Origin of the sequence: Pyramidobacter porci (assembly GCF_009695745.1) — a bacterium.
In the GTDB taxonomy this organism is placed as follows: domain Bacteria; phylum Synergistota; class Synergistia; order Synergistales; family Dethiosulfovibrionaceae; genus Pyramidobacter; species Pyramidobacter porci.
This window is the reverse complement of the sequence record NZ_VUNH01000008.1, coordinates 57,672-114,590: the sequence shown is the minus strand read 5'-3', so window position 1 is coordinate 114,590 and position 56,919 is coordinate 57,672. Positions and strand designations below refer to the sequence as shown.

At 61.0% G+C, this 56,919-nt stretch carries 51 protein-coding genes and 1 riboswitch (2 of these 52 running past the window's edge); of the genes, 30 read left to right on the top strand and 21 right to left on the bottom strand.

Features of this window, described 5'->3' with window-relative positions:
- From FYJ74_RS08285 to FYJ74_RS08265, 5 genes are all read left to right on the top strand, one after another.
- A protein-coding gene (locus FYJ74_RS08285) for a sensor histidine kinase (protein ID WP_407692119.1) crosses the window boundary here: on the top strand, nt 1–1,148 show its 3' portion. 325 nt of this gene lie to the left of the window's left edge; 1,148 of the gene's 1,473 nt are visible here — the last part of the coding sequence; the start codon falls outside the window, past its left edge; its stop codon occupies nt 1,146–1,148.
- A 1-nt stretch (nt 1,149) separates the two neighbouring features.
- Entirely contained in the window at nt 1,150–1,845 is a 696-nt protein-coding gene (locus tag FYJ74_RS08280) for a response regulator transcription factor (RefSeq protein WP_154529108.1), read from the top strand.
- Between the two features lie 418 nt (nt 1,846–2,263).
- Nucleotides 2,264–2,869, top strand: coding sequence for a methyltransferase family protein (locus tag FYJ74_RS08275; protein WP_326830913.1), 606 nt, complete (start codon nt 2,264–2,266; stop codon nt 2,867–2,869).
- A gap of 51 nt (nt 2,870–2,920) precedes the next feature.
- Entirely contained in the window at nt 2,921–4,159 is a 1,239-nt protein-coding gene (locus FYJ74_RS08270) for an MFS transporter (protein ID WP_326830912.1), read from the top strand.
- A 120-nt stretch (nt 4,160–4,279) separates the two neighbouring features.
- Nucleotides 4,280–4,792, top strand: a complete 513-nt coding sequence (locus FYJ74_RS08265; RefSeq protein ID WP_154529107.1) for a hypothetical protein — start codon at nt 4,280–4,282, stop codon at nt 4,790–4,792.
- Nucleotides 4,793–5,126: 334 nt separating this feature from the next.
- Here FYJ74_RS08265 and FYJ74_RS08260 read toward each other — a convergent pair whose 3' ends face one another.
- From FYJ74_RS08260 to FYJ74_RS08235, 6 genes are all read right to left on the bottom strand, one after another.
- Nucleotides 5,127–6,218 carry a glycerol dehydrogenase gene (locus FYJ74_RS08260; protein ID WP_154529106.1) on the bottom strand — a complete coding sequence of 364 codons (1,092 nt, stop codon included), beginning with the start codon at nt 6,216–6,218 and terminating at the stop codon, nt 5,127–5,129.
- A gap of 143 nt (nt 6,219–6,361) precedes the next feature.
- Complete coding sequence (locus FYJ74_RS08255; RefSeq protein WP_154529105.1) at nt 6,362–7,558, bottom strand: dihydrolipoamide acetyltransferase family protein; 1,197 nt, start codon at nt 7,556–7,558, stop codon at nt 6,362–6,364.
- 19 nt (nt 7,559–7,577) lie between these two features.
- Nucleotides 7,578–8,603 (bottom strand): NAD(+)/NADH kinase, encoded by a 1,026-nt coding sequence (locus FYJ74_RS08250; RefSeq protein ID WP_229769424.1) that lies wholly within the window; start codon nt 8,601–8,603, stop codon nt 7,578–7,580.
- Nucleotides 8,604–8,628: 25 nt separating this feature from the next.
- Entirely contained in the window at nt 8,629–9,606 is a 978-nt protein-coding gene (locus FYJ74_RS08245; protein ID WP_154529103.1) for an alpha-ketoacid dehydrogenase subunit beta, read from the bottom strand.
- Between the two features lie 33 nt (nt 9,607–9,639).
- Nucleotides 9,640–10,599: a thiamine pyrophosphate-dependent dehydrogenase E1 component subunit alpha gene (locus FYJ74_RS08240; protein ID WP_154529102.1), complete on the bottom strand. Its 960-nt coding sequence runs from the start codon at nt 10,597–10,599 to the stop codon at nt 9,640–9,642.
- 50 nt (nt 10,600–10,649) lie between these two features.
- Entirely contained in the window at nt 10,650–11,000 is a 351-nt protein-coding gene (locus FYJ74_RS08235) for a Lin0512 family protein (RefSeq protein WP_154529101.1), read from the bottom strand.
- A 229-nt stretch (nt 11,001–11,229) separates the two neighbouring features.
- Here FYJ74_RS08235 and FYJ74_RS08230 point away from each other — a divergent pair, with 229 nt between their 5' ends.
- The 14 genes from FYJ74_RS08230 (at nt 11,230) to FYJ74_RS08165 (ending at nt 26,105) form a co-directional block, all read left to right on the top strand.
- Nucleotides 11,230–12,465 (top strand): sensor histidine kinase, encoded by a 1,236-nt coding sequence (locus FYJ74_RS08230; protein ID WP_195838863.1) that lies wholly within the window; start codon nt 11,230–11,232, stop codon nt 12,463–12,465.
- The gene (locus FYJ74_RS08225; protein WP_154529099.1) at nt 12,462–13,358 is read left to right on the top strand and encodes a helix-turn-helix domain-containing protein; all 897 of its coding nucleotides are present in this window, start codon (nt 12,462–12,464) and stop codon (nt 13,356–13,358) included. The genes FYJ74_RS08230 and FYJ74_RS08225 overlap by 4 nt, the downstream gene beginning before the upstream one ends.
- Nucleotides 13,359–13,373: 15 nt before the next feature.
- On the top strand, nt 13,374–14,777 hold the full coding sequence (gene lpdA, locus FYJ74_RS08220; protein ID WP_154529098.1) for a dihydrolipoyl dehydrogenase: 1,404 nt from the start codon (nt 13,374–13,376) through the stop codon (nt 14,775–14,777).
- Nucleotides 14,778–14,870: 93 nt separating this feature from the next.
- A complete protein-coding gene (locus tag FYJ74_RS08215) occupies nt 14,871–15,668 on the top strand; it encodes an SDR family NAD(P)-dependent oxidoreductase (RefSeq protein ID WP_154529097.1) in 798 nt (265 codons plus the stop codon).
- A gap of 101 nt (nt 15,669–15,769) precedes the next feature.
- Nucleotides 15,770–16,873 carry a glycerol dehydrogenase gene (locus tag FYJ74_RS08210; RefSeq protein WP_154529096.1) on the top strand — a complete coding sequence of 368 codons (1,104 nt, stop codon included), beginning with the start codon at nt 15,770–15,772 and terminating at the stop codon, nt 16,871–16,873.
- 134 nt (nt 16,874–17,007) lie between these two features.
- A complete protein-coding gene (locus FYJ74_RS08205) occupies nt 17,008–18,006 on the top strand; it encodes a lipoate--protein ligase (protein ID WP_154529095.1) in 999 nt (332 codons plus the stop codon).
- 283 nt (nt 18,007–18,289) lie between these two features.
- Nucleotides 18,290–19,015, top strand: coding sequence for a creatininase family protein (locus FYJ74_RS08200; protein ID WP_195838862.1), 726 nt, complete (start codon nt 18,290–18,292; stop codon nt 19,013–19,015).
- A gap of 26 nt (nt 19,016–19,041) precedes the next feature.
- Nucleotides 19,042–19,866: a carbon-nitrogen hydrolase family protein gene (locus FYJ74_RS08195; protein ID WP_154529093.1), complete on the top strand. Its 825-nt coding sequence runs from the start codon at nt 19,042–19,044 to the stop codon at nt 19,864–19,866.
- A 9-nt stretch (nt 19,867–19,875) separates the two neighbouring features.
- Nucleotides 19,876–20,547: an RraA family protein gene (locus FYJ74_RS08190; protein ID WP_154529092.1), complete on the top strand. Its 672-nt coding sequence runs from the start codon at nt 19,876–19,878 to the stop codon at nt 20,545–20,547.
- A gap of 62 nt (nt 20,548–20,609) precedes the next feature.
- Entirely contained in the window at nt 20,610–22,097 is a 1,488-nt protein-coding gene (locus tag FYJ74_RS08185; protein WP_154529091.1) for an ABC transporter substrate-binding protein, read from the top strand.
- A gap of 106 nt (nt 22,098–22,203) precedes the next feature.
- On the top strand, nt 22,204–23,178 hold the full coding sequence (locus FYJ74_RS08180; protein WP_154529090.1) for an ABC transporter permease: 975 nt from the start codon (nt 22,204–22,206) through the stop codon (nt 23,176–23,178).
- Nucleotides 23,179–24,090: an ABC transporter permease gene (locus FYJ74_RS08175; protein ID WP_320634703.1), complete on the top strand. Its 912-nt coding sequence runs from the start codon at nt 23,179–23,181 to the stop codon at nt 24,088–24,090.
- An 18-nt stretch (nt 24,091–24,108) separates the two neighbouring features.
- The gene (locus FYJ74_RS08170) at nt 24,109–25,092 is read left to right on the top strand and encodes an ABC transporter ATP-binding protein (protein WP_154529089.1); all 984 of its coding nucleotides are present in this window, start codon (nt 24,109–24,111) and stop codon (nt 25,090–25,092) included.
- Between the two features lie 2 nt (nt 25,093–25,094).
- Entirely contained in the window at nt 25,095–26,105 is a 1,011-nt protein-coding gene (locus tag FYJ74_RS08165) for an ABC transporter ATP-binding protein (protein ID WP_154529088.1), read from the top strand.
- A gap of 109 nt (nt 26,106–26,214) precedes the next feature.
- Here FYJ74_RS08165 and FYJ74_RS08160 read toward each other — a convergent pair whose 3' ends face one another.
- From FYJ74_RS08160 to FYJ74_RS08145, 4 genes are all read right to left on the bottom strand, one after another.
- Nucleotides 26,215–26,934, bottom strand: coding sequence for a GntR family transcriptional regulator (locus tag FYJ74_RS08160; protein WP_154529087.1), 720 nt, complete (start codon nt 26,932–26,934; stop codon nt 26,215–26,217).
- A 223-nt stretch (nt 26,935–27,157) separates the two neighbouring features.
- On the bottom strand, nt 27,158–27,526 hold the full coding sequence (locus FYJ74_RS08155; protein ID WP_154529086.1) for a hypothetical protein: 369 nt from the start codon (nt 27,524–27,526) through the stop codon (nt 27,158–27,160).
- Nucleotides 27,527–28,600: a 23S rRNA (adenine(2503)-C(2))-methyltransferase RlmN gene (rlmN, locus tag FYJ74_RS08150; RefSeq protein WP_229769423.1), complete on the bottom strand. Its 1,074-nt coding sequence runs from the start codon at nt 28,598–28,600 to the stop codon at nt 27,527–27,529.
- Nucleotides 28,601–28,760: 160 nt separating this feature from the next.
- Nucleotides 28,761–29,852, bottom strand: a complete 1,092-nt coding sequence (locus FYJ74_RS08145) for an aminotransferase class I/II-fold pyridoxal phosphate-dependent enzyme (RefSeq protein WP_154529084.1) — start codon at nt 29,850–29,852, stop codon at nt 28,761–28,763.
- A gap of 190 nt (nt 29,853–30,042) precedes the next feature.
- Here FYJ74_RS08145 and FYJ74_RS08140 point away from each other — a divergent pair, with 190 nt between their 5' ends.
- Nucleotides 30,043–31,305 carry a lactate racemase domain-containing protein gene (locus FYJ74_RS08140; RefSeq protein ID WP_195838861.1) on the top strand — a complete coding sequence of 421 codons (1,263 nt, stop codon included), beginning with the start codon at nt 30,043–30,045 and terminating at the stop codon, nt 31,303–31,305.
- 167 nt (nt 31,306–31,472) lie between these two features.
- On the opposite strand, the gene FYJ74_RS08135 is transcribed toward FYJ74_RS08140, so the two are convergent.
- The gene (locus tag FYJ74_RS08135) at nt 31,473–32,072 is read right to left on the bottom strand and encodes a hypothetical protein (protein WP_154529082.1); all 600 of its coding nucleotides are present in this window, start codon (nt 32,070–32,072) and stop codon (nt 31,473–31,475) included.
- A gap of 517 nt (nt 32,073–32,589) precedes the next feature.
- Here FYJ74_RS08135 and FYJ74_RS08130 point away from each other — a divergent pair.
- The 5 genes from FYJ74_RS08130 (at nt 32,590) to FYJ74_RS08110 (ending at nt 38,304) form a co-directional block, all read left to right on the top strand.
- Nucleotides 32,590–34,212 (top strand): PucR family transcriptional regulator, encoded by a 1,623-nt coding sequence (locus FYJ74_RS08130; protein ID WP_195838860.1) that lies wholly within the window; start codon nt 32,590–32,592, stop codon nt 34,210–34,212.
- A gap of 185 nt (nt 34,213–34,397) precedes the next feature.
- Entirely contained in the window at nt 34,398–35,144 is a 747-nt protein-coding gene (locus FYJ74_RS08125) for a DUF5058 family protein (RefSeq protein ID WP_154529080.1), read from the top strand.
- Nucleotides 35,145–35,168: 24 nt separating this feature from the next.
- Entirely contained in the window at nt 35,169–35,852 is a 684-nt protein-coding gene (locus FYJ74_RS08120) for a hypothetical protein (protein ID WP_154529079.1), read from the top strand.
- A gap of 66 nt (nt 35,853–35,918) precedes the next feature.
- Nucleotides 35,919–37,112: a M20 metallopeptidase family protein gene (locus FYJ74_RS08115; RefSeq protein WP_154529078.1), complete on the top strand. Its 1,194-nt coding sequence runs from the start codon at nt 35,919–35,921 to the stop codon at nt 37,110–37,112.
- A 1-nt stretch (nt 37,113) separates the two neighbouring features.
- Entirely contained in the window at nt 37,114–38,304 is a 1,191-nt protein-coding gene (locus FYJ74_RS08110) for a M20 metallopeptidase family protein (RefSeq protein WP_154529077.1), read from the top strand.
- Between the two features lie 168 nt (nt 38,305–38,472).
- Here the strand turns inward: FYJ74_RS08110 and FYJ74_RS08105 are convergent, their stop codons facing one another.
- From FYJ74_RS08105 to FYJ74_RS08065, 9 genes are all read right to left on the bottom strand, one after another.
- The gene (locus FYJ74_RS08105) at nt 38,473–39,198 is read right to left on the bottom strand and encodes a sulfite exporter TauE/SafE family protein (protein ID WP_154529076.1); all 726 of its coding nucleotides are present in this window, start codon (nt 39,196–39,198) and stop codon (nt 38,473–38,475) included.
- A 116-nt stretch (nt 39,199–39,314) separates the two neighbouring features.
- Nucleotides 39,315–40,040, bottom strand: coding sequence for a sulfite exporter TauE/SafE family protein (locus FYJ74_RS08100; protein WP_154529075.1), 726 nt, complete (start codon nt 40,038–40,040; stop codon nt 39,315–39,317).
- A 221-nt stretch (nt 40,041–40,261) separates the two neighbouring features.
- A complete protein-coding gene (locus tag FYJ74_RS08095; RefSeq protein WP_154529074.1) occupies nt 40,262–41,887 on the bottom strand; it encodes an amidohydrolase in 1,626 nt (541 codons plus the stop codon).
- A gap of 87 nt (nt 41,888–41,974) precedes the next feature.
- On the bottom strand, nt 41,975–43,351 hold the full coding sequence (locus FYJ74_RS08090; protein ID WP_154529073.1) for an APC family permease: 1,377 nt from the start codon (nt 43,349–43,351) through the stop codon (nt 41,975–41,977).
- Nucleotides 43,352–43,400: 49 nt separating this feature from the next.
- Nucleotides 43,401–45,032: an amidohydrolase gene (locus FYJ74_RS08085; RefSeq protein ID WP_154529072.1), complete on the bottom strand. Its 1,632-nt coding sequence runs from the start codon at nt 45,030–45,032 to the stop codon at nt 43,401–43,403.
- A gap of 123 nt (nt 45,033–45,155) precedes the next feature.
- Nucleotides 45,156–45,950 (bottom strand): bifunctional hydroxymethylpyrimidine kinase/phosphomethylpyrimidine kinase, encoded by a 795-nt coding sequence (gene thiD, locus FYJ74_RS08080; RefSeq protein ID WP_154529071.1) that lies wholly within the window; start codon nt 45,948–45,950, stop codon nt 45,156–45,158.
- A 26-nt stretch (nt 45,951–45,976) separates the two neighbouring features.
- Complete coding sequence (gene thiE, locus FYJ74_RS08075) at nt 45,977–46,618, bottom strand: thiamine phosphate synthase (protein ID WP_154529070.1); 642 nt, start codon at nt 46,616–46,618, stop codon at nt 45,977–45,979.
- A 107-nt stretch (nt 46,619–46,725) separates the two neighbouring features.
- Nucleotides 46,726–46,836: riboswitch (TPP riboswitch) on the bottom strand.
- Between the two features lie 37 nt (nt 46,837–46,873).
- Nucleotides 46,874–47,518, bottom strand: coding sequence for a thiamine diphosphokinase (locus FYJ74_RS08070; protein ID WP_154529069.1), 645 nt, complete (start codon nt 47,516–47,518; stop codon nt 46,874–46,876).
- Entirely contained in the window at nt 47,511–49,559 is a 2,049-nt protein-coding gene (locus FYJ74_RS08065) for a lytic transglycosylase domain-containing protein (RefSeq protein WP_154529068.1), read from the bottom strand. Before FYJ74_RS08065 ends, FYJ74_RS08070 begins: the two co-directional genes overlap by 8 nt.
- A 147-nt stretch (nt 49,560–49,706) precedes the next feature.
- On the opposite strand from FYJ74_RS08065, the gene FYJ74_RS08060 reads away from it, so the two are divergent.
- The 5 genes from FYJ74_RS08060 (at nt 49,707) to FYJ74_RS08040 (ending at nt 54,829) form a co-directional block, all read left to right on the top strand.
- Nucleotides 49,707–50,900, top strand: coding sequence for an HD domain-containing protein (locus FYJ74_RS08060; protein ID WP_154529067.1), 1,194 nt, complete (start codon nt 49,707–49,709; stop codon nt 50,898–50,900).
- Nucleotides 50,901–50,932: 32 nt separating this feature from the next.
- Nucleotides 50,933–51,409: a YhcH/YjgK/YiaL family protein gene (locus FYJ74_RS08055; protein WP_154529066.1), complete on the top strand. Its 477-nt coding sequence runs from the start codon at nt 50,933–50,935 to the stop codon at nt 51,407–51,409.
- Between the two features lie 473 nt (nt 51,410–51,882).
- Nucleotides 51,883–52,254 (top strand): helix-turn-helix domain-containing protein, encoded by a 372-nt coding sequence (locus FYJ74_RS08050; protein ID WP_154529065.1) that lies wholly within the window; start codon nt 51,883–51,885, stop codon nt 52,252–52,254.
- Nucleotides 52,255–52,469: 215 nt separating this feature from the next.
- The gene (locus tag FYJ74_RS08045; RefSeq protein WP_154529064.1) at nt 52,470–53,906 is read left to right on the top strand and encodes a porin; all 1,437 of its coding nucleotides are present in this window, start codon (nt 52,470–52,472) and stop codon (nt 53,904–53,906) included.
- A gap of 341 nt (nt 53,907–54,247) precedes the next feature.
- The gene (locus FYJ74_RS08040) at nt 54,248–54,829 is read left to right on the top strand and encodes a TetR/AcrR family transcriptional regulator (protein WP_154529063.1); all 582 of its coding nucleotides are present in this window, start codon (nt 54,248–54,250) and stop codon (nt 54,827–54,829) included.
- Between the two features lie 101 nt (nt 54,830–54,930).
- On the opposite strand, the gene FYJ74_RS08035 is transcribed toward FYJ74_RS08040, so the two are convergent.
- A protein-coding gene (locus tag FYJ74_RS08035; RefSeq protein ID WP_195838859.1) for a mechanosensitive ion channel domain-containing protein crosses the window boundary here: on the bottom strand, nt 54,931–56,919 show its 3' portion. Its footprint extends 324 nt past the window's final position; the window shows 1,989 of its 2,313 coding nt (coding positions 325–2,313); its start codon lies beyond the right edge, outside the window — the gene reads right to left on this strand; the stop codon is at nt 54,931–54,933.

Sequence of the window (56,919 nt, the reverse complement as noted above, 5' to 3'; positions counted from 1 at the left end):
AAGACCGGGCGTATATCGACAGGAATTTCGGCTCGTCGTTGGACAGCGTCGAAAGTCTGACCATGACCGACGCCGGCGGTTCCATCGTCAAAAACGGCTTCGGACCGGAGCGCGAACGCGGCAGCATCACTGCCGTGTTTCTGACGAAGCGGCGCGGCGGCGTTCGCGGCGATTCCTATGTGCAGAAATACGTGGTTGCTTTTCTGGCTGCCTTTTTGATTTTCATTCTACTGACGGTGGCGCTCACCAATTATCTTCTCAGCGGAGCCATCAGCCGCACGATCCTCAAGCCGCTGCGCATCCTCAAACTCGGCGCGCGCGAAATCGCCGGCGGAAACCTTGACTTCAGGCCGGATTATGCGAAAGACGACGAGTTCGGCGACGTCTGCCGCGAATTCGACCGGATGCGCGACCGCCTCAAAGAGTCCGTGGCGGAAAAACTGCGGTACGAGAACTACCGCCGCGAACTGCTTTCGGGCATTTCCCACGACCTGCGCACGCCGCTGACGGCGATTCGCGGTTACGCCGAGGGACTGACGGACGGCGTCGCCGACACGCCCGAAAAACAAAGAAAATACTGCCAGGCCATCTGCAGCGGCACCATGGAAGTGGAGGCGCTGGCGGATTCGCTCCTGCTCTTTTCGCGGCTGGAAAACAAACGCTACCGCTACCGCCGCGAGCGCGTCCGCCTCGACGGCTGGCTCGACGAACTGATCCGTCACTGCCGCGCCGCGTCCGGCGGCCGGCTGCGGCTGAACTACGAGAACCGCGCTCCGTCCCTTGAGGTGGAACTCGACGCTCAGGAGATGCGCCGCGTGTTCGCCAACCTGTTCGACAACAGCGTCAAGCACGCCGGAAAAGACGGCGTTTCGGTCTCGGTGCGCGTCGAAGCGGAAGCCGGCTGGGCGAAGATTTCCGTGGCCGACGACGGTCCCGGCGTCGCCGCGGACGATCTGCCGCACATTTTCGAGAGTTTTTACTGCGGCGACAAGTCGCGCGCCCATCCCGAAAGCGGCAGCGGCTTGGGGTTGGCGATTGCCCGGCAAGTCGTGGAAGGGCACGGGGGAACGATCACGGCGCGCAACGACGGCGGACTGACCGTCGAGATCAGAATTCCCGAAGCCGCGCCGGCGAAAGGAGCGGGATAGCATGCGGAAAATCCTGATTGTGGAGGACGATCGCCTGATCGCGGAACTGGAGCGCGACTATCTGGAAGCCAACGGCTTCGCGGTGGAGATCGCTTTCGACGGCCGCGAGGGGCTGCGTCTGGCGCGGACGGAGGAATACGCGCTGCTGCTGCTCGACGTGATGCTGCCGGGAATTGGCGGCTTCGAAATCTGCCGCGAGGTGCGGCGGAGCAAAAACGTGCCCGTCGTCATGGTCACCGCCCGCAAGGACGACGTGGACAAGATCCGCGGGCTCGGACTCGGCGCCGACGATTACGTGGTCAAGCCCTTCAGCCCGTCGGAACTGGTGGCGCGCTGCCGGGCCCATATCCAAATCCACGAACGGCTTTCAAACGGAGCCTCGGCCGGCGCGGAACGCCCCATAGAGCTGAAAGAGTTGAAAATTCTGCCCTTGTCCCGCCGCGTGTTCGTCGGCGGGCGCGAAGTGGCGCTGGCGCGGCGGGAATACGAACTGCTTCTGTTCCTCGCCTCCAACCCCGATATCGTCTTTTCCCGCGAGACGCTGTTCGAGCGCGTTTGGGGCGAAGATCCCCTTGGCGACGCGGCCACCGTCACCGTGCACGTCAACCGCATTCGCGACAAGATCGAAAAGGATCCTTCCCGTCCCGAATATATCGAAACGGTCTGGGGCGCCGGCTATCGCTTTACGGCCGGCTAGGCTGAAGCTCCGAAAAAAATCCCTTCTGTTTGCCTCCGGCGCGCGCCGAAGAAAACGGAAGGGATCTTTTTACGCGGCTGCGCGAGACAGAGTTTAGGAATTGTTTAGAATTCGCTAAGAGAAGCGTTAGGTCTCGGGCGTACAATCTCTGCCTGAAAGGAAGGCCGGGGGCTTTCCCGAAAAATCATGACGGTGTCGCTTCGGAAGAGAGAAACGTGACGTACAAAAGACTTCGCTGCCTTCGTTTTCGGTTCTTTGTTTACGCGGCGCTCCGTCTCCGCCGCGCCGCTTGATCTGGCGCAGGTGACGTGGTATCAGGGCGCGAGCTGTTTGTACCGTTTCGGTCTGTTGAAAAGGGCCGCGGCACAGCGCGCCGTCAGGTGGACGGCGAACTGAATGGGACAAAGGGGTGGCGTTCGTGGAATTCTTCGTTCGTTATCGGACCAGGCTGTCGCAGCTGGCCGGCGTTTTTTTCGCGGGACTGTGCGCCTTTTCGGGGAAAAAACTGGAACTTTCGTTTCCGGCGGCGGCCGAGGCGATGTTCGCCGCGGGCTGTCTTTTGGCCGGGCTTGGGGCGGTGGGACGGATCTGGTGCGCGCAGTATATCGCCGGTTACAAGGCGGACCGCTTGATCGACAAAGGGCCTTATTCGCTCTGCCGCAATCCGCTGTACTTTTTCAGCTTTCTCGGCGCCGTCGGCGTGGGCTGCTGCACTGAATCGGCGACGCTGGCGCTGGGCGTTGCCGCGGCCTTCGCGCTGACGTATCCGGGCGTGATCCTGTCCGAAGAAAGGGACTTGCTGGAGCGCTTCGGCGACGATTACCGGCGCTACATGGCGGCCGTGCCGCGCTTTATCCCCCGTCTTTCGCTCTTTGCAGAGCCGCGGGAATATGTCGTGACGCCGCGCGTGTTCCGGCGCGAAGTCTTCGACGCGGTGTGGTTCGTCTGGCTCGCCGGGCTGCTGGAGCTGCTTGAGGTGCTGGGCGAGGCGGGGGCTCTCCCCAAACTGTTCTGGATCTATTAAAATACGGGCGTGAGCGCTTAAAAAAAATTTTCTCGAAAGCCGTGAGTCTTCGTGAATGAACGAGTCAATGAAAACAAGGATCTGAAGCGCGCCGCGCTGTCGTTCATCGTGCTGATGGGCGTCGTCAGCCTCTTTTCGGACATGACGCACGAGGGCGGCAAGAGCATTCTCGGCGCTTATCTGAGCTTGACGGGAGCGTCGGCGGCGGCCGTGGGGTTCGTTTCCGGTTTCGGCGAGCTGATCGGCTATTCGCTGCGCTGCGCGACGGGGCGTCTGGCCGACCGCACGAAGAGGTATTGGCTGCTGACGATCGTCGGCTACGCCGTGGACCTTCTCGCCGTTCCGGCGCTGGCGCTGGTTCCCGAAAACGGCTGGCTCTGGGCGGCGGCGCTGATCGTCGCGGAACGCGCCGGCAAAGCCGTCAAAAAGCCCGCCAAGGACACGCTGCTGTCCTTTGCCGCCGCGCAGAACGGCGTGGGGAGGAGCTTCGCGCTGCAGGAATTTCTCGACCAGCTGGGGGCGTTTTTGGGGCCCGCGGCGCTGTTTGCCGTGATGTACTTCAAAGGTTCCGGCGACAGCTTGGCTGATTACCGCCGCTGTTTCGCGCTGCTGGCCGCGCCGGCCTTGGTCACGCTGGGGCTGCTGCTGGCGGCGCGCCGGCTCTTTCCGCGGCCGGAGAATTTCGAGCCGGATACGAAGAGGGGCGCGGCCGGACGTTTCGCCCCCGGAAAAAAATTCACGATCTATATCTCCGGGATCAGCCTGTTCGCGCTGGGCTTCATGGATTTTGCGATGATTTCCATGCACGTCTCGCGGCGCGGCTTGATGCCGCCGGGCGCTCTGCCGCTGCTTTACGCCGCGGCGATGGGCGTCGACGCGGCGGCGGCGCTCGCTTTCGGCTGGCTTTACGATCGCTGGGGCATGAAGGCGCTGGCGCTGTCGGCGTTGCTGACGGCGCCTTTCAGCGCGCTGATCTTCCTGCTGCCGGGCGGCGGGGCGCTGTACGCCGGCGCGGCGCTGTGGGGCGCCGGCATGGGGGCGCAGGAATCGATCCTCAAGGCGGCGGTGGCGACGCTGGTTCCCAAGGAGTGCCGCAGCTCGGGCTACGGTTCGTTCCAGGCGGCGTTCGGTGTCTGCCTGTTCGCGGGCGGCTGGCTGATGGGCTGTCTGTACGACCGTTCCCCGGCGGGGATGGCGATCTTCTCCATGTCGGCCGAACTGGGCGCGGCCGCGCTTTTTTGGCGTACGGCGCGGCCGGAGCGGGGCGGCGAAGGAAAAGCCGCCGCGTAAACGCGTCGGAACCGGCCGGCAATCCCCGGAGAACGCGGACGCCGTGCTATAATGTGCTTGAACTCAGCCGGCGGAATTTTGCGGCGAGAAAGACATTCGAGAAAGGCAGAGGGGAAAAACATGAAGCGCACGTTGTTATCGTTTTTGGGAGTGTCGGCGCTCTGCGCTATGCTGGCCGCGACGGCAAACGCAGCTTCACGGGAGCTGACCCCGTTTTCAGGGTACAAGCCGGCGAAAGAAAACGCACCGGCCGCGAACCGCGTCGAATCGCGCGTGCGCGCGCAGTGGGCGAAAGACGCCCCGGCCGGAATCCCCGTCTGCGGCGAGTTCGTCGCCAGCAGTTCGGAACCGCAGGCAAAAATCCTCTTTTCGACCGATCGCGCCGTAAAAGACTTCAAGGTGCTGGCGTTGGCGTTTGAAAGCGTGGACGAAAACGGAAAAGTCTCGTTCGCGGTCAAGGAATTGTATCGGCTCGACCAGCTCACGCCGGAACATCCTCTGGCGGTCGTGACAACGTTTTTCGGCGACCTGCCCAACAACGGCGTCTCTTACGTCGGCGAAGACGGCGCGACGCGGAACTTCGCCGTCAACGTGAGCGGCGAGGACGGTTCGCTGATGCTGACGGAGTTCTGATACTATTTCTCAATCAAAATACCGAACACAGAGGCGCTGCGGGGGAGATTCACGAAGCGAGTTGCGCAGACCGCGCAGCGGTCGGGGTAGTCTTGAGCGACTGAACTCCTCCGCAGCGCCCTGCAAACTATATGAGTGCTTTCTATTGAGAAATAGTATGATATTCTCGGGAGCCGCAGCGAGAGAGACGTGCCGACCGCGATGTTCCACGTGGAACACTGCCTATGAAAAATCCCTGACGTTTCAGTAACCGTCAGGGATTTCTTTGCATTATTCGCCTGTTTCCTTGCGCGCTGAAACGACGAGATGAGCCCCTTTTGGCAGCGGAGCGGCTCTATTTTTTGCCGGCGAATTCGCTGCCGAGTTTGTCGGCGGCGAGAATGGCGTCGAACAGCTGTGCCGGGGTGACGTCGCCGATCATGTTGTGGATGGATTCGCCGGCAATGCAGGCTTTTTCGGCGGCGAGCATGACCCGCTCGGGATCGGCGACGCCCATTTCCGCCAGCGTGATGGGCAGGCCGACTTTTTGGCAGAAATCCATGACGGTGAGAAACTCGTCGCGTCCCGCGCCTTCGAGGATCAGCTGCACGAGCGTGCCGAAGGCGACGGCTTCGCCGTGCATGGCCGTCAGCTCCTTGAGGGCGGTGAATCCGTTGTAAACGGAGTGGGCTGTGGCCAGACCGCCGTTGTCGGCGCCGACGCCGGAGAGGTAGGTGTTGGCCTCGATGATGGCCTCGACGTCGGGGGTGAGGAGTTTCAGCTCGACGGCGGCTTTGGCGCGTTCGCCGTGAGCGAGCAGCGTCTCGTAGCAGAGCCGGCACAGGGCCATGGCCGAACGGGTGATGCCGCCGTTTTCCAGCGAGGGGGCCTTGGCCTTCTCGCACATGCGGGCCTCGAAGTAGGTTCCCAGCGCGTCGCCCATGCCGGAGACGAGGAAGCGCACGGGAGCTTGGCAGATGATCGAGGAATCGACGATGACGGCGTCGGGATTGTTGGGGTAGAAGATGTATTCCTTGAACGTGTGGTCGTTTTCGTACAGCACGGACAGCCCGGTGCAGGGAGCGTCGGTCGCGCAGACGGTGGGGATGGAGATGACTTTGCGCCCCTCGTAATAAGCTGCCGGCTTGGCCGTGTCGATGGCGCTGCCGCCGCCTATGCCGGCGACCACGTCGATGTTCTCGTCGCGGATGATCTTGCGCATCTTCTCGATCTCGCCCACGGAGCTGACGCCGCCGAACACTTCGAAACGCAGCGTCACGTCCTTGCCGGCGCAGCTCTTCTCGATCTTGGGGCGGCACGCCTTTTCGCCGCTTTTCGAGCAGATGAACAGGAACGACGTGCCCATGTCCTTGACGATGTCGTAGAATTCGTTCAGCGCGTTTTCTCCCTGAACGTATTTGTGCGGGGCTCTCATCAGTTTCAGCATTGTTCGTTTCCTCCTGTTTTCGGGGATTGAGGGTGCGGCAGCAACGTCGCGTTCCGTTATGAGGTGTTTCGATTGAGACTCGCTATCGGTCTTGCGCTGGTGGGAGCGCGCCCGCGTCACTCTCGAAGCGGCGGAAACGCGCTCTAATACAGCGCTCTGGAGGGCATTTCGATCATCCGCATCAGGATGCCCAGAAACTCGGCTGCCGGAGCGCCGTCCACGATCCTGTGGTCGTGAGACAGCGACAGCGCCATCATCGGACGGATGCGAACCTCTCCGTCCACCGCGACCGGCACGTCTTTGGTGCGGCCGACGCCGAGAATGGCCGCCTGAGGCGGGTTGATGATCGGGGTGAAGTGCTCCGTCGAGCGGTAGCCGCCCAGATTCGTCAGGGTAAAGGTTGCGCCGGTAAAATCTGTCTCCGTCAGGCGATTTTCCCGTGCGCGCGCCGCCAGGTCCTTGATCTCCGCGCTGATCTCGCGGAGCCGTTTTTTGTTGGCGTCGCGCACGACGGGTACCACGAGGCCGTTTTCCAGCGCGATGGCGATTCCCATGTGGACGTTGCGATAGATTTTGATCCCGTCCGGCTCCATGAGGGCGTTGAAAATTCGCTTCGTCTCCAGAGCACGGGCGGTGAGCATGACGAGAAGATCCGTCACGGTGACTTTTTCGCTCTCCGGCAGGTTTTCGTTGATAGCCCGCCGTGCGGCCAGCAGTTCCGTCATGTTGACGCTGGCATGATGGTCGACCTTCGGGATCTCCAGCCAGCTCCTCAGCATGTTCTCCCCGATGACCTGGCGTATTCCGGCATAGGGCATGATCTCGAAGGCGTCAGGCTCGCCTGGCGCCGGCGAAGTTTCCTGGGGAAGCCCCTGCGCCAGGGCCCTTTCCACGTCCTCGCGCACGATACTGCCGTTCGGCCCCGTCCCTGCGAGGCGCGACAGATCGAGGCCGTGCTGTTCGGCCAGCTTGCGAGCCACGGGAGTCGCTCTCGGCTTTTTTCCGCCGGCGCCGGGCGCCGATTTCGATACGGCCGCAGCCGCGGCTGGCTGTGCCGCCTCAAGGGCCGGCGCTGCGCCTGCCGCGTCGGGAACGCTCTCGCCGGCCGCTCCGATGTAGCCCATCAGTCCCCCCACGGGAAGTTGCGTTCCGACAGGGGCCGTTATCCTCAGAAGCACCCCTTCCGCCGTGGCCTCGAGCACGTTCGCGATCTTGTCCGTCAACACTTCCGCGATCGCCTCCCCCTTCCTGACGGGATCGCCTTCTTTTTTGAGCCATTTGCCTATCCTGCCGACTTTCATGGTGAGCCCTAATTTGGGCATTGTGATCTCGGTTGCCATAGATGACCTCCAGCAATTGTCATTGCAGATGAATCCCCAGCACCTCCGGCCGACTGAAGAAGCCGTCGGCAACAGCATTCCTGAGAGCCCGATCCGGGGCCACCACGTTCGGACCATCCCGATCCAAGCGGATCTTCCCGCGATCTCCCTCTTGGAACTCTACCTCCCGTTCGCCGTCCAAGGCGACGATACAGGGAATAGGTGCGATCTCCACGCTTTCCCCAAGTTCCATGCGGCATGGGGCGGATGTCCCGACCGGAAGCAGCAATCCCGGAGCGATGGCGGCGACGCGGTCCCGCCTCGAGGGATCCAAGGCGATGAAGGCACCCCACGGATCGTGGACGGTCACGGGAGCCAACGTCCCCAGCAGAGAGGCGATACCGATGTTATGGGCCTCGCCGCGCGTAAAAACCGCCATCCGCATGTCCTCCACATCCCACATGGCGCGGGAAGCGACAAACGGGTTGTCCAAAACCACCGCGTCGATCAGGGCGATGTCCGCGAGGACGCCGTTCCGAAACACGGTGAGGCGTTTTGAACGGTGCACGGCGTCGGCGCCGGCGTATCCTTGGGCAACGGCTCCGGCGGCAAGCCCCGCGATCGTCCCCTCCAAGAAAAAGGGAAAGACGTTGTTCGTGCCCGTAGAGATGGGGAGCAGGGGGACATCCCCACAGCTTTTGGCGACCATGCGGTTCGTCCCGTCGCCCCCCAGTGTCACGATGCACCCCGCCCCCGCCTCGGCAAGGGCGGCGGCTGCGTTGCTGGAGTCGAGCTGCGTCGCTGTCAGCTCCATTTCCAGCGGCGCGATTTCCAGATTCAGGGAGTCACTGCGGCGCATGCCCGCAACCGCTTTGGCGACAATGCCGTAGTAGTCGGGCATGTAGAGCACGCGCTCGACCCCTGTACCCGAGAGGGCGAGCAGAACCCTGCGGACGATGTTTACCTTCTCCTGATTGTCGAAGACCGTGCCATAGGCGACCAAACGGCGAATGTCCTTGCCGGACGCCGGATTGGCGATGATTCCCACCGTCGCGGGAGCTGCCATCCTCATATCCCCTTTCGGTCCGAGCTTAACCCCGGACAAGTTCCTTTGCCGCCGCGACGATTCGCGTCTCGTCGGGAATCCAGAGCTTCTCCAGAGCGGGGCTGAAGGGAATGGGGGTGTCGGGGGCGGTGACGCGCTTGACGGGAGCGTCCAGGTAACCGAATCCTTCGTCGGCGATGACGGCGGCGACTTCTCCGCCGAATCCGCCGGTCTTGACGGCCTCGTGCACGATCACCGCGCGTCCGGTCTTCTCCACAGAGCTCAGCAGGGTCTCTTTGTCCAGAGGCGTAAGAGTCCGCAGGTCTACGACCTCTGCGTTGATGCCCTCCGCCGCCAGCATCTCGGCCGCGGCAAGGGTCTTCGGCACCATGCCGGACCATGTGATGAGGCTGACGTCCGTGCCGGAGCGCTTGATGTCCGCCTTGCCGATCGGGACGACATACTCTCCTTCCGGGACGTCCCCTTGCATCCCCAGCATCAGCTTGTGCTCCAAGAACACAACGGGGTTGTCGTCGCGGACGGCAGCCTCCAAGAGCCCTTTGGCGTCCGCCGGCGACCCCGGCATGACCACCTTGATGCCCGGAATATGAGCAAACCACGCTTCATTGGACTGTGAATGCTGGGCGGCAGCCGAAACTCCGGCGCCGACGGGCGCGCGAATCACCATCGGGATTTTTGTCTTGCCGCCGAACATGTAGCGCATCTTGGCCGCCTGATTGTAGAGCTCGTCCAAGCAGACGCCCATGAAGTCGGCGAACATGATTTCCACGATCGGACGCAGTCCCGTAGCGGCCGAGCCCACTCCGAGCCCCATGATCGCCGTCTCGGTAACTGGCGTGTCCACGACGCGTTCCTTGCCGAACTCCTCCTGCAGGCCCGCCGTTACGCCGAAGCAGCCGCCGAAAATTCCCACGTCTTCCCCGGCCAAAAACACGCCGGAGTCCCTGCGCATCTCCATGCGGATGCCGTCCCTGATCGCTTCACTGTAACTCATCTGAGTCATCGTTTTCACCTCTTCTTGTCCGGATGGAATCACTCAGGCCAGTACGTCGGTGAGCAGCTCGCTTGGCGACGGATCGGGGCCGCTCTCCGCAAACTGAACCGCGGCTTCGATCTTCTGAAGGATTTCCTTCTGCATGGCCGCGAGCTCGTCCTTGGAGGCGTATCCCAGTTCCTCCAAACGCTTTTCAAGACGTGGCAGCGGATCCTTGGCAACCCAGTTCTTCTGCTCTTCGGGATCCTTGTATTTTCCCGGATCGCCCTCGAAGTGACCGCGCTGGCGCCAGGTTTTGCATTCGATCAGGCTGGGCCCGTCGCCCTTGCGGGCGTTTTCGATGGCCGCGCTGGCTGCCTCGTAGACCGCCATGACGTCGTTGCCGTCCACGCTCGCGCCCGGTATGCCGTATCCTTCGCTGCGGTCGGCGATGTCGTTGATGTTCATGCCCGCTTTCTGGTAGTTGGAAATGCCGTACATGTTGTTCTCGCAGACGAAGACGACCGGCAGTTTGTGGATCGAGGCGAAGTTGATTCCTTCATGGAACGTGCCCCGATTCGAGGCAGCGTCTCCGAAGAAACAGACTGTCACATCGCCTGTCTTGCGGTATTTGCAGGAAAACGCCGCGCCTACGGCGATCGGGAATCCCGCTCCGACGATCCCGTTGGCCCCGAGGATGCCCAGGTCCACGTCAGCGATATGCATGGATCCTCCCTTGCCCTTGCAATACCCTGAGGCCTTTCCAAAGAGCTCGGCCATCATCAGGTTGACGTCGCCCCCCTTGGCCAGAAGATGTCCGTGCCCACGATGGGTGCTTGTGATGTAGTCGCCTTTCTTCAGATTGGCACATACTCCCGTGGCGACGGCCTCTTCTCCCACATAAAGGTGAACGAAGCCGGGGATCCTTCCGGCCGCGAAGAGCTCGGCCGCCTTCAGTTCGAAGGAGCGAATCATGAACATCGTCCTGTACATGTCCAGAAGTTTCTCTTTCGTGACCTTCATGCCTTTACCTCCTTAAGAATTTCTCATTCACACGAATCCCTGCCGGCCGTTCATTCCACGTAGACGGTCAGGGACGCCAGTGCCACGACGATGGAGCTGCCTTTTCCCAACTGAGGAAGATGAAGCCCTTCGGTAAGCATTCCCCCTTCCTGAACTGTGAGCTCCACTGTGCCAAAGGGAACCGACTTGATCACTTGTTCTTTGTCCAGCAGTTCCGGCGTGGGGCAGCATATCTTCAGGCGAATGGACATGTCGTCCGGTTTCTCCAGCTTGGCTACCTCGAAGATCCCGCAGAGGCAGCTTTTAGAAACGGCGTCGCGTACCGCTCGCTTCGCCGCCTTCGTGACGTCCCCGCCGTGAAGATCTGCCCCCATGCCCAGCTCCACAATGAAACGCTTCATAGATGCAAACCCCCTTTCATTTCTTGATGTTAAGCCTGTTCCGAGTGGCAAAATCCGCTTCACCGCATCGGAATAAAATATTTACAAGAAGAAGTAGCATATTTTTTATCTTTATGTTATATTTTACACCAAGGGAGTTGTTAGATCAATGGGGTTGAAAAATATTGTCATAAAAGACGACATGCCAGCAGAAAAAATGTCGTCAAGACAAGACGGACAAGGCGAAGAGATGGCATTGCCCCACGGGGAGTTCGAATACGGTTCCTTCGAATGGTGGCAGGAGACGGTAGACGTCGTGAAACTGGAAGATCTTTTCCGGAGTTTCGCTCGTCTCTTCCAGGTGGGAGTTTGCTTGATGACTCCGAAGGGGCAGAAGGTGATCTTGGTCAATGCCTCGGAATTCTGCGATCACGTGCACTCGATACGCAAGGGCAAGGCCACTTGCGATGCGTGCGATAAAAGGGCCACACGAACCTCGCTGAAACAGGGGGACATTCACATTTATACCTGCGCGAACGGTCTGACCGATCTGTGCGCTCCGCTTTATATCAACGGACGCCTGGCGGGATTTCTGGCCTCGGGGCAGGTCCAGTCCAAGACCGTTGACGGCGCGGGACTTGAGGCCGTTTCAAAACGCTGGACCTTTGTGAGAAATGACGAGGAGCGCGCGTTTTTGATCGAAAAGTACCGGCAGCTTCCTATCCTGGATGAGACCGAACTGAAACGGGCGCTCGAGATCATGCGCCTTCTTTCCACGCAGATCGTCGAATTATGCGAGATCAATCTGGCTCGGCAGAAGATTCTCGAGCAGAGCCTTTTGTTGTCCCAGCAGAGGCAAAGAGGTGCGGATATGGAACACGCGCTCCATCGTGCCCAGCTGAAAGCTCTGAGGAACCAGATCAATCCGCACTTCCTCTTCAACAGTCTGAACTGTATCGCGCGCTTGGCTCTTTTCGAGACCGCCAAGAAAACGATGGAGATGACCGAGCAGCTTGCGGACTATCTGCGCTATACCCTGCAGGAGCAGAGTGAACATGGATTGGTCTGCTTCGGCGAAGAACTCCAGTGCGTGCGCAGCTACCTTGCGATCTACCGGGTTCGCTTCGGAGACCGCCTCTCTTTTTCCGTCGAGGAGGACCCGGAGGTGCGCGAGTGTCTGATCCCTTTCATGCTGCTTCAGCCTTTGGTGGAGAACGCCCTGATCCATGGGCTCGAACCCTCGCTTCGGAAGGGGAAACTCCTCTTGGCGGCGAAAAAAGAAAAGGACTCCATCCATATCGTTCTGAAGGACAACGGAGTGGGGTTCGAGATGAACCGTTTTCGGGAAGGGATGGGACTGGCGAACGTTCGGAAACGTTTGCACCTCTACTACGAGAAGTCTGCTTCCATAGAAGTCAGGAGTATCCCCCGCGGAGGAACCCGCATCGAACTGCGGCTTCCGGAAAGGCCGGTGAACCTTCCATGAACTTGGAGTCCGCTGTGTCTGCGCTTGAACTTCCATCGATTCCGCCGTTGAGAGCGCTCGTCGTTGAAGATGAGAAGCTGGAGCGCGACGCGTTGGTCTTGCTGCTCCGCGGTTTTTTCCCGTCGCTCGAGATCGACGAGGCCGGAAACGTTCCTGAGTTCGAGCGCTTTGCCCGGGAACGCCCTCCGGACATTGTGCTGCTGGACATCAGTCTTCCCGGCGGAAACGGGATGCTGAGCCTGGAGCGGTTGCGCCGCGAAGGTTTGGGCGCTCAAGTCGTGGTCGTCACGGCCTACAATACCCTCGCGAACCTGGCCCGCGCTTTGGAGGACGAGGTCGCCTCTTTCCTCTGGAAGCCGGTCCGGGCAGAGGCTCTGCGGGAGGCAGTGGAAAAGTGCGTCCATCGCCGGGAGACGGAGATCCGCCAGGCCATGCGCATCAAAGCGCTGGAACAAAGGTTCAAGGAGGCGCTCAAAGAGTTAGCGGAGCACGGAGAACTTCTCTCCGCCTCTGTGGAAGGGGTGGACGATACGGAGTGCTCGCCTGTCCGCAGAGCCGTGGCTTTCATCCGGGAGGAACCTGGCAAGGCGTCCCTGGAAGAAGCCGCGAGGCACGTCGGCGTCAGCCCCGGGCATCTCAGCCGCCTGTTCCGGGAGGAGGGCGTCCGTTTCATGGATGTATTGAAGGACGCCAGGATGCAGCGGGCGCGTACTCTCCTTCTCTCGGGGGCTTCCGTGCGGCAAGCTGCCCGGGAATCGGGATACGGCAATGCTGCCTACTTTGGGCTCGCCTTCAAGAAAATATTTGGAATCGCTCCGAGCACATTGCGGAGAAGGCCAGTGCTGTCCAAGGAAAATCCCGGCTCTTCGGCAGAGCGATCCCAATTTGTGTGACAAGGAGGGAAAATTATGGCGGAAGGATCAAAGAAGGTCGTGGTCATCGGCGGAGGAACCGGAGGATACGTTGCCGCGCTGCGCGCCGCGCAGCTGGGAGCCTCCGTCGTCCTTGTGGAGAAGAATGCGCTGGGAGGAACCTGTCTCAACAGAGGCTGCATTCCGACCAAAGTGCTGCTGCACACGGCGGAGCTGGCCTCGGCCGTCAGGGAGGGGGAGTCCGTCGGGCTTTTCGTAAAAGGGGCCCGCGTCGACTGGAAGGTCCTGATGCAGCACAAGGCGGAGATCGTCGCGCGCCTTGTCGAGGGAGTCGGTTTCCTGCTGGGGGCCAATAGCGTGGAAGTTGTGCGGGGAAACGCGGTCTTTCGTTCTCCGGGAGAGATCGTCGTCGCGCAGGAGGACGGCGCGGTGCGATCCCTGTCAGCCGATGCCTTCATTGTCGCCACGGGATCCGTTCCGGCGCTGCCGCCTGTGCCCGGGTTCGACCTCCCCGGGATCCTCACGAGCGACGGAGCTTTGGAGCTGGATGCTTTGCCGAAATCCATCCTTCTTGTCGGCGGCGGCGTCATTGGCGTTGAATTCGCTTCCGTCTTCTCTGCTTTGGGCGTCAAGGTCACCGTCGTCGAAATGCTGCCGGAGATCCTGCCGAATATGGATGCCGAACTTGTCGGGTACCTCAGGCAGATCCTGGAGGCCAGGGGCATTCGAATCCTGACCTCGGCCACGGTCAAGGCGGTTCGCCTCACGGAAGACGGATACGCGACAGTCGTCGCGACGGACGCGGAGGAAGAGATCGCCACGGAAAAGGTTTTCGTCTGTACGGGGCGCCGTCCTTTCACGCAGGGACTCGGACTCGAGGAGATCGGGGTCCGCACCGAGCGGGGGCGCGTCGCGGTCGATGGACAGATGAGGACCAGCGTCCCCGGCATCTACGCCGTCGGCGACTGTGCCTCGCCCATCATGCTGGCGCACGTCGCCTCGGCCGAGGGAGAGGTCGCGGCGGAGGTTATCATGGGACGCAAAGCGGCCATGGATTACCGGTGCGTCCCGAGCGGCGTCTACACCGCTCCCGAGCTCGCGGGAGTGGGATCGACGGAGGCGGAGTTGGCCAAGTCGGGACGCCCCTTCATCGTAGGGCGTTTCCCGATGAACTCCAACGCCAAGGCGCTGATCGCGGGGATGCCCGACGGGATGGTCAAGGTCCTTGCGGACAAAGAGACTGGCGAGATCCTGGGCATGCACGTTTTGGGCCCCAGGGCCACGGATCTGATCGTGGAAGGGACGCTTGCCATGAAATCCGAGCTGACGGTCGACGAGATCGTCGCCACGATCCACGCGCATCCTACCCTCGGCGAGACGGTCAAGGAGGCGTCGCTGGACGTTCTGAGCAGGGCTTTGCACCTGCCGCCAAAGGAATGAGGCGGAGTACGGAAAGAAAATCTATGTCAATGTCTAGGTGTCGAAAGGTAAAATCGGAAAATTAGCATAACGTGAAAAGAGGAGGGAGTTCTCGTGAGCATTCAGATTGATTTGAAAGGAAAAACCGCGCTGCTCACCGGAGGCGGACGCGGCTTGGGCAAAACGGTCGCGGAAGTGCTGGCACAAGCGGGCGCCAACGTCTTCATCGGCAACCGGAAAGAAGCCGAAGGCACCAGCGTCGTCGAGGAACTCCGCAAACTGGGAGTCAAGGCCGATTTCAAAAAGGTGGACGTCTCCGTCGATGCCGAGGTAGAGGAATTCTTTAAGGCCGGCGAGGCATTTGCCGGCGGCAAAATCGATTTTGTCGTCAACAACGCCGGGGTCATCGAGACGGTTCCTTTTCTGGAGCTGAGCGGGGAACGCGCCAAAAGGGTCTACGACATCAACGTCATTGGGCTCTCCAACGTGGTGCGCTGCGCTCTGAAGAAAATGATCGCCCAGAAGGAGGGACGGATCGTGACGACTTCCTCCATCGCCGGGGTCGCCCAGCTCGGGATGCTGGAGCATTACAGCGCTACGAAGACGGCTGTCGTTTCCCTGACGAAGAACCTCGCCAAAGTGGCAGCACCCTACCACATCAACGTCAACAGCGTTGCCCCGGGGATCATCCGCACGAACATGTGGGAGGAGATCCTGGACTCCATGACGGGCGGTTCCGACAATGTCGACCGCCGCAACAGCACTTTCGACGACAGCGTCAAGAAGCTGATTCCCTTCGGCGTTCCCCAGGTGGAGGAGGATATCGCCAACGCAGTTCTCTTCCTGTGCAGCCATCTCTCCAAGGAAATTACGGGGCAGGTGATTGTCGTAGACGGCGGCACGACGGCCTAGGCCGGCTCCGTCTGAGATTGCCCCGGAGAGAATGCGGTTTCCTTGTGGGGATACGCACGATGATTTACGGATGACAGCAAGAATGAAAAGGAGGTTTCAGCATGGCAGTCACGGTTATTTCACCGTCGCGTTATGTTCAGGGGCGCGGAGCGATGAACGACCTCGGCATGTATGCGGCCAAACTCGGAAGCAAAGCGCTCTGTTTGATTTCTGCCGGCGGCATCGACCGCGTCGGCGAGCGGATCGAAAAGAGCTTTGCCCAAAGCGAAGCTCCCGTCGTCTTTGAGAAATTCAATGGCGAATGCTCGCGGACGGAAATCGACCGCCTTGTAAAGCTCGTGAAGGAACAGGGTTTTGACGTGATGATCGGCGTCGGCGGCGGCAAGATTTTCGACACGGCCAAGGCCGCGGCGTACTACGCCGGGATCCCTGTCGCCATTTGCCCCACGGTCGCTTCCACCGACGCGCCCTGCTCCGCCCTTTCGGTCATTTATACCGACGAGGGCGCTTTTGCAGAGTATCTGTTCCTGCCGGCCAACCCCAATCTTGTGCTGATGGACACTGAAGTCATTGCCCAAAGCCCGCTGCGCCTCACCGTCTCCGGCATGGGGGATGCCATGGCCACGTACTTCGAAGCGCGCGCCTGCGTGAACTCCGGCGCCGGCAATTTTGCCGGCGGCACCGTTGGCGTCACGTCGTTCGGCATCGCCAAACTGTGCTACGACACGCTCGTCAGCGACGGCTTGAAAGCGAAAATCGCTCTTGAATCACAGGCGCTGACCCCCGCCGTCGAACGCATCATCGAAGCGAACACCTTGCTTTCGGGGCTTGGCTTCGAATCCTGCGGCATCGCCGCCGCGCACGCGATTCACAATGGGCTGACTCAGCTTCCGGAATGCCATCACATGCAGCACGGCGAAAAAGTGAACTTCGGCACGCTGACCCAGCTGGTGATGGAAAACGTTCCCGAGGAGGAACTGACCGAGATGCTCGATTGGATGATCGCCGTCGGGTTGCCGGTCACCTTCGCGGAACTCGGCGTCACCGACACCAGCCGCGAACATCTGATGCCGGTGGCGGACGCCGCATGCGCGCCGACGGACACGCTGCATAACATGCCCTTCGAGGTCGACGCGGAAATGGTCTACAACGCCATGATCGCCGCCGACACATACGGGCGCAGGGCGTTAAGCGCCAAACGTTAAACCGCGCGGCGCGCTTTCCGGCGCTGTTAAAGAGGGCTTAAAAACAGTCTGTCCGCAAAAAAGTCCCCGTGCAGTGCGGCCGCACGGGGACTTTTCAAGGGAGAAGATTTTACGGAAACGATGGGATGGATCAAATGAATTTCAATTATATTTTGAACGACGCGCACGATCCGCGCTACAACCTTGCCCTTGAGGAAGTCCTTTGTGAAGAAGCCGCGAAAAGGCGGGAAGGATTCCTCATGCTGTGGAGCAACGACCCCACCGTCGTCGTGGGACGGTTTCAGAACACCGCTCAGGAAGTGATGCGCGAGTTCATCGCGCCGCGCGGAATTCACGTCGTGCGGCGCATAACAGGCGGCGGCGCCGTGTATCATGACCGCGGCAACCTCAATTACTCCGTGATCCTGCCGTCTCAGGATGAATCACGTTTGGATATCCAAGCGTTCAGCGTCCCGCTTTTGCAATATCTCCGGTCTTTGGGAGTCGCGGCGGAACACACGGGACGCAACGACGTGACGGTGAAAGGCTGCAAGATCTCCGGCGTGGCGCAGTACGCAGCGGCCGGAATGGTGCTTCACCATGGCACGATCCTCTTCGATTCCCGCCTTGAAGACGTGGAACGCGCCCTGCGGGTCAAACCGGAGAAATATCAGTCAAAAGGCTTTCGATCCGTCCGCAGCCGCGTTACCAACCTTCTGCCGCACCTCCCGCAGAAAATGACGCTCGAACGCTTTCAGGCCGGATTCGCGGCGGCGTTGATCCGTTTTTACCACGCAGAGACCGTGCGGCCGCCTGCGGCAGCCGAGGCGCTCAATGCGCAGGAGCTGGCCGTAAGCAAATACGCCTCGTGGAACTGGACGTGGGGCAATTCACCCGATTTCACCGTGAACAACGAACGCCGTTTTTCCGGCGGCACCGTGCAGATAGGCCTTGTCGTCAAGGAAGGGCGCGTGGAAGACTGCCGCATTTACGGCGATTTTTTCAGCTTGGGAACTCCCGGAGAAGTCGAAGCGCGCATCCGCGGCCAACGTTATCCTTTTGTGGGATTGGAAGCGCTGCTTCCCGACGAACTGCTCGAGAGGAGTTTTCTCTCCGTTTCGCCAGGGGAATTCCGTGCCTTCCTTGCCGAGTAGAACTGTATGAGTGCAAAAGAGTCTGTCTCTATTTCCCTGGAAACGGGAATTGAGAGACAGACTCTTTTTCATGAGGAATGTTCCACGTGGAACATTTTGCACGGAAGATTGTTGTCTGCTGCGCTTTTGTGCCTGTTGTGCTGCGCCAAAAAGAGCGTTTCACGATTCAGGAGAGCTGACGGAAAACTTGCGGTCAAATAATTATGATGTTATAATCACATGCAATTCACAGGGTTCCATGATTAAATTTAAGGTTTTTGTGGTGCGATATGGAGGCTGTCCGATGCTGTTGATGAAAGAGATGAACTTTGTTGATTACCGTGCCGAGGTTGCCAAAACTCGCGCGATAATTCTTCCGGTTGGCGCATTCGAGGTCTGGGGGCCGCATCTTCCTGTCGGCGCCGATACGCTGGTGGCCGAAGAAATCGCCAATCGTATTTCCGAAAAGATTGGCTGGGTCGTTGGCCCTTCGGTTCCCGTTGGCTATTCGGAGAGTCTTTTTGCGCCTGAAGGCGGTACGATTACGGTTCGCCCCGAATCGCTGCGCAATTATCTTTATGACATTGTCGAGAGCCTTGCGGAAACGGGAGTGAAGCGTTTCTGTTTTGTTGGGCCGCATCTGGGCAACGTGCCCATCATTACCGAGATCGCCACGCATCTGCGCCGTACCAGGAACGTGAAGTGCTGTCTGATCGACTGGTGGCGGATCATTCAGCCCATTTGCAAGGGCATTCTCAAGTATGACGGCCGGCCTGCCCACGCTCATGCCGCTGAGGCCGGCACCTCCACGTTTATGTATCTGCGTCCCGACCTGGTCAAGGCCGAGCGTCTGAAGGACGTGGGGCTTGCCGCCAACGAATATCCCGATATTCCTCAGTTCGCTCCCTTTGTGGAAACGTATCCCGAGGCCCACGTAGGGGATCCCACGCCGGCCAGCGCGGAAAAAGGCGAACAGATCGTCGGCAAAACAGTGGAGCGTGTGGTCGAGTTCCTCAAGCAATGGCATTAAAGCAGCCAAAGGAGATTGCGAAACAGATGAGAAAATACCTGATGGCCGTGATTCAAATGGATACGCGCGGCAATAAAGACGCCAATCTGAAGGCCGCCTGTGATTTTATCGACGAGGCGGCGTCCAAAGGCGCGAAGTTCGTCTCTTTCCCGGAAGTTTTCAATGTGATCGACGAGGGGCAGGAAGCGCCTGAACTTGTTCCCGAAGGACGAACGATTTCCCTGATGGCCGAAAAAGCCCGCCGGCATCACCTCTGGATCCATTGCGGCAGCATTGCCGAAGTGAACCCCGAGGGCGACCGCAAGTTCAACACGACCGCGGTGTTGAATCCCCAAGGCGAAATGGTTGCCAAATACCGCAAGCTTCACACGTTCGACATCACGCTCCCCGATGGCAGCGTGGCTGAGGAATCGGCCCGCATCAAGCCCGGCCGGGAGATGGTGACGGTGGGCACGGAAATGGGCTGTCTCGGGCTGTCGATCTGCTACGATATCCGTTTTCCCGAGCTGTACCGCTATCTGGCCCTGCACGGCGCTCAGATCCTGTTCGCGCCGGCCAACTTCCGCATGGCGACGGGAAAGGATCACTGGGAAGCGCTCCTGCGCGCCCGCGCTATCGAGAACACCTGTTACGTGGCGGCGGCCGGGCAGTACGGCAAAAAACACGGAACGTCCGATTCCTTCGGCAACAGCATGATCGTCGACCCGTGGGGAACGGTTGTCGCCCGCGCCTCCGAAGGCGCCGGAATCGCCGTCGGCGAGATCGACCTCGAGTATCTCGACAAGGTACGCGCTCATCTGCCGTCGTTGAAAAACCGCCGCGCCGACGTGTACGACACGGTCAGGAAGTAGGCGCCTGTCATGGAATGGACGCCTGAACTGACAAAGCGGTTTATGAGCACCGATCCGGCGACTTATGGACATTTTCCCGGCGTCAGCTTCATGATGCCGCGCATCAAACCGATCAGCCGTTCGATGAAAATGGTCGGCCCCGCTTACACGGCGCGCATCCTCGGTAAGGATTCCTGCGCCATGTATAAGGCTATTCAGGAAGCTCCCGGAGGTTCTGTGCTGGTGGTCGATCGCGCTGGCGACGAGGTCTTTGCCTGTGTCGGGGAAATGGTGGCGCGCAACGCCCAGGCTCTCGGTCTGGCAGGGATCGTCATCGACGGTCCGGCGACCGATTCGGTCTGGCTCGACCGTATGGGGTTCCCCGTGTTCTGCGCCGGCATCTCGGCAGCGACGACCAACGTCTGGGGGCTCTCGGGGCAGTACGACATTCCCGTCAACTGCGGCGGCGCCGTCGTGCATCCCGGCGATATCGTTTTTGGCGACGCCGACGGCGTGATCGTGATGCCGCCCGATAACTGCGAAGCGTACTTGGCCAAAGCCGAAGCGGCGGCGATACGAGAAGCGAAGATGCGCGAGGACTTTGCCGAGGGAAAATTTTCGCTGCGCAGCGTCGATCCTCTTATCGAGGCGAACATGGAACAAGTTGTCGCCGATATTCGTTCCGGCGCGAAGAAACTGTAACCTTTGCGGCTCTGCGGCCGCGGGTTGAATCTTGTTATATTTGTTCAGCAGGAGGGAGAAATATGAAGAAATTTTTTGCAATGGTCCTGTGCGTCGTGTCCCTGATGGGACTGTGCGCTGCGTCTGCCCCGGCGGCTTTCAAGGACACGATCACGATGGTGAACGAGCTGGAGCCGGACACGTTGGACCCGCGGCGCGGCAACGGCATTTCCAACAACATCGTCATGACGCTGATCTACGACTCGCTGGTGGATCTTGACCGCGAGGGCAAAGAGATTCCCCGTCTGGCGACGAGCTGGGAGTTCATCGACAGCACGCACCTGAGAATGCATCTGCGCCGCGACGTGGTGTTTTCCAACGGTTATCCTCTGACTGCCGAGGATGTCCTCTTCAGCCTGGGGCGCACCAAGGACGATTCCACCTCCTATTCGACGATGATCTGGTACGACGAGAAAAACTCCAAAGCCGAAGATCCCTACACGGTGGTCCTGGCCATGCATCAGCCTTACGCTCCCGTGTTCAACGTGCTGGCCAGCGGACGCTGCTGGATCGGCTGCAAGAAAGCCGTGGAGGAGATGGGCGAAAAGGATTATGCCCGAGCGCCCGTCGGTTCCGGCGCTTACAAGCTGGTCAAGTGGACCAACGGCGCCAGCATGCTGTTTGAGCGCAACGAAAAATATTGGGGAACGCCTGCCAAGACGAAAAACGTCCTGCTCAAGTTCGTTCCCGAACCGGCTTCCCGCGTCATCGAACTTGAAACCGGCGCCGCCGACTTCGCGTTCTACATCAACGGATCCGACATCGACCGCGTCAACGCGATTGACGGCTGTCACGTCGAATCGGGGCGTTCTGAAAAGTATTATCTGATCACGATGGCCATGAACCACCCGATTCTGTCGAATCAGAAAGTCCGTCACGCCCTGTCCTACGCCGTTGACATTCCCGCTTTGGCCGACGCGGCCTTCGACGGTCACGCTCACGCCATGACGGGCGTATATCCCTCCATCGTCGAGGGCTGGAAGGATATGGGCGGCTGGGAATACAACCCGGAGAAAGCTAAGCAGCTTCTGGTCGAGGCCGGCTATCCCAACGGCTTCGACATCGAGCTGCACCTTCTGCCCGAGGCGCTTTACCAGCAGATGGGCGAGATCGTTCAGGCGTACTGGGCAGCCGTGGGCGTGAACGCTCGCATCGAACAGAGCGCCCTGGCGACCCGCGAGGCGCAGGGGCCCTGGGAGGCCTCGATCCGCACGGCGACGGCCAACGAGATCTCCAATATTCTCATCATTTACGAGAAAGAATTCGGTTCACGCTTGGCTCCCAACGACGTGAAACTCGACGGCATGCTTAAGAAGTTGAAGACGTTGTACGATCGGGAGGAACGGAAGGTCCTGCTCGACGAGATTCAGGATTATCTCTATGAGAAGCGCTATTCCATTCCCTTTGCCGAAGCCGACACGATCTTTGGCGTCAGCGACAAGATCAAAAATTTCGTCATGCCTACGACGATTTTCCGCGTCAACGTCAAGGACTGGGAAGTCGAAGAGTAGTATTCGCATCTTGTCTTTACGCGCCATAAGTGAGCAGCCGGACTCTTTCGAAGGATCCGGCTGCTTTTTAGAATGAGCGTTTCACGAGGAAGGGGAAATCCGGCGTATGCTTAAATTCATCGGCAAACGCATCCTGATGATGGTTCCGGTCATGCTGGGCGTTGTGCTGCTGGTTTTCAGCATGATGTACTTTTCTCCCGGAAAGCCCGAGGATTACATCCTCGGCGACATGGCAACCGCAGAGGACAAGGCAAAATTCCGGGCTGAAAACGGCTTGAACGATCCATTCATCATCCAGTATTTCAACTACATCAGGAAAGCCCTGACGGGGGATCTGGGCATTTCCTACACGACGAAGCAGCCTGTGGTCACCGAGATCATGAGCCGCTTCCCGACCACGTTTCAGCTGGCTTTTTTCAGCACGTTGATCGCGGTGGCTCTGGGAATCGTCACCGGCATCGTTTCGGCGGTCAAACAGTATACTGTGTGGGACAATATCTGCCGCGTGCTGGCCATGATCGGCGTGTCCATGCCGAATTTCTGGCAGGGACTGCTGCTGATCATTCTCTTTTCGGTTGTTCTGAAGTGGTTTCCGTCGTCGGGATTCAGCAGCTGGAAACATGTGGTGCTCCCGGCGCTGACTATCGGCACTTCTTCGGCGGCTGCCGTGATGCGCATGACCCGTTCCAGCATGCTGGAGGCCATCCGTCAGGATTATGTGCGCACGGCTCGTTCCAAGGGACAGTCTGAAATAAAAGTCGTCTGGCATCACGCCTTCCGCAACGCGATCATTCCCGTCATGACGGTGGTGGGGGTCAACTTCGGCAAGATGTTGGGCGGCGCGGCGATCAGCGAGGTCGTTTTCGCCATTCCCGGCCTGGGGAACCTGATCATCGGCGCCATTAAGGTGAAGAACGCGCCGCTGGTCCAGGGAGGCATCATGTTCATCGCTCTGGCCATGTCGATCGTCAATCTGATCGTCGACGTGCTTTACGCTTACGTGGATCCGCGCATCCGTTCGCAGTATCTGAAGCCGCGGCGGTCGCGGCCCGAAAAGAAAACGGCGAAGGAGGCGGCGTAGGTGTCTGATTTCGAGAACAAAACAGCGGCGTCTGAAAACGCAGCTGAATGCGAAGAAATTTCCATCAGCAGCCGCGGACAGCTGAAAGACGTTTGCAAACGCTTCCTGAAGAATCGAGCCGCTGTGCTCGGACTGGCGATCATCGTCGTCCTCGTCGTCTGTGCGCTGTTTCCCGGCCAGATCAGCGGATTCGATTATGCCCGCCCCAACCTTCGCATGCGTTATCTGCCGCTGTCGGCGGAGCACTGGATGGGGACCGACGAGCTGGGGCGCGATATCTTTACCCGCGTGATCTGGGGCTGCCGCACGTCTCTGACGATCGGACTGAGCTCGGTCGTGATCGCCTGCGTCATTGGCACGGCAGTGGGCTGCGTGGCCGGATTTTACGGCGGTTGGCTTGACAACGTGCTGATGCGCTGCATCGACGTGCTGCTGGCGGTTCCCAACTTGCTGCTGGGCATCTCCATCGTGGCCGCGTTGGGGAACAGCATTCCCAACCTGATCTTGGCGATCGGCCTGGGGCTGATGTCGAGTTTTGCGCGCGTCACCCGCTCGGCCGTGATCACGGTGCGCGGCGAGCAGTATATCGAAGCGGCCCGTTCCACGGGGGCCTCAAATCTGCGCATCATCTGGAAATATGTGCTGCCGAACGCCATGGCGCCGATCATCGTCCAGGTGTCCATGGGCATCGCGACGGCGATTCTGACCATTTCCGGTCTGAGCTTCATCGGTTTGGGAGTGCCGGCGCCGACACCCGAGTGGGGCGGCATGCTTTCCAGCGGCCGTCAGTTCATCCGTGACCACTGGAACCTGATCACGTTTCCCGGAGTGGCCATCATGATCACGGTGTTCGCATTCAACCTGTTCGGCGACGGTCTGCGCGACGCGCTGGATCCCCGTTTGAAATCCTGATGAGCGGAGGCCGACGCCATGAGTGGAAACGACAAGAACATCCTCGAAGTCAGAGATCTGACGATTCATTATTTTGTTGATAAGACGGTGGTCAAAGCGGTCAACGGCATCAGTTTCGCCCTGGCGCAGGGAGAATCTCTCGGCCTGGTCGGCGAAACCGGCGCCGGAAAAACCACGACGGCTCTTGGCATTATGCGTTTGGTCCCCAATCCTCCCGGGCGTATCGTCGGCGGCTCTCTCCTCTACAAAGGAGAGGATCTCTGCAAAAAGTCCGAAGAAGAGATGCGCAAAATCCGCGGTCACGAGATCTCCATGATCTTTCAGGATCCGATGACGGCGCTGAACCCCGTACTGACCGTCGGCGACCAGATCGCCGAGGTCATCGGCCTGCACCGGAAGATCACCAGGAAGGAAGCGCTGCGCAAAGCCATGGAAATGATGGAAATGGTCGGCATTGAGGGCGAACGCTGCCACGAATACCCGCACCAGTTTTCCGGCGGCATGCAGCAGCGCATTGTCATCGCCATTGCGCTGGCCTGCAATCCTTCGCTGCTGCTGGCCGACGAGCCGACGACGGCGCTGGATGTGACCATTCAGGAACAGGTGCTGCACCTCATCGAAACGCTCAAGAAGCGTTTCGGCACGTCGTTGCTGCTGATCACCCATGATCTCGGCGTTGTGGCCGAAGTCTGCGATCGCGTGGGCATCGTCTACGCCGGAAACATCGTGGAGTACGGCACGCTGGAGCACATTTACAACCACACATCCCATCCCTATACGCAGGGACTGTTCGGCTCGATTCCCAACTTCGACAAAAAAGTTCACCGCCTCAAACCGATCGCCGGTCTGATGCCCGATCCGGCCAACTTGCCCGACGGATGCGTATTCGCCGCCCGTTGTCCGGAGGCGAAGGAAGCTTGCCGTCGCGGTGCTATTCCCAACGTGGAGATTGCGCCCGGTCATTTTGTGCGCTGCCTGAACTTTGCGTGCAGAGGGGAGTAGCCATGTCTGCGATTCTTGAAGTCGTCAATCTGAGAAAGTATTTCGAGACGCCTCGCGGCTTGCTGCACGCCGTGGACGACGTGTCCTTTGCCATCGAACGGGGCAAGACTCTCGGCGTCGTGGGCGAGTCGGGCTGCGGCAAATCCACGCTGGGGCGTACCGTGATCCACTTGCAGGAACCGACGTCCGGCACGATCGTCTTTGAAGGACGGGATATCAGCCGCGTTGACGAACATCAGCTCAAAGACCTGCGCGAAGACATGCAGATGATTTTTCAGGATCCCTTTTCGTCGTTGAATCCGCGCATGTCCGTCGGTCAGTTGATCGCCGAGCCTCTGTTGATCTATAGGAAGCACAGAACTGAGCGCGAGCTGGCTCGTCACGTCGCTCAACTGATGGATACCGTCGGCCTGGCGCGCCGTCTGGCAAACTCGTATCCTCACGAGCTCGACGGCGGCCGCCGGCAGCGCATCGGAGTGGCCCGCGCCCTGGCGCTGGAGCCGAAGTTCATCGTCTGCGACGAACCCGTGTCGGCGCTGGACGTGTCCATTCAGGCGCAGATCATCAATCTGATGCAGGATCTTCAGGAAGCCATGAACCTCACCTATATGTTTATCACCCACGACATGTCGGTTGTCCGCCATGTTTCTGACGACATCATGGTCATGTATCTGGGCAGCATGGTGGAGTTTGCCGATTCGGAAGAAATGTTCAACATTCGTTTGCATCCTTACACGCAGGCCTTGTTGGCCGCCGTCCCCATACCGGTGATCGGAGCGAAGAAGGAGCGTTCGCTGCTGAAAGGTGAGATCACCTCGCCTGTCGGACTCGGCGACGGATGTCGTTTCGCGAAACGCTGTCCTTATGCCGGGGATCAGTGCTTTCGGGAAACGCCCAGGCTCGACGAGCTCCGCCCCCATCACTTTGTCGCCTGCCACCGGGCGCGGGAAATCAATCGGTTGAGTTTGGACAAGCGTTTGGAGCTTAGATTGGAAAGGCTGAACTTTTCGTAAAACCTTGTAAAAAAACTGTTGGGATGGCGGAAAGGGTTACGTTTCCGCCATCCCAACAACTTTAAAAGCGTGCTTTATGCGTGGCGATAGAATGTCCGGATTACGAGCGTCAATAGTTAAGCGTGGAATCCATCTCGTATTCCCATTTTTCAGTAAAAACATATTGATTGCTTACCCACACGGCTTTTCCCTGATTGTCGGAGAAAAAACGACGAACTCTGAGAACCGGGGTGTGTTCAGCGACCTGCAAATAATCCGTGATCTTTTTAGGCGGGATACGAACGGCAAGTTTCTCGTGAACGCGGCAGATCACGATGTTGAATTTAGAGGTCAGCATCTCCTTCATGGAGATAAAGTCTCCCGCCGCTTTGAAAATGGAGAGGTCAAAACGTCGCGGAAGATAATGTTCAAAGACGAAGACGGGGGTTTCTTCGATACATTGGCTGCGGACCAAATAGGTCGTTTGTTCCTTTTTGCCCAAATTCAGGAAGGTCTGAATGTCCTGATCGTGCGGGATCTTCAGGGAAATCTCCAGCGTTTGGGTTGAAAGCCGGTCCCAATGTTGCTCATACACGTTCACGAAGCCTGTGGCGGTAAACCAAGGGCGCGTGCGCACCTGTTTGGTGACAAACGTTCCCTTCCCTTGGAGGCGGAGAACGAGCCCTTCATTTTCAAGCGCTCCCAGCGCCTGTCGTACCGGGGCGCGGCTGGTACCGTAAATTTTCTCGAGATCGGCCTCCGTCGGCAGCATTGCCCCCGGCTTATAGAGCCCTTCGCAGATTTTGTACTGTAAATCGCGATAAATTTGATAATAAAGGGGTATAGTCATCTCATTGTCTCCAATAGAAGTATGCGATCGCTTTCCCTATAATTATCGATTTTTGAAATAATAAGTCAAGGGGCTCACCTGATGCGTCGCTGTTCAGTGATAACGTCATACGATTTCTTTATTAATAAGGTTGCAAGGCTGAACTCAAGGGCTCTGCGAGAAAGATTCGCAAAGCGAGCTGCGCGGCCTGCGTAACTTGCCTTGCGGTTCTCCCCCGGAGCGCTCAGCGCGTTGCCCGGTCCAGTTCGGTCCAGCCAAAATCCTTGGCTTCGGACTGCCAGCGCAGCAGCAGCGAGGAGTCGGCAAGGTGCACGACGGCCCAGCACGGCGCGACGAAACAGAGCTGGGCGTTTTCGGGCAGATTGGGACGGGCCGCGCGCAGAGACTTCTCCAGCGCCGCGCGGTTCAGGCGGTCATTCCATTGCGGTTCGGGAGCCATCAGGCGCATCCGCGCTGCCAGCTCGGCGGCGTCCCGCGTCACTTTGCCGCTGCGGGCGACGACGCCCCAGAGCACGACGGTGCAGACGACGAGCGCCAGCGCGGCCGTGAGCGCCATGACTTTCGCCGACGGGCCGAGAGGATTGGGCTTCATTTAACTGACCGTCTTGCCGCGCAGCTGTCCGCAGGCGGCGTCGATGTCGGCCCCGTGTTCCTTGCGCACCTCGCACTCCACGTTCAGCTCCCTGAGGATCTTCATGAACGGCGCGATGCGGCTGGCCGAAGGGCGGGCGAATTGCGTGCCGGCCACGGGATTGTAGGGGATCAGGTTCACGTAGACTTGCAGGTTCGAGAACAGCGTCGCCAGCTCGTAGGCGCAGTCCGGCGTGTCGTTGACGTTCTTGAGCATGACGTACTCGATGGTGAGGCGCACGTCGGTCTTCTTCTGCCAGTATTCGAGCGCGCTGAACACGGCGCCGAGCGGGAAGCGCTCGTTCACGGGCATGATGCGCGACCTCAGTTCGTTGTTGGGCGCGTGCAGCGACAGGCACAGGTAGATGTCCAGCCCTTCGTCGGCGAGGCGGCGGATGCCCTCGGGGATGCCCGACGTGGAGATGGTGACGTGCCGCACGCTCAAGCCCCGCATCTTCGGCTCGAGGAAGATGCGCACGGCTTTGACGACGTTCTCGTAATTGAGCAGCGGCTCGCCCATGCCCATGAAGACGACGTTGTTGATGTCGTGCCCGACGTCGGATTCCATGGCCGCGAAATGCGAGACGATCTCGCCGGCGCTGAGGTTGCGCTTGAATCCCTGCTGCCCCGTGGCGCAGAACTCGCAGCGCAGCGGACAGCCGACCTGCGAGGAGAGGCAGGCCGTGTAATGGTTGCCGTGGTCCATCAGCACCGACTCGACGTACTCGCCGTCGTCGAGCCGCCACAGATACTTGCGCGTGCCGTCGGCGGCCACCTGTCGCTTGGCCAGTTTCGGCAGCCGGATCTCCAGCAGCTCGGGCAGACGCTCGCGCAGCGCTTTGGACAGGTTGGTCATGGCGCCGAAGCTGAAGACTTTTTTCTTGTAGATCCACTGACACAGCTGATCGGCCGTGTAGCGCGGCATGTTCAGCTCTTCCTGCGCGAAACGCTCCCAGTCGGCCAGCGTCATCTCGAAGGCGTTCCGTTTCGCCGCAGCTTCGGGCGCGTTCGTCACGTTCAGTTCGTTGTTTTCCATTTTTCCCCTTTTCCCTTTCATGAAGGCCGACGCTTCCCTCCAACGGCAAAGCGCCGTCCGGCCTTTCGATTACGAAAAAGCATAACAGTTTTATTCCTCGCTGACAAGATTGCCGCCGTTTGTCGCGCAAAAAAGACGCCCGGCGGGGCGTCCTCTCGCTCTATTGCTCCGCGTCGATCCGTTCCATGGCTGTCAGAACTTTTTCGAGGCGAAGCCCGATGGGCACGCGCAGGCGCGCCGCGTTGCGCCCCGCAAAGCCTTCGCAGGAGACGACACGCACGCCGCGGCGGGCGAACTCGCGCGCCAGGTCGACGCCGGCATCGTCGTGAACGATCATGCAGATCGCCACGCTGTCGGTCGTATGCGCGAAAGAAAGATGCCGCCACGGCCGCATCAGGCTTTTTTTCGCAGCGGCGGTGCGGGCGCGCAGTTCGTCCAGAAACTTCGGTTCGCTCAACGCGGCGGCGGCCACGCGGCGCGAGAGCGACGACACGGCATAGGGATTGGAAAGATTGTTCGCCGCCGCGGCCAGCTCGGGAGGCAGGAGCAGATAGCCGGCGCGCAGTCCCGCCAGCCCGAATCCCTTGGAGAAGGAACGGGCGATGATCAGGTTGTCGTACGCGTCGAACAGGCTCACGGCCGAACGCCCGCGCGGCACGTAATCGCCGTAGGCTTCGTCGACGAGCACGCAGACGTTCGCCTCCCGCGCCGCGGCGAGGATCTCTTCGAGCGCGGCGGGCGGGATCGCCTGCCCCGTCGGATTGTTGGGATTGTCGAACGCCGCCAGCTTGAAGCGCGGCGACAGCGCTGCCGCAAAACGCGCGGCGCTGAAACGGTAATTCTCTTCCGTTTTCAGCGGCACCGTTTCGAAAAAGGCGTCGTGCAGACGCACATCGGCGCCGTACTCGAAAAACAGCGAAGCGCCGCCCAGCACGCGCTCGCCCGGTTCCAGAAACAGCCGGTTGACGAGATACAGGCCGCTGACGGAGCCTTCGGTGAGGACGATGTTTTCGTTTTTCAACGCGGCATACCCCTTCCAATAAGCGGCGATCGCCTCCTTCAGTTCGTTGGCGTGGGGATACGGCGCGCACATGGCGAAATCGAGCGCCGCGAAGGCCCGACGCGCCGCCGGCGAGGCCAGTTCGACGTTAACGCCTTCGCCGCAGTCCACCTCGCAGGGCGGCGTTTCCGCCCCGAGCGCGTAGCTGACGCGGGCCTGGTTTCTGACAGTGCGGGTGATGCGATATTCCATGGCGTCCTCCTGAAAAACGTTGATGTGCACATTATAGTACGGCGCCGGCGGAAATCAAAAACGCTCCGCTGGATCGACACGGCCGCCCGCGGCAAATTTATGTACAAGAATTTATTTTTGAAATGATGATTGATCTTTTAGCTCAAATGAGGCTATAATGAGGCAAAATTTCTGTCGCAAGGAGTCCGCCATGAAAACTTACGAGGTGAAGATGGGCCGCGGCGTGCAGCGCTGGCAGAGCCCGTATGACTATATCGTCCCGCAGCCGCGCGGCCGCGGCCTGTGCGGCGCGTCGTGCTCCGTCGAGGAGGCGCTTGACCGCCCCATCGGTTCTCCCGCGCTGGAAGAACTGGCGAAGGGCGCCCGCCGCATCGCCATCGTCGTGCCCGACGTCACGCGCGGCTGGTGCCGCGCCCCCGAGATGAGCGCGGCGGTCAGAAAGCGCCTTGCCGTCAACAAATCGGCCGCAGTGACGTGGATCGTTGCCACGGGGCAGCACCGCGCCGTGGAAGAGCGGGATAAAGATCTGGTCTTCGGCGGCGCGATGATGCCCGGCGACCGCTGGCTCAGCCACAACTGCGAAGAAGTCGTGGACACAGGTCTGGTCACGCCGCTGGGCACGCCGGTCACGCTCGATCCGGCCTTCGCCGCCGCCGATCTGGCGGTGCTGGTGGGCGGCATCACGTTCCACGACATGGCCGGCTTTTCGGGCGGGCGCAAGATGATCATGCCCGGCGTTTCCGGACGCCGTTCGATCGTCAAAAATCACAACCACTGCCTCAAAGACGGCGGACTGAATCCCGCCACCGACAGCGGCCTGCTGGAGCACAATCCGATGGCGCAGGACCAGCGCGCTTACGCCGATCTGGCGCTGCGCGGCAAAAAGTGCTTCATCCTCAACACGATCGCCGACAGCGTGGGAGAGCCGGCGGCGTGGGTGGCGGGCGACATCTGGCAGGCGTGGGAGACGGGCTGCGAAGCGAGCCGCTCCTTCGCCTCGCTGTGGATCCCGCGCCGGGCGGCACGCGCCGTCTCCTCCTGCGGCGGCTTCCCTCTGGACCTCGATCTCTATCAGGCCACCAAGGCGCTGTTTTCTCCGTTGTCGGCCCTGGAACCGAAGGCGCCGATCGTGCTGGTCGCCGATCTGGAAGACAGCCTCGGCCCCGGCGATTTCGAGGCGTCGCTGCGCAGTTCGCTGCGCGACGCGCCGGCCTTTGTGCGCCACATGGAAACGGCGTTCACGATCCCCGGCTATATCGCCCTGCGCACCGTGCTGGAAATGCGGGGGCGCCCCGCGGCTCTGGTCACTTCGCGCGAGAACGTGCCTTTCCCCGGGCCGGTTTTCCGCGACATGCAGTCGGCCGAGAGATGGCTGCAGGAACAGTCGGAAACGGGCGGTCTGTCGGTTTTGGTCCCCAGCGGCAACGCCGTCCACGTCCTCGCCGCGGAATAAGCATGAGAACAAAGAGTGCGGATGACTGGAGCAAGATCCAGCCATCCGCGCTCGTTTTTTTTGCTGACGGGGCGCACCGCGTCTTGGGAACAGAGGGGCGCTCATAGGCTCTTTACGGAGCGCGCTTTTTCAACGGATATCCGGGCGTCGGGCGTCCGCCGCCGGCTTCATTGGCTGCCGGGCGGCGTTTGTTCGGCGGCGATCTTCGCCTCGACGAAGCGGAGCGCGGCGGCGTAGCTTTCCGGGTCGGGACAGTAAACGCGCATCAGCGTGCCGCGCTTTCCCTTGAGCAGGAGAACGCGCAGGGAACGCAGCTCGGCGAAGCGGGTGACGTCGCCCCAGCCGACGTGTTTTTCGACACTGCGCGCGGAGACCGGCGGCGGCTCGATCGGGTAGCAGAGGCAGTGGAGCGCTTTCCGCGACAGCGCTTGGGGATAGCATTTCAGGTTGTCGCAGTGCGCTCCCGTGCGGTCGAAGCGGTAGAGCGCGGCGTAGCGGTTGCGCATGACCAGGAAACAAACGAGCGCGTAGAAGATCGCGAGCAGGACGCAGAAGTCGAAGGCGACGATGGCGCCGCTCCATACGTGGGCGGCGGTAACGAATCCGTCAAAGTAAAATTGCGCGGCGAGCAGCACCAGCCAGGCGAGCAGGAAGGCGACCACGAGGATCGAAGCGAAGTCGAGCAGGATCAGCGGATTGGAACCGACCGGTACGCCGACGCGCCAGCTCAGCTCCGGTTCCTGCCGTTTCGTAACGTCGGAAGGCATTTTCAGGCAGTCCTTTCTTTATTGAGAATGAAGCTCCGCGCGGCGAGAAATTTTTGCGGGGCGACGCGGGAGTTTCTCTATTCAGTTGAAAGAAAATTCACAGGCATTGTAACACAGGCGCCGGCCCCTTTCCATAAAATCGCATCGGAGGGGAGTGCGGCGGTCTCTTTTCCGCGGAAAGATAAAAATCAGTTAAAGTCAATTTCTTGAGACGCAAAAGCGTTCATGAAAAGGCGCGCCTTGTCCGGAAGATCCCGCGGGATCTGGATGAAAAGAGCGGCGCGGCTCTCGCTGGCCGGCGGCGGTGTGATATGATAAATTGTCCGTGCTTTCGCGCATGGATGTTCGCATTTTCGGAATGGAGTTCCGATCATGGCCAGACATTGTCTTGCGATCATGGCGGCCGTCGTCTTTCGGAGCGCTTCGTACGTCGTCACGGCGATCGTCGCCGGAGTGTGGATCGGTTCCGCCGCGGCAAAATCCGCAAGCTGAAGCGGCGGTCAAGGGGGAGAGGAAAATGGCTGTAACCGTGCGGGACATTCTCAACATGCCCGAGTTCAAGGGCTTTTGTCTGCTGGCCGGATCCGGCGGGCTGGGGCGCGAGGTGCTGCGCACGACGGTGGGCGATGCGCCGGACTGTTACAAATGGTCGCAGGGCGGCGAGTTCGTGATCACCTCGGGGTACCCGTTCCGCGACTTGGAAGGCATGGAACGGCTGATCCGCGGCTGCTGCGAGTCGGGAAACGCCGCTTTGGGAATCAAGCTGGGGCGCTACGTCGGCGAGCTGCCGCGGGGGGCTCTCGATCTGGCGGACGCGCTCGGCTTCCCGCTGATCTCCATCCCGCCGGAGATGCCGTTCGCCGAGATCCTTCATCCCGTGCAGTCGCGCGTGATCAGCGATCAGGCCCATCTGCTCCGCTATTCGGGGACGGTGCAGAAGGCTTTTTTCGACCTGAACGTGCAGTGCGCGAGTCTCGAAGATCTGCTGGAAACGCTGCGCAGCTTCACCCATCTCAATCTGGCGCTGCGCTGCACCGAAAGTTCCTTCGACCGCGTCTGCGCCGACGAAGGCGATTTCAAAGAGGTACTGGCGTCGCTGCCGTTTTCGGAGGTACTGAAGCGTTATCCGTGGGAGAAAATCTCCCTCTGCGGCGAGAACGTTTCCGCCTGGCTCGTTTTCGACGCCTCTCCCGAGCGGCTGCGCGAGCCGTGGAACGAGATCCCCATCACCCAGGCCAAGGGCGCGCTGCTGCTGTTTTTCCAGCGCTGGAGCTCGGGCGCTCAGGTGGAGCGGCGTTACCGCAACGAATTCGTCATGGACATCCTCATGAACAACCTGCGCCTCAAGGACGAGGTCTGGAACCGCGCCCGTTCGTTCGGCTGGGATCTGGACGGCGCCAAGAAGGTCGTGGTCTGCGACATCGACGATTACAAGGACCGACTCACCCGAGCCATGGCCGCCGGGCAGGGCCCCGCGGCCATGGAAGAGTCGAAGGCGCGTATTTTCGCCGTCTGCCGCGAGTTCATCGGCCGCATGGGCAAACGCGTCCCGTTTGCCGAGATGAGCGATTCGGCGGCGTTCATCCTCGCCTCCGAAGGGCTGTTCGAGGAGGAGCAGCGCCGGCTCGAGAGCGCGCTTACGCCGATGATGAAACAGATCGTCGAACAGACGGGCTTTTCCGTCACGGTAGGCGTCAGCGGCCGCTGCGGCGACGTGTTTCTCTGCTGGAAGGGCTACAATCAGGCGCGCACGGCGCTGGAACTGACGCGGCGGACGGCGGGCGGCAACCGCATCGCCTGGTGGAACCGCATGGGCGCGCCGCGCGTGCTTTGTACGACGCTTCAGAATCCGGCGGCGCGTGAGTTCGTCGAAGCCCGGCTGGGGGCGCTGCTCCGTTTCGACGCGGCGAAACGGGAAGAGCCGCTGCTGCGCACGCTGGAGGCGATGATCGCCTGCAACTGGAGCGTGAAAAAGAGCGCGGCGGCTCTGGGGCTTCATTACAACACGCTCAAGTACCGCTGGGGAAAGATCTGTTCGCTGCTGAGCGACGATTTTTCCGACAGCGAAAGCCGTTTCTGCGTGGAACTGGCGCTCAAACTGAAACAAATAGACGAATTCGAAGGCGAATCTTTGTCTTGATGGTTCATGCGCGCCTGGATATTTGTTTTGAGAACGAAATATTCAAATTTCGTCGCCATTTTTCGTCGCGACAAGACGATGAAACGGAAAACGGGAAAGGCGATAATGATCTCCGCGGGCGAAAGGCCGAACTCTCGCCCGCGGAGATCGTTTTTGTTTTTTATCTTGTATGGGGAGGTTTTCTGATGCCGCAGGAAGTTTTTCGAGTTGCGAACAACGCGGTGGTATGGTTTTTGTGCTTTATCGTCGTGGCGGTGGCGCTGATCCAGTCGCTGCTCTACATCCGTCTGTCGCTGAAGGCCGCGGATGCGATCGGCTTCGAACGACGCAACGTGTACAAGGGCTTGTGGACGGGGGCGGTCTCTTCGGTGGGGCCGTCGTTCGCGGTGTTCCTCGTCATGGTCGGCCTGATCAGCGCGGTGGGCGCGCCGATCGCGTGGCTGCGCTGCTCGATCATCGGCTCGGCGCCGATCGAGATGACGGGAGCGATGCTGGGGGCCCAGGCGTACGGCGTGGAGCTCAACTCGCCCCAGTACGATCTGAACGCGCTGGCCGCCTCGTGGTGGACGATGTCCGTCAACGGCATCGGCTGGCTGATCGTGGCCGCGGTGCTGACGCCCCATCTGGAAAAGGTGCGCGCCAAGTTCGGCGGCGGCGACGCCCGCTGGCTGGTGCTCATCGCCGTGGCGGCGACGACGGGCTGCTACGGCTATCTCAGCGCCGACACGATCGGCAAGGCGCTGCGCAATTACCGCAAGGCGCTCGCCGCGGGCGGCTCGGGCATGACGCCGCTGCAGCCGATGATCGCCACGATCGCGGCCGGTATCGCCATGGCGGTCCTGATCCGCGCCTCGAAAAAACGTCCCAAGCTGCGCGAGTACAATCTGGGCCTGGCCATGCTGGCCGGCATGATCGTGGCCGCGTTCTTTTGATCGCAGGAAAAGAGGGAAAAACTCATGTCTGACAAACTTTCGGCTTTCGGCGGCGTGTGGAACCGTCCGGCCCGCGGCATCGGCGTGACGACGCTGTGGATCGTGATCGTGGCCTGCTTCTTCCCGAACCTGTATCTCTATCTCGTCCACGGCGCGTGGCCCGGCTGGGGCGCGGCGTTCCAGGCCTGGCTGATGATCGTCTCGATCTGCGGCGCCGTGTACTTCATCGAACCGATCTCCTATTTCCCCGTGCTCGGCGAGGTGGGCATCTACATCGCCTTCCTGACGGGCAACATCGGCAATCTGCGCGTGCCCTGCTCGGCGGCGGCTCAGGAAGCCGTCGGCACCGAGAGCGGTTCGCCCGAGGCGCTGATCGTCTCCACCGTGGGGCTGACGGGCTCGGTGGTCGTCAACCTGTTCTTCGTCACGCTGGCGGCGGTGGCGGGCGCTTCGGTGCTCTCCGTGCTGCCCGCGGGCATCGTCTCGGCGTTCAAGAGCTGTGCCGTGCCGGCGGTCTTCGGCGCCATGTTCGTTTCCTGCGTCATCAAGGAACCGCTGCTGGCCGTCCCCGGCATCGGCATCCCCGGGCTGCTTTTCGCCAGCGGCAGGCCGGCGCTCCAGCATCCGGCCACGCTGATCCTCGGCGCGGTGTTCGGCACGATCGTCACGGCGCGCGTGCTCTACAAGGCGGGGATCATCAAGAAATAGCCGTTGCCCTTTCCGCCTGTCCGTTCCGGGCAGGCGGAATTTCATGAAAACAAAGGAGAGTACGCAATGGACACTGTTTTGAACGAAGCTCAGGCGCTCCAGGAACGGATCCGCGGCTGGCGGCGCGAGCTTCACGCCTTTCCCGAGGTCGGGCTGGAGACGCCGCGGACCGAGGAGTATCTGTGCCGCCAGCTCGACGCCATGGGAGCCGAATACCGCCGCGGCGTGGGCGGGCACGGCGTCGCCGCCGTCGTCAGAGGAGAACTGCCGGGCCGCTGCCTGATGTTCCGCTGCGACTGCGACGGTCTGCCGATCCGCGAGGAATCGGGCGAATCGTTCTCGTCGCAGAACGAGAACATGCACGCCTGCGGGCACGACGCCCACAGCGCCATGGGGCTGGGAGCCGTCAAGCTGCTGCTGGCGCGCCGGCGCGAACTGAAAGGCGCGGTCAAGGTGCTGTTCCAGCCCGCCGAGGAGATCGGCGCGGGCGCGCGGGCGATGATGGCCGACGGCTGCCTCGAAGATCCGACGCCCGACGCGGCGTTTGCGCTCCACGTGTCGATGGGATCGGGCGAAAACAGAAAAGCCGGTTCTTTCCACTTCATCAAGGGCGCGGCGCTGGCCTGCATGGACAAGTTCGAGATCGATCTGACGGGCAAGGGCAGCCACGGCGCGATCCCGGAACTGTCGTGCGATCCCGTCGTGGCGGCGGGACGGATCGTCACCGGACTGCAGACCATCGTCAGCCGCAACGTCTGCCCGATGTGCCCCTCGGTCGTGTCCGTGTGCCAGTTCGAGGCCGGCGAGACCGCCAACGTCATTCCCGAGACGGCCCGTCTGGTGGGCACGGCGCGCACGCTGTGGCCGCAGACGCGCGACCTGATCGAGCGGCGCCTGGGCGAGATCGCCCGCCTGACGGCGGAAAGCGTGGGCGTGAGAGCCGACGTGAAATACACGCGCGGCGCGCCGCCGCTGCTGAACGACGAAAAGGTGCTTGGCGCGGCGCAGAAGACGGCCGCGGAACTGTTCGGCGACGGAGAGGCGCTGTTCGTGAGCGAGCCGATGCTGGCCGGCGACGACTTCGCCTTTTACACGGAGCATGTTCCCGGCGCCATGGCGTTCCTTGTCGCGCCGCCGCCCGACGGGCCCGCGTACAACATGCACAACTGCCATTTCCGCATCGACGACCGCTGGCTGTGGCGCGGCGCGGCGCTGTTCGCGGCGCTGGCGTTCGACTGGCTCGCGAAGGAGGGCGAATAACATGAAAACGATCCTCGACGAAGCGAAAGAGCTCGGTTCCCAGATCGTGGCCTGGCGGCGCGAGCTGCACCAAATTCCCGAGCTGGGGCTGGAAACTCCCAAGACCGAAGCCTACATCTGCAAAACCCTCGACTCGCTCGGCGTGCCCTACCGCAAGGGCGTGGGCGGCCACGGCGTGGTCGCCCTGATCGAAGGACGTCCCGGCAAGTGCTTCACCTGGCGCGCCGACTGCGACGGCCTGCCCATCGTGGAGCAGACGCCGGTGGACTACGCCTCGAAGAACGGCTGCATGCACGCCTGCGGCCACGACGCGCACACCGCCATGGCGCTGGGCGCGGCGTCCCTGCTGATGAAACGCAAAGATGAGCTGGCCGGCACGGTGAAGATCCTCTTCCAGCCCGGCGAGGAGACCGGCAACGGCGCCAACGCCATGATCGCCGACGGCTGCCTCGAGAATCCCCACACCGATTTCATCGTCGGCCTTCATGCCGGTTCGATCGCGCCGCACGACTGGCCGGCGGGCACGTTCGGCTATTATCCCGGCGCGTTCATGTCCTTCCTCGACAGCTGGCAGTGCACCATCACCGGCAAGGGAGGGCACGGCGCGTTCCCGTCGCTGGCCGTCGATCCCGTGCTGATCGCTGCGCGCGTCATCGACGCCTGGCAGAGCCTCGTCAGCCGCGAGCAGAGCGCCACGAAGCCGATGGTCCTGTCGGTCTGCAAGGTGCGCACGCCGGGCGCGGCTTTCAACATCATCCCCGAGACCTGCGTGATGAACGGCACGGCCCGCGCCCTCTCCGAGGAGGAACGCTGCCGCATCGAGGCACGCATGAGGAAAATGGCGGAGCTGATCGCCGAAGCGTCGGGCGCCGCGGCCGAGCTGGTGTGGACGCGCGGCGCCGCCAACCTCGTCAACGATCCGGCGGCGACCGAAGAAGTCGTCGCCATCGGGCGCGAACTCTTCGGCGACGAAGCCTTCCTGCGCGTGCCGCTGCCCACCACGGGCGGCGAGGATTTCGCCGGTTATCTGCTCAAAGGTCCCGGCACCTTCCTGCTCATGTACACGCCCTCGCCCCACGGCCCCACGCCGCAGCACAGCCCGCGCTTCGAGATCGACGACGGCATCCTCTGGCGCGGCGCGGCCATGGCTGCCGGCAGCGCGATGACGTGGCTGGCGCGCCACGGCCGCTGACTTTCGGACAAAACGCCGAAGGAGCCTTCCGAAGAGCCGCTATGAAAAAGGTCCGCCGGTCGTATGACGGCCGGCGGACCTTTTTGTATCGAAAAAAATGTTCCACGTGGAACGCCCCGTCGCCAACGCAGCGACGAAGCGGATTTGATAAATATTTGATGAACCTATTTATTTGAAGAGCATCAGGAGCCCGGAGAGGACCAGATAGCCGTAGACGAGCAGGCGCAGACGCTTGGGATCGAGACGATGGAAAATTTTGCCGCCGATCCAGGCGCCGATCAGCAGCGAGGCGAGCATGAGGACGTAGACGTGGATCGTCGCGGCGGTAAAGGCGCCGCTGCGCCAGCGCGCGAACGTGGTGACGCAGGCGGTGATGCAGAACTGGGCGCTCAGCGTGGCGCGGTAGGCATCGTTGGTGTCGGTGGCGGCCAGCATGTAGAGGGCGATGGGCGGCCCGCCGACGGCGAAAAGCCCGGAGAGGACGCCGGCCAGCGTGCCGACGGCGGCGCCGTTGAACAATGTCGGCTTGATGCGGATGCGGTCGCTGAAAAAAATCGAATAGATCCCCAGCGCGATCAGCATCGCGCCAAGACTGTGGACCATGATTTTGTCGGCGGCGCCGACGGACAGCCGCACCGACAGCGGCGCGAAAATCATCGCCGTGACGACGCAGGGCAGCAGAGTCTTCCAGCGGATGTGTCTGAAACTGGAAGCGAGCACGAGAACGGAGGTCGTCGACCCGCACAGGCCGGAGAGGGCGACCGCCTGCGCATAGGGAAAAAGATAGGGCAGCAGCGACATGTTCACCGGGCCATAACCGAAACCGCAGACAGCCTGAATGACCGCGCCGACCAGGCTGACCGAGAAGGCTGCAGTGAAAGTAAGAGGCGGCATGAAGAAAACTCCTTTTTAAGGGGAATGTATCCACTTTACGCTTTTCGGCGCGCCTTTTCAAGCGCGAAAAAACGAAGGCCGCTTTCCGCAGAGCAATCCTTGTCAGCGATCGAAGTTCAGCGGAAGAGCAGCAGCGTGCCGGAGAAAATCAGGTAAGCGTAAACTATTTTGCGCAGCTTCGCCCCGTTGAGTTTATAGAAGACTTTGTTGCCGACGAAAATGCTCAGGCCGACGGCGCCGGCCAGCAGCAGCCAGACCTGCAGCACCTGCGCCGTGATGATGCCGTTGCGCCAGCGCGCCCAGGTGGTGCTGACGTTGATGAAACAGAAGTAAGCGTTCAGCGTGGCGCGGTATTCGCTGTTGGAATCGGTCCCCGCGAGGAGGTATATGGCCACCGGCGGTCCGCCGACGGAGAAGAGCCCCGAAAAAGCGCCGGCCAGCGTGCCGGCGATACAGCCGTTGAACGGCGACGCCTTGATGCGGATCCGTCCGCTGAAGAACACCGAATAGATCCCCAGAGCGATGAGTATGACTCCCAACGAGCGCACGAGCGCCTTTTCGGCGGCTCCGACGGAAAGATAAACCGACAGGCTGGAAAAGAGCATCCCGCAGATCAGGCACGGCGTCAGCTTTTTCCAGCTGATGAAGCGGTACGTGTTGCACAGCAGCAGCAGATCGATCGTCAGCCCGCAGAGAGTGACCACCGATACGGACTGCATGTAGGGCATCAGGTAAGGCCAGACCGACATGGCCACGGCGCCGAGCCCGAAGCCGCAGACGGTGTTGATGATCCCGCCGGCGGCCGCGGAGCTCATCAGGAGCGTGAGGGTGAGGACATTCATGGCAGGTCTCCGTTTCTAGGTGATCTCCCGCTTACTCTACTCCTGAAAAGCGTTTTGTTCAAGGATTTTCGCGCGAAACATCGCTCGGCCGCCGCCCGATTTCGGCCGACGGCGCCATGCGGACGGCGAGGGCTTCTGCGCGTCCTGCGGCTCTTCATCGACTATCACGGCGGAAAAGGAGGCGCTGCGCTTTCGGCGTCCCGTTCCGAAAAAACGTGGCTCTAGCGGCGGTAGACGATCTCGCCGCCGATCACGGTCGCCACGGGCAGGATCTCGCGGATCCGCGCGGGCGGGCAGGTGAAGATGTCGCGGTCGAGCACGGCCAGATCGGCGACGAAGCCGGGCTTGAGGCGCCCCTTGTCGCGCTCGTGGAATTCCAGGAAGGCGCTGCCGGCCGTGTAGGCGTCGATCGCCGTCTCGACGTCGACTTTCTCCTGCGGAAACCAGCCGCCCTCGGGTTGGCCGAGGTGGTCCATGCGGGTGACGGCGGCGCCGATGCAGGGAAACGGGCTGCAGTCTTCGACCGGCGCGTCGGTGCCGTAGCCGACGGGTATGCCGAGCGCGGCGGCCGTGCCGAAGGCGTAGGACGTGCCTGCCAGTTCCGCGCCGCAGCGGGACTCGACGATGTGCATGTCGTAATCGAGGAAGATCGGCTGATAGGCGACGCAGAGTCCGTCCGCGGCGATGCGTTCGAGCAGGGGACGGTCGGTGATCTGGCAGTGGTTGACGATGTGGCGCAGCGGATTTTTCCCGCCGTCCATGACGCGCTCGTAGCAGGCGACCGTGTCGGCGACGGCCCGGTCGCCGATGGCGTGGGTGATGACCTGCACGCCGGCGTCGCGGGCAGCCCGGCAGAAACGGTCCATCTCCTCGTTGGAGAGCGTTTCCACGCCGCGGTTACCGGGATCGTCGCGGTAATCGCGGCACATTTGGGCGCTGCGGCCGCCCAGCGATCCGTCCTTGAAGAGCTTGAGCGGACCGATCTCCACGTGGGCGGCGGGGTCGTGATATTTTTCGCGCGCGCCGCCGCGCAGAAAGTCTTCGAAATCGCCGACGCTGCGGAAGGTCGTTTGGTGGCGGTAACGCAGCGCCGTGCGGCCGCCGGCGTGGGCACGAGCGACGATCTCCATCAGCGCATCGACGGGGACGGGGACGAAGCCGGCGTCGTTCGACTGCACGCTGGTCAGCCCGTGGGCGACGGCGTAAGCGGCGGCTTTGACGAACATGTCTTCGTATTCGGCCGCCGACTTGGGCGGGATCAGCCGGCTGGCGCGGGCGACGGCCTGTTCCTTGAAGACGCCGCTGGGGAATCCGTCGGCTTCCAGCTCGAACTCGCCGTTTTCGTACTGGGGCGAATTTTTGCCGAGGCCGAGCATCTCGATGGCCCTAGTGTTGACGGCGGCGATGTGGCGGCAGACGCGCTCGACGATCACGGGGACGTCGGTGGAGATTTGGTCGAGGTCGTGGCGGTCGGGCAGGCGCTGTTCTCCTTCGTCGAAGAGATCCTGATTCCAGCCGATGCCGGCGACGCCGTGGCGGCACAGCTCGGGATGCTCGGCGAGGAAGCGCCGGCCGCGCGCGACGATCTCGCCGACGGAGCGTGCGCCGTTCAGCCGCAGCTGCGACATCTCCATGCCGACGCCGAGCAGGTGCATGTGGCTGTCGTTGAGGCCGGGGATCACCGTGCGGCCTTCACAGTCGAAGATTTCGGCGCCGCGCCCGGCGGCCGATCTGATCTCGTCGTCGTGTCCGACGAGACGGATCACGCCGTCTTCGGCGTAGAGAGCCTGCGCGAAGCGGCCGCGCTCTACGTAGATTTTTCCGTTGACAAGAGCGAATCTTTTCATTTTTCTCGTTCCTCCGAATGGGGCGCCGCGCCCCGTCATGAAAAAACGCCGCGGAACATTCTGTCCCGCAGCGTGACGCATTTTCGGCTACCGCTGTTCTTCCTTTTTGTTCCTGAAGCCGAAGTAAAAATAGACGCAGGCCGCGATGCAGGGGATAGAGAGCCCGGTGACGCAGGTGACGGGATCGTTGACCAGCGTGTTGACCATCATGCCGAAGTTGATCAGCAGCGTCAGACAGACGGTGAACGCGCCGCCCCACACCTTGTAGGGGCGCTCGAGGTCGGGCAGCTTTTTGCGCAGCACCAGCACGGCGGCGATGATCAGCACGTTGATGAGCATCGAGCCGAAGACCACCAGGTTGGTGAGCTGATCGAGGCTGCGCACCCAGATGTAGGCGATCGAGATGACGCACTGGCAGAGGATCGGCGCGGTGGGAACCTTGTAGGTGGGGTGCAGCCTGGCGAACGAGCGGAAGAAGTGCCCTTCCTTGGCCATGGCGTAGTAGTTGCGCGGGAAGGCGATGACCATGCCGTTGATGGAGCCGAGCATGGAGATCATCATGCCCACGGTGACGAGAATGCCGCCGGCGCCGCCCAGCAGGCGCAGGGCGACCTCCGTGCCCAGATAGAGCTTTTTCGCCTCGATCATGGCGCGCATCTCGGCCAAGGGCAGCACGCGATAGATCGCGTAGTTGAACAGCATGTAAAGCACGGCGATGCCGCAGATGGAGATAATCAGCGACAGCGGCAGATTGCGCTTCGGGTCCTTGATCTCCTCGGTGACGGCGTTGAGGTTCGTCCAGCCCTCGTAGGCCCACAGCGTCGCCAGCGTGGCGAAGCCGATCATGTTCAGCACCTTGGAGAAGGGCACCGGTCCGTCCATGGGCGTGAAGGAAAGGTCGGGCGAGACGTCGCCCATGAAAAACGCCGAACCCATGATGATGAAGATGGGGATCAGCTTGGCGACCATCGTGACGTTCTGCAGCACGGAGCCGCGCTTGATGCCGAAGCAGTTGTAAGCCGTAAAAGCGATCAGGATGGCGGAAGCGGCGATCTGCGCTGCCACGCCGCCGAGGCCGAACATGGCCGTCAGCGCCACCGCGCCCGCAGCCAGCGAAGCGGGACCGGTCAAAAGCCAGCTGTTGAAACCGCTGATAAAGCCGACCAGCGGGTGATAGGCTGTGTTCAGGTACACCGTGACGCCGCCGGCCTTGGGGATCATCGCCCCCAGTTCGGCGAAGCACAGGCCGCCCAGCAGCGAAATGACGCCGCCCGCGAACCAGCACAGCAGCGCCAGCCCGAGGCTGAAGCCGGCCCGCTGCAGAACGTAGGAGCCGAGATAGAAGATACCGCCGCCGATCATGATGCCGCCGAGGATGCTGACGCCGCCGAACAGCGTGATCTCGCGCTTGAACTCCGTCTTTTCGGAACTGAGCTGAGAAACGAGATTCTGATTGTCCGCCATTTTTTGTTTTCCCCCTGAGAAAAGTCGTTTTATCCGCGTGCGCGGTCCCTTAAAACACTTTTTCGCCGCCGATATACGTCGCCGTGACCTTGGCGGCGAGGATGTCGCGCTCCGGACAGTTCAGCAGATCGCGGTCCACCGTGATGAAGTCGGCGTACATGCCGGATTTGATCTTGCCCTTCACGTCCTCGTCGTGCGTCGCCCAGGCTCCGGCCGCCGTGTAGCCGTAGAGCGCCTGCTCGCGGCTGAGGATCTGCCGCGGCAAAAACGGTCCCTCGCCGTTCAGGTCGCGGCTGGTGACCGCGCAGTACAGGCCCCGCATGGGATTGAAATCTTCCACGGGCGCGTCGGTGCCGAACGGCGCGTGTACTCCCGATTCGATGTAATCCTTCCAGGCGTAAGAAGTGCTTCCCAGTTCGCGGCCGACGCGGTCGAAGACGATGTGCATGTCGTAGTCGATGAAAATCGGCTGGATGAAGGCGACCACGTCGAGCTCCCTGAAGCGCTCGACTTGGCGCCGGTCGGTGATCTGGCAGTGAACGACGCCGTGGCGTGGATGCACGTAGGGCATAGCCTTGCGGGCGCGCTCGACGGCGTTCAGCGCCATTTCCATGGCGCCGTCGCCGATGGCGTGCATGGCCACGGGCATGTTGTTCTCGTGCGCCTTCAGCACTAATGCGTCGAGTTCCTCCTGCGTGTAGGTCGGCAGGCCGCGCGTCGAGGGATCATCGGCGTAGGGCCGGCGCATGTAGGCCGTGCGCGCCCCGAGCGATCCGTCGGTGAGCAGCTTGACCGTGGAAATCTTGAAGCTGCGGTTGCCGTAGCTGTCGTCCAGTCCCTTGCGATCGAAGAACTCGTCGAGCTCGGCCTTGGTGGGCAGCAGCGCCTGCTCTCCCCAGCGCACCTTGAGCCGGCCGTCTTCAGAGGCGTCGCGCAGCAGGCGCATCATCTCGTAGGCGCAGCCGTCGGGCGTGTACTTGAAGTCGTCCGACTGGATGCTCGTGATGCCGCAGGCGAACAGATCCTTCTGGCAGACCAGTACCATGTTCAGCAGCGTCTTCAGTTCGGGCGCCGGCAGGTTGGCTTTGATGGTGTCGACGATATGTTCCTTGACGACGCCGTCGGGCGAGCCGTCGGGATTTTTGCCGGCGAAAGCGCCCATCTTTTCCGCCGCGGCCGCGTCGAGTCCGATCAGCTCCATGGCCTTGGAGTTGAGTACGCCGACGTGGAAGCACGTGCGCATGACCAGCAGCGGGTACTCCGTCGTCACCGCGTCGAGATCGGCCGCCGTGGGATAGCGCTTTTCATCGGTGAAGTAATCGTGGTTCCAGCCCTCGCCGAGCAGCCACAGCCCCGCGGCCGGATCGTACTTTTCAAGACCTTTCTTCATGCGCTCGACGATCTCGCCGACGGATTTCGTGCCGCGCAGATCGACGGCGCCCAGCTTCGACTTCGCGTAATGGAGAAAGTGCATGTGGCTGTCGTTGAAGCCGGGCATCAAAAACGCCCCGCCGCAGTCCAGCACTTCGAGATCTTTTTGCGGATGCTCCTTCAGATACGCTTCCGCCCCCCTGTCGCTGCCCACGTAGGCGAAGAAATCTCCGACGACGACCGCCGAATCGGCGCCCGGGTTTTCGCGGTCCATGGTGGCGATCGCCGCATTGCGAATCCATAACGACATGCAAACACCTCGCCTTATTTGTATAAAACCGTCAGCTTTCAACGGTCGTTTTTTGATTATTAAAATTTTGATTTTGGAGAATTATAACAATGCCGCCTCACCGTGTCAACGTGAGATCCGGTATCAGTCCGCTTCTCTGACGGCCCAGGCGTGATCGAGCGGTCCCGGGCCGCGCCCGAGATTCAGCCCGGCCCGCAGCGCGCCGGTGACGTAGGCTTTGGCGCGGCGCACGCTTTCTTCGACGCTGCGGCCCATGGCGAGATGGCAGGCGATGGCCGACGAGAGCGTGCAGCCCGTGCCGTGCGTGTTGTGATTGTCCAGACGCGGCGAGTTCAGCCAGACGGGGCGTCCTTCGCTGAAGAGCAGGTCGTCGGCGCAGTCGGTCAGGTGTCCGCCCTTGATCAACACGGCGCCGCCCAAACCGGCGGCGAGGCGCCGGGCCGCCCGTTCCATGTCGTCGTGATCGGCGATGGCGAAGCCGCAGAGCGTTTCCGCCTCGGGGATGTTGGGCGTGATCACCGTTCCCAATGGCAGCAGTTCGCCGCGCAGCGCGCCGGTCGCGTCTTCGTCGAGCAGGCGCGAGCCGCTGGTGGCGACCATGACGGGGTCGACAACGATGTTGCGCGCGCCGAAAGCCTTGAGCCGGGCGGCGATGGCCGAGATGATGGCGGCGCTGGACACCATGCCGATTTTCACGGCGTCGGGGCGGATGTCGTCGAAGACGCAGTCGATCTGCTGCGCCACGAATTCCGGCGAAGCTTCGAGCACGCCGAAGACGCCGGTGGTGTTTTGAGCGGTCAGCGCCGTGATCGCGCTCATGCCGTACACCTTGTGGGCCGCCATGGTCTTGAGGTCGGCCTGGACGCCGGCGCCGCCGGAGCAGTCGGAACCGGCGATCGTGAGAACTTTATATATCATCGGAAAGACTCCTTTGCGAAAAAAATTCAGGCGCCGAAAATTTCGTCGGCGAGACGGCGCAGGCGGCGCGCCGACACTTCGACGTCGGGCGCGGCGAAGAGCGCCGAGACGACGGCCGCGCCGCACAGCCCCGAGCCTTTCAGCCGCGGCAGATTGTCCGCCGTGATGCCGCCGATGCCCACGACGGGGATGGAGACAGCCTCAGCGATGCGTTTCAGTTCGTCCAGCGGCAGCGCGGCGGCGTTGTCCTTGGTGCCGGTCGGAAACAGCGCCCCCGAACCGAGATAATCGGCGCCGTTACGCTCGGCAACGACGGCCTCCGCCACGCTGTGTGCCGAGACGCCGATGATTTTGCGCGGGCCGAGCCGCAGACGCGCCGCGCGCGGATCCGCATCGTCCTGCCCGAGGTGGACGCCGTCAGCGCCGCAGGCCAGCGCGATCTCGACGCGGTCGTTGACGATCAGCGGCGCGTTGTACCTTTTCACGACGGATTTGATCGCCAACGCTTCGGCCAGAAAAAGGTCGTCGGGCAGATCTTTCTCGCGCAGCTGCACCATCGTGGCGCCGCCGCGCAACGCTTCTTCCACCGCCTGCGCCAGCGTCTTCGCGCCCAGCCAATGGCGGTCGGTGACGGCGTAGAGACGCAGCGATTCTCTTGAGCAGATCATGAGTTTCCCTTCTTTCATCAGAAGTGTTCACCAGAGGCGTTCGCCGCGGGGGGCGATTTTCGCCGCAGATAAGGACGGGGGAGAGCCGGCGTGCCGGCTCTCCCCCGTCCTTTTCAGAAAGCGCTTCCTTCGCCGGCATGATCCCGTATCAGGTTCAAAGGGTCGAGGCCGTGCGGCCTCCTCTCAGCCCGTCTGTGCGGGCTCCCCTGCGTGATGAAGTTCCCGTTTGAAATTATAGTTCCTGCGGCGCCCGCGTCAAGCGCGCAGCATTTCTTCCAGACGGCCGTCCTGCCACAGGACGACGAGCGTGCCGCGGGCGACGGCCACGGAGCTTTCCCGGCCGGTGAATTCGTTGCTGACGCCGAGGGCGACGAAACTTTCCAGCGTCGCGTCCGTCAGTTCGTATTTGAGGCCCCGCAGCGTGACGCCGCAGGCTGGTTCGCTCAGGCAAAACAGCGAGAGGTAACCGCGGTGCGCGTCGCTGAAATACAGCTCGCCGTCGGTCAGCGCTGTGGCGGTTTCGTTTTTTCCGATCAGAAAGCCGCGCGCGCCGCGACGTGAAAGGTACATCAGCGTCTGCAGGTTGGCGAGCGTGTGCCCCAGCCGCCCGCCGAGCCCCCCCAGCAGGGCGAAGCGCTCGTAGCCGAGCGACAGTCCTTCTTTGACGGCGAGCGCCATGTCGGTATCGTCCTTGACGGGAGAGCAGCGCACGACGTTGCGGTGTTTAGGCACATAGCCCAGCGAGTCGAAGTCACCCAGCGCCATGTCGATCGTCGCTCCGTGGCGGCGCAGCGATTCATAGCCGCCGTCGGCCGCGATCACGTAATCGCCGGGCAGAGGCGCGAAGGCGGGGGCGTAGAACTCGCCGGCTCCCGCGATCCAGCAGACGGACTTATTCATGGACGGGCGGAGTCTGGCCGCTGGGGGGCGCCTTTTGGGCGGTTTCGCGCTTCTCTTTCTGCTTGGCGTAGAAGTCGCCGTAGAGCTTTTTGTACACTTCGTAGTTGCCGAGGACTTTTTTGACGTAATCGTTGGTCTCGCGAAAGGGAACGCCTTCCATCCAGGCGTCCTGTTCCCAGCCGCCGCGCTCGGCGTTCCATTTGTTCACGTTGCCGCCGCCGGCGTTGTAGGCCGATACGGCCCAGTCGAGGCGCTTGAAGCGGGCGATCAGGCCGCCGATGTGCGACGCGCCCATGGCGATGTTGTCGGCGGGATTGTAGGGACTGTACTTTTTCAGGCCGATCTTTTTGGCTTCGCCGGCCGCCGTGGCCGGCATGAGCTGCATCAGGCCGGCCGCGCCCACCCAGCTGGTGGCGCGGGGATCGAACGAGCTTTCCTGCTTCATGATCGACCAGACCAGGAGAGGATCGACGCCGAACTTTTCGGCCTGCGCTTCGACGGCGGCGCGATAGGGGCGCGGGTAGACGAGCTCCAGCAGGGCGCGGGGGATCTCGCGGCCTTTCAGTTTGCTCTCGATGGCGCCGTGCAGGTCGGCGTACGCCTGTCCTTCGAGGCCGAGCCAGCGAGCCAGCTGAGAGCGGCGCATCCGGCTGGGCAGATCGTTTCTGCCGGTCAGCAGCATGCGGGCGTGGGTCATGAAGCCCCAGCGTTCCAGTTCGCTCGCGGGAGCGGGGGCGAGGTCCTTCGGCAGCGGCGCGTCAGCGATTTTGAGCGAGCCTCCGTCGAAGGCCATAAAGCTGTAGATGCTCAGGGCGTGATCGTCTCCCAGTTCTTTCTCGTATTTTTCCGCTTCGGCGGCGCGCCCCAGATCGTTCAGCGCTCTGACGTGCCAGTAGAGCAGGCGGGCGGCGCTCAGGTCGCCGGGTTGAGCGGCCGAAAGTTTCCAGTTTTTCAGCGCCGTCTCGTAATCTTTGCGGCGGAAAGCGTCCCAGCCCTTGCCCCAGAGCAGCGCGTTCGCGCGCGTCCCATTGGGAAAGCGTTCGATGTAATCGTCACGGGCTTCTTCGGCTTTGCTCCAGTGGCTGGTGGCCAGCGAATAGAGCGCCGACGCGGCGCGGAACGCGTTTTTGTCATCGGCGGCCTTGAGCATGGCGCTCAGCGCCGCTTTTTCCGCCGCGCCGCCGATCATCAGCGACAGGCGCGAGAGCGATCGGGCCACGTAATCGCCGTCTTTTTTGAAGGCGAGCTTCTCGAAAAGCGGCGCGGCCAGCTGCGGTTTCCCCAGGCGCTGATAGCACATGGCCAGGTAGTAAGTCCCCGACTCGCCGTAAGCCCCGTCCCATTTGAGCTGGCTCAGGAATTTGACGCCGTCCTGATAACGGCCGTCGAGGTAGGCGGCGTAGCCGAGGCGGTAGCTGCGCTGCAGCGACGAAGGCGCTTTTGCGGCGATCTTGAGCGCGGCGGCGTTGCGCGGCTCCAGCTTGAGCAGGCGCAGCGCGTCGGCGGACTTCATGCGGCCGAGCTTGGCCAGCTCGCTCAGCATTTCCGCTTCCTGATCGTCGCTGCTGGTCGCGTCGGCCATGCGGCGCAGCCATTTTTCCTTCTCGTCGACGTTCTCGGTGAGGCGGAAGAGCAAATACATGGCGTAGTAGCGTGCCAGCCGCGGCGTGAATTTTGCCTGATAGAGCGCCAGTCCGGCTTGATAGGCCTCCCCGGGCCGTCCGGTGCGTTCCAGCGCCAGCGCTTTGAGCAGGCTCGCATAGGGGACGACGCTTCTGGGATAGCGGCTGCCGATCTGTTCCATCACTTCCAGAGCGTCGCCCCAGCGCGACTGATACCAAAGCGCGTTCGCCGCCAGCGACAGGGCGCGCGGCGAAAGTTTTTCCCGTTGTTCGAGCAGCGTCTCGACGGACTTCCAGTTGCGGCTCAAGAAGAATTTCTCCGCGGCCTGTTCTTCGGGGGAAGGCTGTTGCGCCGCCGCCGTCAGCGGCGGGACTGTCAGGATCAGAAACGTCAGCAGCGTCCGAATGATTTTTTTCATGGTCAAACCTCCTGTTCGTCCTCGAAACGAGAGCGCGGTTTCGAAGATCCTTTATTATAATACATGAAGACCGGCCGGGCTGTCATAAAACGGCGCCATCCATTATAATCGGTGCGGAATCCCCGCTGAAGGAGGGACGAACGTTTCATGATTTCAAAAGGCCTGATGGAATTGATTTTTTCCGCCTCGAGCATCGAGCGCTGGAACGACCATCCGCGCACGGCCCAGTTCACCGAGATCGACAAGCAGGCGCACAAGGCGATGATCGCCTATTTCATCGCCCGCGCCGAAGAAGACCGCGGCCGCGCCGTCGACTGGAACCGGCTCGTCGCCAACGGCGCGTTCAGCTTTTTGCACCGCGTGCTCGTCACTGACATCAAGCCGCCCGTCTTCCACCGCCTCATGCAGGACCGCGCGCAGCAGCGTCAGCTCAACGATTGGGTTTACGCCCAGCTCGAGCCGCTGTTGTCGCCGCTCGATTATCCGCTGTGCGGGCAGTGCCGCGCCTATCTCGGATCGGTGCCCGACAGCCTCGAAGACCGCATCCTCGGCGCCGCGCACTACATCGCCACGCGCTGGGAGTTCGGCTTCATCTACTATTGGAGCAAGCCGCTGTACGGCATCGAAAAGACGCGCGAAGAGATCATGGGCGAGATCGAAAAATACCGCGATCTGGCCGCGGTGGAGGACATCCTCTCGCCGGAGGGCGGTGCCTTCAACGACCTGATCAGCCTCGTCGGGCAGCTGCAGTTCCAGAAGCGCTGGGCGCAGGTCCAGCGCCTGCCGCCCACGTCGGTGCTCGGCCATCTGCTGGTGGTCGCGCTGCTGAGCTGGCTCATCTCGCTCGAGATCGGCGCGGGCGCGCGGCGGCGGCGCAACGATTTTTACGGCGGTCTCTTCCACGACCTGCCCGAGGTGCTGACGCGCGACATCATTTCGCCCGTGAAGCGCTCCGTCAAGGGGCTCGACGAGCTGGTCAAAAAGCTGGAACGCCGCGGCGTCGAGGAGAACCTGTTCCCGCTGCTGCCGCCGGCGTGGCGCGACGACGTGCTCTACATGGTCATGGACGAGTTCGAAAACCGCGTCCGCACGAACGGCCGCGTGCGCGTCATCGGCCGCGATCTTGCCGACGCCGAGGGGCGCGACGAGATGGATCCCGTCGACGGCCGCGTTATCGAAGTCTGCGACAAGCTGTCGGCCTACATCGAAGCGCGCGAGTCGATCCGCATCGGCGTGCGCCCCTCGGCGCTCGAGGAGGCGTCCATGCGCCTGTACGACTCTTTCGCCTCGCGCCGGGTGGCCGGCTACGAGGTGAAAGAGCTTTTCGACTGTTTCAGATAAACGGCGTTTTTTATCCGAAGGAGAGAGAGTCTATGATTTACGCGCATATCGACGACGCGAGAAATTACAGCGGCCTCGGCGAAGTCTTCGCCTGGGCCGTGCGCCAGCTGGCCCGCGCCGACCTGAAGGAGCTGAGTCCCGGCACGACGGAGCTGATTCCCGGCAAGGCGTGGTTTTCCATCGACGAGCCGGAGACGAAGCCGCTCGAGCGGACGCTTTTCGAGGCGCACCGCGAGTTTGTGGACGTGCAGATGACGATCGCCGGAGACGAGCTGATCGGCTGCGCGCCGCTGGGGCGGGTGACGCCGCTTGGGGAGTACGACGAAGATCGCGACATCCAGTTCTTCAAGGGCGAAGGGCTGACGCTGGACTGCACGGGCGGCATGTTCGCCGTCTTCTTCCCCGAGGACGCCCATCGTCCCTGCGTGGCGCCGGGAACGCCGCGGCGGATCCGCAAGATCGTGGCGAAGATTCACCGCTCGCTGATCCCGCACCGGGAACTGTCGTAACGTCTGACCGTCTGGAGTGGCGAAACGAAAAACAAAAGAGCGCGGAATGCCGATGACTCCCGAGTCATCGGCATTCCGCGCTCTTTTGTTCCCTGTGGAGCATGTCCCTTGGGTTTGGAGGACGACGCCGGGCTTTGCGCCTGAGTTTGGGTATCGCGGCGGCGTTTGTCCCCGGTTGGACAGTTCCCGTCCGTTTAAAAATCGTTAAATTCTATACAGCTCTTTGAAAGTGAACAAAAAATGGTCACTTTCAATTACTGACAATTGAGAAAAGATGTGAGTTTCGTAAAATGATTCCGAAAAACCTCGAGAGTTCTGTTTTGTGAACAGCGGGGCTGAGCGTCGGTTCGTAGAGGGTGCCTGTGTGGCTTTTGGGCATAAAGACCGCGCGTCGGGCGAAATTCCACAGCGATTCTGGAAAGAAGTTTTCGGTCTTTTGCAAGCCTTTCCCGATGAACTGAGGAGGAATTTCCATGAGCGGGGTAAAACAGACAAGTAAAGAGCAACGGCTGGAGATCGTGAACTATTGCATTGATCACGGTGCCGACTACCTTCAAGCCATTCGCAAGTACGGCGTCAGTTATGGTCAGGTGTATTCTTGGGTCAGCAAGTTCCGCAAATACGGCGAGCACGGTCTTGACGATCTTCGCGGAACGGGACGCAGCCGTAAGGAAAGCCCGCCCATGGGCGAGTTGGAACGCTTGAAAGTGGAGAACCGTTGTCTGAAAGCCAGCATCGGAAACCTGAAAGCTGAACGCCATGTGCTGAAAAAGCGCGTGAAATATCTCGAACGAAAAGAGAATTCCAACTGCGCCGAAGAGGATCTGCGTTCAGGGAAATCATGAAAAAGAATGGTTTCCTGTACGATAGAGAACACGGTTTCACGGTCTGGAGAAGACTCAGGGGAACGAGACGAAAAAAGGCGAAGAGGAATGAGGAAACGAGGCCACTCCTTCCCAAAGCTTTTTGTGAACTCTCTCCTGACGGTTTGTTCCCGGCCGGGAAACGGCGTCATGAGACGCCGCAAGTCATGGTTCCGTTTTGAGGAGGAGTTTCGAGAATGAGTATGAAGAAAATGCTCGCCGTAGTCGCCGCCGCATCGCTGGCGGCCGCAGCCGCGCCGGCGTTCGCCGCGAACCCGTTCAGCGACGTGCCGATGAACCACTGGGCGTACGACGCCGTGGAGCAGCTGAGCGCGAAGGGAATCCTGGAGGGTTATCCGAACGGCACGTTCAAGGGCAACCGCGCCATGACCCGCTACGAGATCGCCACGATGGTGGCGCGCATGATGGCCGCGGGCGGCCTGAGCGGTGAAGACCTGGAGAAGCTGAAGGCGCTGGTGGTGGAATTCCAGCCGGAGCTGGAAGCCTTGGGCGTGAAAGTGGACGGCTTCGACAGCCGCCTGAGCGCGCTCGAGAAGGGCCTCGGCGGCCTGAGGATCTGGGGGCAGCTGCGCTTCGACTATCACGGTTGGGATAACGACGGCGGTTCCGGCGTGATGGACGACGGCTTTCAGTACAACCGCGCCCGTCTGTTCATGCACAAGGATCTGTCTGACGGCGTAAGCTTTGAAATGCGGTGGCACAACGATAAGATCGACCGCTACTGGGTCACCGTCAAAGATCTGTTTGGCGCCGAAGGGCTCACTGCCAAGCTGGGCGCTTTCGCCAACGACTGGGAAGGCGAAGACGGCCTGCATGTGACCACGCCTATGTGGGATGACGAATCCAACTTCTTCGATACCACGATCCGCGGTGCCGATCTGAAGTACAACCGCGGCGGGCTCACCGTCGAGGGCTTTGCCGCCAGCAACGTAGGAGCGGGCGATAAGGGCGTTTACACCGATAACGTCGGCGACGAAATTTACGGAGCCCGTTTGAAGTACGAGAGCGAACGTTTCTTCGTCAGCGCCAACGGCTATTGGTTCAACGGCGACGGCACGGGCGGCGCCAAGGACCTCAATATGGATGCTTATTGGTTCGGACTCGGTTTCAACTTCGGCCAGGGTCTGAAGCTCAGCGGCGCTTACTTCATGGAAGACATCGACGGCGCTGTTGACGATGATCCCAAGGCCTGGAAGGTGGTCCTTGACGTCAGCCAGGACGTGCTGAAATTCACCGACCTGCGCGCCGAATACATGCAGTATGACAAGGGCTGGATCTATCAGAACGGCGCCGCTCCTTTCACGCTGAATACCAATTTCGAAATCAACAAAATCAGCGGTTCTTCGCCCATTGCCGAAGATCTTGAAGTCTGGAAGGTTTCCGCTGTCCAGATGTGGGGTGCGAAGTTCAGCACGTACGAGCGTTATGGAAAGTACGATATGGACGACTATGGAGACGCCAAGGAGTGGACCGTCGGTGTTGGTTATCAGTACAGCCCGAACCTGGCTTTCTATCTTGACTACACCGATTTCGACGGCCGCATGAACGGTACCACGGTTGATCCGACGTACGATAACAATCTGGTTCGTTTCCGCACATTCCTGAACTTCTAAACTGAATCAACGAGCTTTCTTGCTGTGCTCCACAAGGCGGAATGCGGTAAAGAAAAGAAGGCGGCCCGTTTCGGGCCGCCTTCTTCGTTCCGCAAAAAGCAGAAAATATTTCTCGGGATCGTTTTTAGTCAGGAGGGATTCAGCGGATTTCATGGAGAGTTCCGAAAAAAGTTAACTGTAGTTTTTACGGATGACATAAACCGCTCTTCAGGCAGTACAATAAATTCCATTGAATTCGTGCAATGATATAAGACCTTCTGCAGGGAAGGGAAAGCCGCCCCCGCGGGCTTCGGAGCGGGGCCGCGGAGACTGCTCACGGCAAGTTGAGCGGAGGTACAACCATGATTAATTACACGGAGAAAGCGATTCATGATACGTTTGTGCAGATCCTTAAGGAGAGCAGTTACGGCAAGCTTACGGTGAAGAACATCACCGATCGCTGCGAGATCAGCCGCAACACCTTTTATTATTACTACGACAGCATTCAATCGCTGATGGAGGCGGTACTGAAGGAATGGCTGGCTCCTGTCGGGGAGGACCGCGAACTGAGCGGTCTGTACGACAGCGTGGCGTCGCTGGCGAACAACTGCTTGGCTCACCGCAGAGAGATTCTGCGGCTCTTTCATTCGGTCTACAAGACGATCCTGGTGCGGAATATCGAGACATTTGTGAAACGCAGCGCGGTGCGGTACGTACGGGAAAAGCAGCAGAACCATCCCTTTTATGAAAAGGATCGCACAACGCTGGTTTCATTCTATGAGCATGTATTGATGGGATTCTTTATGTACTGGCTCCACGATGGCATGAACTCTGATATTCGTTCCTTCACGTCGGTGCTGGACGTGTTTTTTTCGCCGCATGCCGCTTCGGAAGGAGCGAATGAATCTAAACCGCCGCCGAAAAGTTCGAGCCGCGGAAGATAATGTACGAGGAAAATGAAGCGGGCATGAACGGACATGTCCCTGCGTATAAATAAAAATGCAGACAATCCTGAGTTCCGATGGACTGTCTGCATTTTTCGTGTTTAAAGATTCTGCAGCTGTGATGTCCGCTGTTTTTCGCCGGCGTTGGAAATGCTCACGTCAATGTGCGGGTAAGCCATGCGCAGCCCTTCCTGCGCGAAGACTTCCTGAATGGCCTCGCGAAGTTCGCCGCTGACTTTCATGCCGCTGGCGATCTTCTGGTTGACCCAGAAGTAGAGCGAGAAGTTGAGCTCACTGTCGCCGAAATCGGCGAAATAGACCCACGGCGCGGGATTCTTGAGGATCTTGGGGTTGGCGTCGGCGATGCGCAGAACCACGTCTTTGACTTTCTTCGCCGGCGTGCCGTACTCGACGCCGAAATCGACGCTGACCCGCAGCAGCGCGTCGGACAGGCTCCAGTTGATGAGCTGGTTGTCGAGCAGCTGGCTGTTGGGGACGACGACTTCTTTTTCGTCGAACGTGCGGATCAGCGTGGAGCGTACGCCTAAGTCGGTAACGGTGCCGGAGACGCCGGCCACTTCGATGACGTCGCCGAGGCGAAAGGGTCGGTTGAGCGTCAGCAGGATGCCGCCCATGAGGTTCTTGAACATGTTCTGAGCGCCGAAACCGATGGCGATGGCGACAGCGCCGCCGAGGAACGCGAAGGCCGTCAGCGGGATGCCGACGATGTGCAGCGCCGTCAGGAAGATGGCGATGCCGGCGAGGTAGAACACGAAACGGTCGAAGGTGCGGCGGCTGGTCTCGTCGAACTTGAAATATTTGCCCACGACCCACGAGAACATGTGCACCAGTTTGCGGGCCCCCCACGTGCCGAAGACGATGATGGCGAGCGCGATCAGGAATTCCTTGAGGCGCACAGCGTAGCCGCCGCTTTGCCACAGCTCGGTGTTCAGAAGCGTGGCGGCGTGCGTTTTCCAGAAGGCGTGGATCTTGTCGAAGGTGGACACGGTCTTGTAGGTCTCCTGCAGTTCGCCGGCGAAAGCGCGCTCCTGCGCGGACAGCGAGATGACGGCGGCGGTGTAACTGAGGCAGCTGTCGATAGAGGCCTGCACGGCGGAGCTGTATTTTTTCAGCCCCGGCAGATATTTGGCCTCGGTCGTTTCGCTGTCGAGCATCTTGCTGATAGCGGACTGGCGGCTCTGCAGCGAGAGCAGATCCTTCTGTACGTCGAGCAGGTTGTTTTCGAGGGTTTTGATTTCGGCGTTCATGTTTTTGACGACGGCGGGAATGGTCGTTTCGTCGACGGCGCCGCGGGCCAGGTCGTAGCGCAGCGTCCACAGGCGCTTGCGCTCGGCGTAGAGCACCAGCGTCTCCTGAAGCTGTTCGAGCTGCAGGCGGTAGCGGTCGCGCTCGGCGGTGCGGTAGCTCATTTCCAGTTGGGCGGCGCCTTTGTCTTTGTCGTCGGCGACGGCGGCGTATTTCATTTCGGCGGTCTCGGCGGCGGCTTCCGCCTGTTTGAGCTGGCGGTTCAGGGCCGGACGCGAGTCTTCCAGCTTTTTGATCTCGGCGTTCAGCGCGGCGATCTGGGCGGCAAAACTTTCTGCGCTCAGGTCGAGGTTCTCGCGGATATATTTTTGCAGATAGCCGCGGCGCTGATACTGCAGCTCGTATTTCGCGAGGGCGGTAGCGGCGCGTTCTTTTTCGAAACCGTCGAGGATCAGCTGGGCGCGGGCGATTTCCAGCAGATACGCGGCGCCCTGAAGCTGCCAGGAAGTCTTTTGGTTCTGCTCTTTCTGATAGTTGTCGCGGGCGAGGCGCCACGCCGCTTCGCGCTCCTCGACGAGTTTCTGCGAGGCGGCGGCGTACGAGTCGAAGCGCGCCAGACCTTCTTTGGCGTCGTCGATCTGCTTGCGGATATCGTCGAGGTTGCCGATGTAAGAGTCGTAGTAGCTGAGCTTGTAAGGCGGTTTGTCGTTCAGCGTCAGTTCGGGCGAACTGGTGTCGCCCTTCTGCCGGGCCAGGTCGGCGTCGTCCTGCTTTTTGCGCCCGATGGCGTTGATGAGGCGCGGGTAAGCGTTTTTGAGCAGCGT

Excerpts from the sequence above, each read along its gene's own strand:
- FYJ74_RS08245 (WP_154529103.1), bottom strand. The coding sequence starts at position 9,606 with ATGACTCAGATGAGTTACAGTGAAGCGATCAGGGACGGCATCCGCATG.
- FYJ74_RS08210 (WP_154529096.1), top strand. The coding sequence starts at position 15,770 with ATGGCAGTCACGGTTATTTCACCGTCGCGTTATGTTCAGGGGCGCGGA.
- FYJ74_RS08095 (WP_154529074.1), bottom strand. The coding sequence starts at position 41,887 with ATGAAAAGATTCGCTCTTGTCAACGGAAAAATCTACGTAGAGCGCGGC.
- FYJ74_RS08155 (WP_154529086.1), bottom strand. The coding sequence starts at position 27,526 with ATGAAGCCCAATCCTCTCGGCCCGTCGGCGAAAGTCATGGCGCTCACG.
- FYJ74_RS08110 (WP_154529077.1), top strand. The coding sequence starts at position 37,114 with ATGAAAACGATCCTCGACGAAGCGAAAGAGCTCGGTTCCCAGATCGTG.
- FYJ74_RS08085 (WP_154529072.1), bottom strand. The coding sequence starts at position 45,032 with ATGTCGTTATGGATTCGCAATGCGGCGATCGCCACCATGGACCGCGAA.
- FYJ74_RS08135 (WP_154529082.1), bottom strand. The coding sequence starts at position 32,072 with ATGCCTTCCGACGTTACGAAACGGCAGGAACCGGAGCTGAGCTGGCGC.
- FYJ74_RS08190 (WP_154529092.1), top strand. The coding sequence starts at position 19,876 with ATGGAATGGACGCCTGAACTGACAAAGCGGTTTATGAGCACCGATCCG.
- FYJ74_RS08235 (WP_154529101.1), bottom strand. The coding sequence starts at position 11,000 with ATGAAGCGTTTCATTGTGGAGCTGGGCATGGGGGCAGATCTTCACGGC.
- thiE (WP_154529070.1), bottom strand. The coding sequence starts at position 46,618 with ATGATCTGCTCAAGAGAATCGCTGCGTCTCTACGCCGTCACCGACCGC.
- FYJ74_RS08055 (WP_154529066.1), top strand. The coding sequence starts at position 50,933 with ATGATTTACGCGCATATCGACGACGCGAGAAATTACAGCGGCCTCGGC.
- FYJ74_RS08240 (WP_154529102.1), bottom strand. The coding sequence starts at position 10,599 with ATGAAGGTCACGAAAGAGAAACTTCTGGACATGTACAGGACGATGTTC.
- FYJ74_RS08065 (WP_154529068.1), bottom strand. The coding sequence starts at position 49,559 with ATGAAAAAAATCATTCGGACGCTGCTGACGTTTCTGATCCTGACAGTC.
- rlmN (WP_229769423.1), bottom strand. The coding sequence starts at position 28,600 with ATGGAAAACAACGAACTGAACGTGACGAACGCGCCCGAAGCTGCGGCG.
- FYJ74_RS08205 (WP_154529095.1), top strand. The coding sequence starts at position 17,008 with ATGAATTTCAATTATATTTTGAACGACGCGCACGATCCGCGCTACAAC.
- thiD (WP_154529071.1), bottom strand. The coding sequence starts at position 45,950 with ATGATATATAAAGTTCTCACGATCGCCGGTTCCGACTGCTCCGGCGGC.
- FYJ74_RS08130 (WP_195838860.1), top strand. The coding sequence starts at position 32,590 with ATGGCTGTAACCGTGCGGGACATTCTCAACATGCCCGAGTTCAAGGGC.
- FYJ74_RS08255 (WP_154529105.1), bottom strand. The coding sequence starts at position 7,558 with ATGGCAACCGAGATCACAATGCCCAAATTAGGGCTCACCATGAAAGTC.
- lpdA (WP_154529098.1), top strand. The coding sequence starts at position 13,374 with ATGGCGGAAGGATCAAAGAAGGTCGTGGTCATCGGCGGAGGAACCGGA.
- FYJ74_RS08170 (WP_154529089.1), top strand. The coding sequence starts at position 24,109 with ATGAGTGGAAACGACAAGAACATCCTCGAAGTCAGAGATCTGACGATT.
- FYJ74_RS08260 (WP_154529106.1), bottom strand. The coding sequence starts at position 6,218 with ATGCTGAAACTGATGAGAGCCCCGCACAAATACGTTCAGGGAGAAAAC.
- FYJ74_RS08180 (WP_154529090.1), top strand. The coding sequence starts at position 22,204 with ATGCTTAAATTCATCGGCAAACGCATCCTGATGATGGTTCCGGTCATG.
- FYJ74_RS08105 (WP_154529076.1), bottom strand. The coding sequence starts at position 39,198 with ATGCCGCCTCTTACTTTCACTGCAGCCTTCTCGGTCAGCCTGGTCGGC.
- FYJ74_RS08070 (WP_154529069.1), bottom strand. The coding sequence starts at position 47,518 with ATGAATAAGTCCGTCTGCTGGATCGCGGGAGCCGGCGAGTTCTACGCC.
- FYJ74_RS08265 (WP_154529107.1), top strand. The coding sequence starts at position 4,280 with ATGAAGCGCACGTTGTTATCGTTTTTGGGAGTGTCGGCGCTCTGCGCT.
- FYJ74_RS08225 (WP_154529099.1), top strand. The coding sequence starts at position 12,462 with ATGAACTTGGAGTCCGCTGTGTCTGCGCTTGAACTTCCATCGATTCCG.
- FYJ74_RS08050 (WP_154529065.1), top strand. The coding sequence starts at position 51,883 with ATGAGCGGGGTAAAACAGACAAGTAAAGAGCAACGGCTGGAGATCGTG.
- FYJ74_RS08125 (WP_154529080.1), top strand. The coding sequence starts at position 34,398 with ATGCCGCAGGAAGTTTTTCGAGTTGCGAACAACGCGGTGGTATGGTTT.
- FYJ74_RS08195 (WP_154529093.1), top strand. The coding sequence starts at position 19,042 with ATGAGAAAATACCTGATGGCCGTGATTCAAATGGATACGCGCGGCAAT.
- FYJ74_RS08200 (WP_195838862.1), top strand. The coding sequence starts at position 18,290 with ATGCTGTTGATGAAAGAGATGAACTTTGTTGATTACCGTGCCGAGGTT.
- FYJ74_RS08090 (WP_154529073.1), bottom strand. The coding sequence starts at position 43,351 with ATGGCGGACAATCAGAATCTCGTTTCTCAGCTCAGTTCCGAAAAGACG.
- FYJ74_RS08040 (WP_154529063.1), top strand. The coding sequence starts at position 54,248 with ATGATTAATTACACGGAGAAAGCGATTCATGATACGTTTGTGCAGATC.
- FYJ74_RS08115 (WP_154529078.1), top strand. The coding sequence starts at position 35,919 with ATGGACACTGTTTTGAACGAAGCTCAGGCGCTCCAGGAACGGATCCGC.
- FYJ74_RS08185 (WP_154529091.1), top strand. The coding sequence starts at position 20,610 with ATGAAGAAATTTTTTGCAATGGTCCTGTGCGTCGTGTCCCTGATGGGA.
- FYJ74_RS08100 (WP_154529075.1), bottom strand. The coding sequence starts at position 40,040 with ATGAATGTCCTCACCCTCACGCTCCTGATGAGCTCCGCGGCCGCCGGC.
- FYJ74_RS08160 (WP_154529087.1), bottom strand. The coding sequence starts at position 26,934 with ATGACTATACCCCTTTATTATCAAATTTATCGCGATTTACAGTACAAA.
- FYJ74_RS08280 (WP_154529108.1), top strand. The coding sequence starts at position 1,150 with ATGCGGAAAATCCTGATTGTGGAGGACGATCGCCTGATCGCGGAACTG.
- FYJ74_RS08120 (WP_154529079.1), top strand. The coding sequence starts at position 35,169 with ATGTCTGACAAACTTTCGGCTTTCGGCGGCGTGTGGAACCGTCCGGCC.
- FYJ74_RS08230 (WP_195838863.1), top strand. The coding sequence starts at position 11,230 with ATGGCATTGCCCCACGGGGAGTTCGAATACGGTTCCTTCGAATGGTGG.
- FYJ74_RS08145 (WP_154529084.1), bottom strand. The coding sequence starts at position 29,852 with ATGGAATATCGCATCACCCGCACTGTCAGAAACCAGGCCCGCGTCAGC.
- FYJ74_RS08250 (WP_229769424.1), bottom strand. The coding sequence starts at position 8,603 with ATGGCAGCTCCCGCGACGGTGGGAATCATCGCCAATCCGGCGTCCGGC.
- FYJ74_RS08045 (WP_154529064.1), top strand. The coding sequence starts at position 52,470 with ATGAGTATGAAGAAAATGCTCGCCGTAGTCGCCGCCGCATCGCTGGCG.
- FYJ74_RS08060 (WP_154529067.1), top strand. The coding sequence starts at position 49,707 with ATGATTTCAAAAGGCCTGATGGAATTGATTTTTTCCGCCTCGAGCATC.
- FYJ74_RS08165 (WP_154529088.1), top strand. The coding sequence starts at position 25,095 with ATGTCTGCGATTCTTGAAGTCGTCAATCTGAGAAAGTATTTCGAGACG.
- FYJ74_RS08140 (WP_195838861.1), top strand. The coding sequence starts at position 30,043 with ATGAAAACTTACGAGGTGAAGATGGGCCGCGGCGTGCAGCGCTGGCAG.